The organism is Treponema phagedenis, from assembly GCF_008153345.1.
In the GTDB taxonomy this organism is placed as follows: Bacteria; Spirochaetota; Spirochaetia; order Treponematales; family Treponemataceae; genus Treponema; species Treponema phagedenis.
In genome coordinates, this window is record NZ_CP042818.1 from 3197059 (window position 1) to 3254729 (window position 57671).

The following is a 57671-nucleotide window of genomic DNA, read 5'->3' on the forward strand; positions in this document are numbered from 1 at the left end:
TATTTATGGCATAATGCTTTTCCGAGTTCGGTGTTGATGGGCGATGCCGGCTCCCGCGCTCTTGGGTTTTTTATCGGCGTATTGGTGCTTGTTTCGGGAAATCCGTTTTTATTGTTGATGACCAGCAGCGTTATTTTAATAAACGGGGGAACGGGCTTACTGAAAATAGTTATGCTGCGGTTCTTTCATATAAAAATTTTTAGCAGCATTCGATTTCCGTTACATGACCATATGCGAAAAAGCAGAAAATGGTCTCCGATGCAGGTGCAAATCAAGTTTATGATTATTCAATTACTTATTACAATTGCGGTGCTTGGGCTTTTATTCAAATTACGATAAACAGGCTTTAAATGACAGCTGAGAATAGTGAGCAGTTTTCCCGTTCTCTTCCATTACTTGGAGAGGGCGGAATGAAAAAACTTTTTTCTGCTTCTGTTGCCGTGTTTGGTCTTGGCGGAGTCGGCGGCTTTGTTGTCGAAGGGCTTGCACGGGCGGGTATCGGCACACTGTATATTGTGGACGGCGATTATATTCAGGAATCTAATATAAACAGACAGCTTATTGCCGTGCATTCATCAATCGGTCAGGCAAAAACCGAGGCTTGGGAACAAAGAATTAAAGACATCAATCCGCTGTGTTCGGTTGTGCCGATACATCAATTTATTCTTCCTTCTTCCGATGGGAGCATTGATGCGTTCCCTTTTTGGAATTCTGTTGATTATATCGTTGATGCAATCGACACTGTCTCCGCAAAAATTGCGCTTGCCGCAGAAGCTGAAAAACGGCAAATTCCGATTATCGCGGCAATGGGCTGCGGGAATAAGCTTGATGCATCCGCTTTTTGCTTTGCCGATATTTACAAAACCGATACATGCCCGCTTTGTAAGGTTATGCGGCGGGAACTGCGGACGAGAAAAGTTGCAAAACTGAAAGTGCTTTACTCAACTGAAAAACCGCTTGTTTCGCGGCGCCCTCCCGCTTCTGTTTCGTGGGTTCCCTCGGTTGCCGGCCTTTTGATCGCCGGCGAAGTGATACGGGACATTTGCGGGAGCATGTCGCATAACGATTTTTAATAACACAATTAGTTTTTTAATTCATTTAATACAAATCATAAAAAATGATTCCGACACGACGGTTTGGTTTTGACGTCCTTGTCAAAACCAAACCTGTGAGTTTGAAAACTCCTATTTATACAAATGCGGTAGTTTTCAAACTCAATTCTGCGTGGAACCACGGGCGTCCCGTGCCCGTTCTGATTTTGCCGTCCGTGGCAAAAACTAAACCGTCTGCTTGGAACCACCGCCACGCCCTGATTTTTAGTGTTCTTGATTAAATCAGTGCTGCGAGTTTAAAAACTCCTATTTATGTCGGTGTGGTAGTTTTTAAACATCGTTTTACATTGTTCTGATTTTGCCGTCCTTAGCAAAACCAAACCTGTGAGTTTTAAAGCTTCTATTATAGAAAGATTCCGACACGGCGCAACGGTGAGTAAACTTACCATAGGGCGAACCTTTGAAACTTCTACCTTTGGTTCGCCAACGAGTTTTGCCTGTTAGCTGAGACGCTCAGGCAAAACATCGTTTGGAATTGAGGAGCGGTGGGCAATTTACCATAGGGCTACTGAACCACAAGCCGTCCGCCGATGCTCTAATTAGTATACTGGCAAGTAAATTATAGAACGGTATAGCAGCCGGTATAACTTTTTTATTTTTCTGCAAAAAAGTGTATTTAGGTAGTTGACAAAAGTGTACGGTTTTGGTATCTTCATCAAGCTGTCAACAACAAACGACAGCTTGTCAAGCTTAACAAAGCATACGAGAACAGAATTCAAATCTTTTAAAAAAACTTAAAAAAAGAATGAAAGAACTCTTGACAAAAGAATGAGAGCTGTGATATAGTCTTATTCGCTTCTCGCTGACTGCGATTACACATCCGGATGGCGAGTAATGATATTTGACAGATAGAGGGAAGGGAAAGAAAAGAATAAGCCAAGGCAAAAGCTTTGGTAAGAGAAGCGTTTTACGATTAAGAATGAAATAAAGAGTAGTAAAAGTGAAAGCTTTTGCTACAGGGTTCCTTAAAATAAGGTTAAGGATACTCTTTAATTATTGGTAAAATCAGGCTCTCTTAGCAATAGGAGAGTTTGAAATATAATAATGGAGAGTTTGATCCTGGCTCAGAACGAACGCTGGCGGCGCGTCTTAAGCATGCAAGTCGAACGGCAAGGGAGGAGCTTGCTTCTCCCCTAGAGTGGCGGACTGGTGAGTAACGCGTGGGTGATCTGCCCTTAAGATGGGGATAGCTCCTAGAAATAGGAGGTAATACCGAATACGCTTATACGGATAAAGCCGTATAAGGAAAGGAGGCTACGGCCTTGCTTGAGGATGAGCCCGCGTCCCATTATGCTTGTTGGTGAGGTAACGGCTTACCAAGGCGACGATGGGTATCCGGCCTGAGAGGGTGGACGGACACATTGGGACTGAGATACGGCCCAAACTCCTACGGGAGGCAGCAGCTAAGAATATTCCGCAATGGACGGAAGTCTGACGGAGCGACGCCGCGTGGACGAAGAAGGCCGAAAGGTTGTAAAGTTCTTTTGCCGATGAAGAATAAGAGGATGAGGGAATGCGTCCTTGATGACGGTAGTCGAGCGAATAAGCCCCGGCTAATTACGTGCCAGCAGCCGCGGTAACACGTAAGGGGCGAGCGTTGTTCGGAATTATTGGGCGTAAAGGGCACGCAGGCGGGTTGGTAAGCCTGATGTGAAATACTCAAGCTTAACTTGAGAATTGCATTGGGTACTGCCAGTCTTGAATCACGGAGGGGAAACCGGAATTCCAAGTGTAGGGGTGGAATCTGTAGATATTTGGAAGAACACCGGTGGCGAAGGCGGGTTTCTGGCCGATGATTGACGCTGAGGTGCGAAGGTGTGGGGAGCAAACAGGATTAGATACCCTGGTAGTCCACACAGTAAACGATGTACACTAGGTGTTGGGGCAAGAGCTTCAGTGCCGGCGCAAACGCAATAAGTGTACCGCCTGGGGAGTATGCCCGCAAGGGTGAAACTCAAAGGAATTGACGGGGGCCCGCACAAGCGGTGGAGCATGTGGTTTAATTCGATGATACGCGAGGAATCTTACCTGGGTTTGACATCAAAAGCAATATTATAGAGATATGGTAGCGTAGCAATACGGCTTTTGACAGGTGCTGCATGGCTGTCGTCAGCTCGTGCCGTGAGGTGTTGGGTTAAGTCCCGCAACGAGCGCAACCCCTACTGTCAGTTGCTAACAGGTAACGCTGAGGACTCTGGCGGAACTGCCGATGACAAATCGGAGGAAGGTGGGGATGACGTCAAGTCATCATGGCCCTTATGTCCAGGGCTACACACGTGCTACAATGGTTGCTACAAAGTGAAGCGAGACTGTGAGGTTAAGCAAATCGCAAAAAAGCAATCGTAGTTCGGATTGAAGTCTGAAACTCGACTTCATGAAGTTGGAATCGCTAGTAATCGCACATCAGCACGGTGCGGTGAATACGTTCCCGGGCCTTGTACACACCGCCCGTCACACCATCCGAGTTGAGGGTACCCGAAGTCGCCAGTCTAACCCGTAAGGGAGGGCGGTGCCGAAGGTATGTTTGGCAAGGAGGGTGAAGTCGTAACAAGGTAGCCGTACCGGAAGGTGCGGCTGGATCACCTCCTTTCTAAGAGAAAGGTAGAACACGAAGCAGTATATCCTGCTTCAATAAAAAGACTTTGAAGTACACAAAGTCTATACTCTTAAAACTATGCGCTTCTTTCTTTCCTTTTCCCTTTGTTTATATAAGTCTGCTAGAGAAGGGGATATAGCTCAGCTGGCTAGAGCGGCGGCTTTGCAAGCCGTAGGTCAGGGGTTCAAATCCCCTTATCTCCATAAAAGCATGAATAATGCTTTTTCCGGTTTATACTTGTATTTATCGGAGCAAGGTCTTTGACACGGATAGGGAAGGGAAGAAAACGAAAATCAAATAAAAGAGCGTGTACACTTATCTTTTTGGCGAGGAGCTGAAGGGGTAAGTAACGAAACGTAAAGAAGGGCCGGTAATATGGTCAAGCGAAGAATAGGTTTATGGTGGATGTCTTGGAGCTGTAAGGCGAAGAAGGCCGTGATAAGCTGCGAAAAGCCTCGGGGAGGAGCACATATCCTTAGATCCGGGGATAGCCGAATGGGGTAACCCGTCAGTAGTGATACTGACATTACATACTTGAATAAAATAGAGTAGTAAGGCGAAACTGAGTGAACTGAACCATCTAAGTAACTTGGGAAAAGAAATCAAAAAGAGATTCCGAAAGTAGTGGCGAGCGAAATTGGAAGAGCCTAAACCCGAATAACGGGGGTTGCAGGGCTGCATGGGCTTACGTTCGGCAAGTGATAAATCTTGTGTATAGCAGAAAGGTTTTGGGAAAGCCTGACAGAGAGGGTGAAATCCCCGTATGCGAAATAGACAAGACTTGCTGGTGCAGTACCTAAGTACGGCGGGGCACGAGGAACCCTGTCGGAATCTGGGTCGACCACGATCCAAGGCTAAATACTTAACAGCTACCGATAGAGAACAAGTACCGTGAGGGAAAGATGAAAAGAACCCCTGTGAGGGGAGTGAAATAGAACCTGAAACCGTAAACTAACAAGATGTTACAGCCCGAAATGGGTAGTAGCGTGCCTTTTGTAGAATGAGCCTGCGAGTTACGGTATGCAGCGAGGTTAAGTGATAGAAGTCACGGAGCCGGAGGGAAACCGAGTCTTAATAGGGCGCAAAGAGTTGCATGTCGTAGACCCGAAGCCAGAGTGATCTAGTCATGAGCAGGTTGAAGCAAGGGTAAAACCTTGTGGAGGACCGAACTATAATCTGTTAAAAAAGGTATGGATGACTTGTGACTAGGAGTGAAAGGCTAAACAAACCTGGAAATAGCTGGTTCTCCCCGAAATGCCTTTAGGGACAGCCTTATACAAAATTATCGGAGGTAAAGCACTGGATGGACTAGGGGGCTTCACCGTCTACCAAACCCAATCAAACTCTGAATGCCGATAATCAACGTATGGGAGTGAGACTGCGTGCGACAAGGTTCGCAAGTCGAGAGGGAAACAGCCCAGACCGTCAGCTAAGGTCCCGAAATACCGCTTGAGTGTGAAATGAAGTGTGGATACAAAGACAGCCAGGAGGTTGGCTTAGAAGCAGCCATTCCTTGAAAGAGTGCGTAATAGCTCACTGGTCGAGTATGCATGCGCAGATAATGTAACGGGGCTAAGCGGTATACCGAAGCTACGGATCAGTTACGAAAAGTAACTGGTGGTAGGGGAGCGTTCCATGTACTGATGAAGGAGTACCCGAGAGGGGCTCTGGAGGGGATGGAAGAGAGAATGCAGGTATAAGTACACGAAAAGGGAGGTGAGATTCCTCCCCGCCGAAAACCTAAGGTTTCCCGGGTAAAGGTCATCTGCCCGGGGTAAGTCGGCCCCTAAGGCGAGGACGAAGGTCGTAGTCGATGGGAAATCGGTTTAGAATCCGATACCTCTTATAATTTCGAAGGCAGGACGCATGAGGTGAAACCCGTCCGGAGAATGGTAGTTCCGGTCGAAGCACGCGAGCCGTTTGACAAGTGGTAGGCAAATCCGCCACTTTAGGTAAGCTGCGACAGCGAGTGTAGCGATGAGCGAAACGAAGCGGGCGTAATCATGGTGCCAGGAAATACTGTCTAAGGTTAGGTTATAAGGGACCGTACCGTAAACCGACACAGGTAGGAAGGATGAGAAATCTAAGGCGCTCGAGAGAACTCGCGTTAAGGAACTCGGCAAAATGCACACGTAACTTCGGAAGAAGTGTGACCTCTGTTTAGTAATGAGTGGAGGTGGCAGAAAGCAGGCCCAGGCGACTGTTTATCAAAAACACAGCCATCTGCGAATCAGCAATGAGACGTATAGGTGGTGACACCTGCCCGGTGCCGGAAGGTTAAGAGGAGAGGTAAGCAGCAATGCGAAGCTTTGAATTGAAGCCCCGGTAAACGGCGGCCGTAACTATAACGGTCCTAAGGTAGCGAAATTCCTTGTCGGGTAAGTTCCGACCCGCACGAATGGTGTAACGATTCTGGGCACTGTCTCAACGCGAGACTCGGTGAAATTTATATGCCGGTAAAGAAGCCGGCTACCCATAGTTAGACGGAAAGACCCCGTGAACCTTCACCGTAACTTATTATTGGGACTTGATGTATCATGTGTAGAATAGGTGGGAGACTATGAAACCCGACCGTTAGGTTAGGTGGAGTCGCCAAGTGAAATACCACCCTTGATACATCAGGTTTCTAACCTCTGACCGTGAAACCGGTAGAGGGACAGTGATAGGCAGGCGGTTTGACTGGGGCGGTCGCCTCCTAAAAGGTAACGGAGGTGCGCGAAGGTCTCCTCACGCCGGTTGGAAATCGGCGCGCGAGTGTAAAGGCACAAGGAGGCTTGACTGCGAGAGTGACAGCTCGAGCAGGTACGAAAGTAGGTCTTAGTGATCTGGCGGTAGCGAGTGGAAGCGCCGTCACTTAACGGATAAAAGGTACTCCGGGGATAACAGGCTGATTTTCCCCAAGAGTTCACATCGACGGGAAAGTTTGGCACCTCGATGTCGGCTCATCGCATCCTGGGGCTGAAGTAGGTCCCAAGGGTTTGGCTGTTCGCCAATTAAAGCGGTACGTGAGCTGGGTTCAGAACGTCGCGAGACAGTTCGGTCCCTATCTGCTATGGGCGTTGGATATGTGAGAGGAGCTGCTTTTAGTACGAGAGGACCGAAGTGGACGAACCTCTGGTGTACCAGTTATCCTGCCAAGGGTAAGTGCTGGGTAGCTACGTTCGGAAGGGATAACCGCTGAAGGCATCTAAGCGGGAAGCCCACCTCAAGATGACATATCCCTAGAGGGTTTAACCCTCTCTAAAGACCCCTTGCACACTACAAGGTTGATAGGTTGGAGGTCTAAGCACAGTAATGTGTTCAGCCGACCAATACTAATAGGTCGTGAGGCTTGACCATATTATCGACTCTTTTTTAATATATTTCTTTGTTTTCTTCTCCTTATTCCTTTTTTTAAGGAAAGTACGGTACGGTAGGTATCGACTCCTTGAAATGAGGTAAACGGTTCCAATCACGTGGTGTGTTGCGTGAAAATGGAACTGTGTAAAAACCCTAAAAAGGGGGTGTGTCAAAGCACTTCCTTATGATAAAAAGAACACACAAACGCATTAATTTTGTTATTAATTGCCCGGTTACCATAGTGGAGAGGTAATACCCGTTCCCATCCCGAACACGGAAGTCAAGCTCTCTTACGCCGATGATACTGCTGATCAGGTGGGAAAGTAGGTAGTAGCCGGGCTTTTTTTTGCTCTTTGTACAATCGACAATCTCCTTTCATGTATTTCTTAACGCTTTTTCCCTTTTATTCTTAACTTCCGGTGTAGTGTTCTGTAATTAACTTACCGTTATGCTGATCGAAGAATTAATAGGCGGTTTACGGGTTTAAGCATTCCTATGGTAAATTGCTCACTGTTGCGCCGTGTCGGGCTCTTTTTATAAAATTTTTTACAAGTCATATTAAATGAATAAAAATCTTCGAACTCTTGTCGTGTGGAAAAATCAATCTGAGACTATTAAAAATAATGATCTTTTAGGTTATTGTGAATGTGAAATAAAGACTAACGAAAATGGTGAAAGAATTTTCAAGTTTATAGGGTGTTGTGTCGGCTTTGACATAAGCGTCTTTAAAATTTATCTCAATGTATAAAAATCTAAATAAGATATTTACCAAATTTTGATTTTATATGCTTTATTGTAATTTACGAGGACCAGCATCGGAATAAATACATCCGCGCTTTAGGATATTCTTCATGCCTTGTTGTTACAACTCATTGACAGAAGTAAAGAAAAGATTGAGATTAATGAAAAGGAGCGCGGAAGGAAATATGAATAAACTGACAGATAATTTTAAACTGCATAACGGATATGAAATTCCTGTTTTAGGATTCGGCACATGGAAAATTGAAGACGGTGATGCTGCAATCAATATAGTAAAATCCGCAATTGAAATAGGATATCGGCACATTGATACGGCGGCTGCTTACGGAAATGAAGTGAGCGTCGGAAAGGCTATTAAAGAAAGCGGAGTTAATCGTAAAGATTTATTTATAACCAGCAAGGTGTGGACAACAGAGCGCGGATACGATAAAACAATGGCAGCCTTTGAAAGAACAGTTTCGAATTTAGGACTTGACTATATTGATTTATATCTCATCCATTGGCCGGCATCAAGTTCCCGATTTAAGGATTGGAAAGAAATCAATCTTGATACGTGGAAAGCATTAACGGAATTGTATAAAGCAGGCCGCGTGCGTGCAATCGGTGTTTCCAATTTTTTGGTTTCTCATTTGCGGGCATTGGTGGAAACAGAAACACCGCCCATGGTTGATCAAATTGAATTTCATCCCGGACAAATGCAAAACGAAACGCTGCAATTTTGTAAAGAGCATAATATTCTTGTTGAAGCGTGGGGGCCGCTTGGCAGAGGAAAAATGCTGACCGATGAGCGGCTTGTAAAAATTGCAAATAAATACAATAAGTTTGTTGCGCAATTGTGTATCCGCTGGTGTTTACAAAACGGCGTATTGCCACTGCCAAAATCTGTAACACCATCGCGTATGACAGAAAACACAGAAGTCTTCGATTTTGTTATTTCAGATGAAGACATAGCGACAATCAATGCCATGCCGTATTTCGGCGGTTCCGGACATCACCCTGACGAAGTTGATTTTTAGTATATGGATACACGTTCGGATTTTCTGGAGATATCGCTACATATAAAAAGCTTTAAATATTATAACGTATAAAAACTGAAATACTAAGGATGCTGTTATGTTTCAATTACAAAAAAATCGTCTTTGGCTCCAAAACAACAAAATTTGGATTTATATACTTAAATACATTACCTATTCGTTTATTCTCTTGCTGATTGTCGGAACAATTGACTTAAAATATCCGCAAGTGCATAACAAAATTCCTGAAATTCTTTTAATGAATGTGGGATTATCTACCACCCTGCTTACAACCCTGGCGGGAGCTTTTTTAACAATTACAACTTTTACTTTTTCGACGATGATGACAGTCATCAATATGTATTCCAGCAGCTTTACGCCAAGCATGCTTTCAAACTTTACTAATAAGCGAATTGTAGCAAAAGTTTTAGGCGTTTTTGTCGGCGGCTTCCTTTATTGTTTGTTGGGCTTGTTTATTATCGGCGGAATTTACGAAACGCGAATGGTTCTTGCCGGTGGAATAGCCACCGTATATGCAATTTTTTGCATGTTACATTTTTTACTATTTGTACACGAAATTTTCAAAATGGTTCGCGGTTCAAACATCGTGCAAAGCGTTTACGAAGAAGCTCTTCCGGTAATTCGCGACCAAGTAGAAAAGCGTAAAAACTCCGCTTACTTTCTTCAATTTGAATATAGCCGTAGCATTAAAATTTATGCAATCGCCACCGGCTATTTAAGCATAATAGATACAAAACGCATTTTAAATATTCTTTCGAGGTACGACGGAGCTTTGGTTGTGGAGCAAAATCTCGGGGATTATGTTGTTAAGGGTTTTCATATTGCAACGCTGCACTTAAAACAAAACTGGGAAATTGCACCGGAAGACGAAAAAGAATTTCTCGATAAAGTTGCGGACTGCTTTATTTATCAAGAAGAAAAATATGCCGAAGAAGACTACCGCTATAGTATTAGTAAGTTAGTAGAGACTGCGATGTGCTCAATCGGTCCCGGTTCAGGCGACCCGAATAGGGGCGTTCATTGTATTCGAAAAATTTGCGTATTACTTGGAAAATTGTTTTCAGTTGGAAACAGCACTATAATTCTTGCAGAAGATGCGGATTTTCGCATTGTGTATAAAGGTTACACTGTTGAAGAAGAGCTATATTACACATTTCGCCAAATTCTTAAATGGGGAAAATCAACAGCGGTCGTCATTGATGCAATCCTGGAAGGCTTATATGTTATGTATCGAATGAGTGAAGGTGAAGCTTGTACAGAAATCAGTAAATATGCAAAGTATGTTTATAAACTCAGCACTAAAACTATTGAAGACCCCTATGATAAAGCATATATCAAAAAAACTTATCGGGTTTTTATCGACGGAGATGAAGAAGAAATCAATCGTGATATTTTAGAAGACGAATGAGAAAAATTTTAAAACTTTCAAACATATTACCACAAACTTGGGGGAAGTAAATTGAAAAATATTACTCTTCGTTACTTTTACTTTATATTGGGGCTTGCAATCAATGCGTTCGGTATTGCATTTATTACAAAAAGCGCATTGGGGACGTCTCCCATTTCAAGCGTACCCTATGTTTTAAGCTTACGGTTTACGGCAATCAGTTTTGGAATGTTCACTTTTATTATGAATATGATTTTTATTTTATTACAAATTGTTTTATTGCGGAAAAATTTTGAACCTATTCAGTTTTTGCAAATTGTTGTAAATGTTGCATTCAGTTGGTTTATCGATATTGCAATGACAGCACTCAGTTTTTTAAACCCGCAACAGAGTATTTTGCAGCTTGTTTTTCTTTTAATCGGTTGTGCAATTCTCGCTATGGGAATCTGTATCGAGGTTGCGGCAAACACGGTTCTTATTCCGGGCGAAGGAATTGTAAAAGCGATATTCACTGTTTTAAAAGCTAAGTTCGGCACGATAAAAATCTTCTTTGATGTCAGTCTTATTGTAATTTCGGTTATTCTGTCTTTTGTCTTTTTTGGAAAATTAAACGGACTCGGTCTTGGCACAATTATTTCCGCCGTCGCTGTCGGGAAAATTGTAAACATCATTAACCACTCTGTTCCGTTTATCGAAAAGATAAAAAACTTAAGTGCAGCCTGATTCCATGCTTTACTGTTACTCGTGTAACGTTTTTTTAATAGGTCAATTATATTTTTTCACTACATCTTACCAAAACATAAAAAATTTTATAAAAAGAGTCCGACACGGCGCAACGGCGAGCAATTTACCATAGGAATGCTTAAATCTGCACTCCCTCATTGTTAGTGCTCCAAATTGTATAACCGGAAGTTAATTACAAAACGCTACACTCGTTTACGATGCTAAAGGCTGCGTCGGCGGTGTTTCCGGATCCATATCGGGTTCAAATTCGCAAAAGAGTGAGTACTTTTCCAGCATTAGAATTTTTGCTATTGCCGCAGGTAGGGCTTTTCGCATCGGAGAAGTTTGCGATAAACTTTCAGGCATAATCCCTAAAATGCGCAATGTAAAATCGCTCATCACAGGAGGGGTCGTCCCGAAGCCTGCAATAAGAGATGCTTCGTCATAGTTTTTTTTAACAAAAGAGTTTTCAGCATTGCCGCTTGTTAAATACTTGCACGGTCGCCATCGGATTTTTAAATCCTTTCCCCTGTCACCGGAATAACCGAATAAGCGGCAAATTAAAGCTCGCCCGCCGTAAACCGTACAGTGGTATCGATTGTCAATATCAAAAAGCAAACAGCCTCGATCCTTATCTAAAACATTTTCGTTAAAATTACCTTCCATAATTTGGAGCGCTCGTTCACGCTGATGACAGAGCATCCAAGCCGCTAAATACAAAGCTTCAACCTCATATAAATCGGGCTCAAAATGAACACAGCACATGCCGCAGCCGTCAATACAATGCACAGGACACGCCGACATCCATGCGCCTTCTGCTTCTTCAATCTCTTCATACACCTTATGCAATGCTAAAATTGCTTGCGCAATCCTTGTGTTCCGAAATGAGTATGTTTCTTTTTCCATTGAAAATCCTTTTTAGGAAAAGCATTTTACCGATATGAACTGTACGCGTCTATAGAAAATAGAAAAAAATTGAAATTTAATAAAATTTTTTTTAATCTTTACACCCGAATTCTTCATGCTGATACTGCGCTTTCACTTGCGATTTTAATTGTTCATCGTGCTGTTTTCTTTCCATTTGTTTTTCTCCTACGGCTTGTCTCCAACTTTTTGTGGGAGGTACATAATGATACAGGGGTAAACTTTGGAAAAATAAAAAACCGATAATAATGACTTTAAAAAACATAAGATTTTTAGAAAAAAATAAACTTAAGTTTAAAAAGAGTTTTTCTCGTTTTTAGACTATGATATAGCGGATAGCTATGGTATAATAGAATATAAGTAGAGTTAATACAATTTAACAAAAACCTACGGAGCTCCGCTGAAGAAAATTCAAGCGGTATCAAAAACAAAAGGATATAGATGAGGAGGAATAACATGGGTTTTATATCTGCTATAATAAAGTTTTTTAAAAAAGAGCAAGAAACAAAGCCGCTTGAGCAGAAAGATTCTGCTATGAATGAGAGTCCTAACATACAGAATACCAACACAGACAAAAAACTAAAACAGGAACAGAAGGCTTCCGTTTCTAATGAAAAAACCGACATCAGAGGACGTTGCTTTGCTCCGGAATATAAAATCGGAACCGACCACTTCTGTCTCTGATGAGAACCATCAAAAACAGGACGCCGATACAGACGCGCATACAATACCTGCGGCAAAGACTGCTGCTTCTGGTACAGCATCGGCACCCAAAGATACCGAAGCACCGAAGAGTCCACGAGATGTGCTAAAAGAATTATTACAGCGGGATGTTTAAAAAAACCGACAGAAGCTTAAAAATTTTTAAATGTTTGATTATGCAATTCACAGCAGAAATAATTAGTAATTATTAAGAGAACAACTATCACACGATTATTAAAGGCATGCGGTTTTAAAGTTACAAGCGGCAGAAAAAGCCGAGGCTTGGATTTCTTCTGTGCTGAAAAATAAAAAAGCATTGTTGGAAGTATTTCCAACAATGCTTTTATAGCAGGGAGAGGACTTGAACCTCTGACCTCCGGGTTATGAGCCCGACGAGCTGCCAACTGCTCTACCCTGCGTCGTCTGGTATACTATACCCAAGACCGCCCGTTCCGTCAAGCCCTTCTGCCAGGATTTTCAAAGATTTGTTTTGAGTATCAAAAAACTCTTTTTAAATAAACGAAAATCAACACAATAATACAATCACGGCGTAGTACATTTTTGATAACTCAATCCGTTTTTAACCCACGTTATATAAATCATCAAAAATTTTATAAAAAAGGACGGGTTTAGACCATTGGTTGAAATCAGCACTGAAAAGCGTGGTCAAGGGGTGGCAGCCCCTTCTTCATGCCTAAAGCCAGGTAAGAAATTGTGTCTTACTTGTGATTTTTCATCCTATGTGTTATACTTTATATCTATTGAGTGCAGAACAAGGTGTCCTTTTCATTTGAAATATTGGCAGATTGAGAGGCTTGTTTTAAAATTACTTTCGTGCCGCATATAAGAATTCAATAAAGAGCGTTGGTTTTGCTAGTACATAGTATTTACGAAAAAATAATCGACATTCTTCTGTGAAAATATATGAAACCGCAAATGAAATAATTTTACAGCCTTAAAGTTTTGTTTGAGAAAACCTTGGAAATTGAATTTTAGGTAAAATAGTATAACTAAGATTATCAAGTTGAGATTGTTTACATAAAAGCAGCTTGATTTTTCTTGCCTAATAAATTTCAAAACGGTTTAATTGATTTTTATTTCATGCGAATCGGGATGTTTTTTACAGGAATTCTCGAGGTTTGTTCAGCATAGATACAGACACAAGGAATCGCTAATGAAATTTTATGATATAAGAGATAAATCGAAAGAGTTTTTGCTAAAAAATGCTGTTTTAAAAGGAAGCGCTAAACCGGACAGTATATATATGCCGGTAAGTATTCCGCAGTTTGCTAAAAGTTTAATTTATAAAAATCCTGCGCCTTCGTTTCGAGATATTGCCTTTGAAGCGGCAAGGGTTTTTTGTGGTGAAGATATTCCTCAAGAAGACTTAATGGGAATTATTATCGATTCTTATCCGTTTACCGCAAATATTTCACCGATTGCGCCCACCACGTATGTACTGGACTTATTTCAGGGGAAAACTTGCTCGTTTAAGGATTTTACATATCGATTTGCAGCTCGGCTTATGCAATATTTTAACAAAAATGAAAAAGCTCCTTTACATGTACTAACCATTGCATCGGGAGCCGGCAGCGCCGCGATTGCGAGTGCCTTTCACGGAATTTCAGGTGTGCAACTTACAATTTTATATCCAAAGGGAGATATCCCGTCTTTTGAAGAAGAGTTGCTTGTGCGTTTTAGCGGTAATGTTAAAGTGATCCGCATAGACGGAGATTTCGCTGCCTGCCGGCAATTGGCAACAAAAGTATTAAACGATGAAGCGGTGCAAACAAAGGGCAATTTAATGCTTCTGGATTCCGCAAATATCGCATTGCTTATTCCTCAAAGTTTTTATTATATCTATGCAGCTCTTGCGGTGAACGCACACAGCAGTTTTTACAATAGAATAGAAAATCCTTCAATAATTATATCTGTTCCAATGGACGATTTTGGAAGTCTTACCGGTGCATTTTTAGCAAAAAAGATGGGCGCCCCTATTGCCGGCTTTGTTGCCGCAAGCGAATCCGATAATGCAATTTCCGAATGGCTTGCAGGCGGCACTGCAGACCTTTCGAACAAAACTAAAAATAATTTTTCACTTGACAGCCGGCGGATTGAACAGTTGTATTCTCGTGAGGAGGTAAGAAAAACCCTTGCGGAATACCGATTTGATAAAAGCTGCATATATCAGGCAATTGAAAAATGTAATGACTCCACCGGCTACCTTATTGAGCCGCAAGGAGCGCTCGCGTGGCTCGCATGGATGGACACATACAAGAGCGCCCTTTATTCTCAAAAAAAAGGAATGGGTTCTCAGTTTTCAGTGGCAGAACCTGAAACGCCGTTCTCCCCCGACTGGTATACAGCCTGCGCAAACAAACAGGCGCTCGGCATTATCCCCTCAACCGCACATCCCGCAAAGTTCGGAGAAATACTGCGAAAAACCACCGGCAAAGACCCCTCTATTCCCTATCGCCTGGAAGATATACTCAAATTACCACGCAAAGGAATTTCCTTATCGGCGAATTATCCGGAATTTAAAGACTGGTTTTTGCACAGCGGCAGGTAATTTCCCTGCGGGAGAACTGTTTAAGCACTAGTATAACGTTTTTTTGATAAGTCGATTAAATTTTTTTAATACATCTTATCAAAAACGTAAAAAGTTTTATAAAAAAGAGCTCGACACGGCGCAACGGTGAGCAATTTACCATAGTAATGCTTAAATCCGCAGCCTCTTATTGTTGATACTCCAATTTTTATAACAGGAAGTTAATTACAAAACGCTATACTAGTATAACGTTTTTTTGATAAGTCGATTCGTTTTTTAATACATCTTTTCAAACACGTAAAAAATTTTATAAAAAAGAGCCCGACACGGCGCAACGGCGAACCTTGGAATTTCTACCTTTGGTTCGCCAACGAGTTTTGCCTGCTTACGCTGGAGTATCAGGCAAAACATCGTTTGGAATTGAGCAACGGCGAGTAAACTTACCATAGGGCAAAGCGTTAATAATTTGCCTTCGCTTTGCCAACGAGTTTTGCTGTTTACAATAAACTATCAGGCAAAACATCGTTTGAAATTTTGCAAGGGCAAACTTACCATTGTATGACCTGCTCTATTGCCCCGCTAAATTCGAACAACGTTTAAAAACGCACATGCTCCTCTAACAATTTATATTTTAGAATTTTTCGCCGGGTACTATCTAAAATGATTTATCTCAGGCATAATTGGATTTACGTACGTATAATGAGTTTAGCCGCATTCGCAGGTGAGCGGAAGTTTTATCAATCTCATTTTTCACGAAGCAGTTAAAAAAATTATTTTTACTGCGAAGGGAAAAATACATTCTTCTTAGCTCTTGTCTTGGCAGATGTTCAAGCGCTTCTCTTATAAACTCCGAAGCATACCGGGTCTGAAATTCTTTTTCTTCAAGGTATCGTCTATTGTAGCTATTAAACTTTTAATATCTGCGTTTAAAGTCCCTCCCAGAAGGACATAGTTAGAGGCGTGGTTTGATCTAAATATCGTTCCTTCGGAATCCACATTTTCCAAAAATAATCGTATTTCATATAAAATTTCTTCGGGAGAAGGCATCTCAAACTTTCCTGCTAAAACATCCAAATATAAAGGAGTGTTTTTGTAAATTCTCATAGTCAGGTATGACACATAATCCGGCTTTGTCATTGAAATGAGTTTTGCCGTATTAACCGCATTTTGTTCCCACTTCTCTCTGCCGCCAAGACCTGCAATAATCGTGATAGAAGAGCTCACTCCCGCCGCCTTCACCTTTTCCATAGCCCGTAGATAATCATCACAGTATAAACCTTTCTTAATGCTTTTAAGAATCTCGTCATCGCCGCTTTCAAATCCTATATACAACATGCTAAGCCCCTTATCATAAAGGCTTATCAATTCTTCAACACTTTTTCTATTAATATCTCCCGCTGTTGCATAGGAACTGATTCTTTTAACATTGGGCATATTCTCATTAATATAGTCCAAAAGCTTTAGCAGCGTTTCTGTCTTTAGGACAAGAGCATCTCCATCGGCAATAAAGACTCTCTCAAAATGAGGAAAATATTCTCTAATAGTTTCCAGGTCTGAAACTATCTCTTCATATTTTCTCACAACGAAAGGTTCTCCCTTATACATGTAACAAAATGTGCAGTCGTTATGAGAACATCCTATGGTCGCTTGAATAATCAATGAGTTTGCCTCACTTGGCGGCCTAAATACATTTCCGTAATAATTCATAGCCTACTTTCAATTACAATTTTTTACCATGAGCAGCCAAAAGCGGCTCATCCCAAAAATGCTTTGACAAGTTCACAAATACTCCTGAAGATTCTCCTGTCTTTTTATTTCATCATTCCGGCGTATCGTGGTTGTGCGTGCATTCTTTATAATACAATAACCTTAATTATACAAAAATTTTTATTTTATTCTACTGTCTTTTTTAGTAGCAGGGCTAAAAACGGTGAGTGTTGAGTATACTATCTATTTTCATAATAAACGTATTATTCCTTGAAAAGAATTTTAATAAGTGTCGGTGAAAATGGAAAAAGAGTGCAAGGATTTTCCTTGTACTCTTTTTTTGGGGCTATTTAGTTTTCTTTAATCTTGACCTCAGCTGTTGTTACCGTAAAGCGTTTTTTTAGCTGAGCTTTTGTTGTGCCTTTCTCAATCTTTTCTGAAGGTCTTTCATCTTTTATAACCGGATACTTTTTATCGTCCTTCTTTATATTCTTCAACATCTCTGCATTAACGAATACTAATTTTGCTGCAATCTTAACGCTAGATATGTCTTTATCTTTTGCCTCCGCGACCAACCCGTCCAAAAACTTATATAAGCGTTTTTTTGTTCTTTGTTGGAAAAAGGACTGGAAATGTCAATATCAGTTCAGTATTTTTATCCCCTAAATGTATGTTCAAGCCACTCCATTCTTTTTCTTTGTGACTTTCAGCCGATACAATGTCGGCGGTAAGCCATCCTCATTAACCGTACTGATTCTTTTCCGGTTGTAATAGACCATGGTGTATTGCCATACAAGCGTTTTCACTTGTTTCCGCATCATCTTTGTTGTATCTATTCTATATAAAAGTTCTTTCTTTAGTGTTGCAAAAAAACTTTCCATGCGCGCATTGTCATAACATTTTCCAACATCACTCATGCTTTGGATAGCTTTGAATTTTCCAAGCGTTTGTTTATACGCTATGCTTGTAAATTGGCTTCCGGCATCACTGTGAACTATGACTCCGGCTCCAGGCTGCCTCATTTCAAACGCTTCGGTTAGTGCTCGTATGCACAACTCTTTTTTCATATTACTATCCATCGCAAGCGAGACAATCTCTCCGCCGCAGGCATCGAACATCGGACAGATGTATAATTTTCCGTCAGCGCAGGGAACTTCTGTTATGTCCGTGAAGTAGAGTGTATCCGGTTCTGATGCATAAAAGTTTCGCTTTACTAAATTTTCAGGTCGTTGCGCTTTTTTATCCGCTTTGGTAAGTCCGTCAGGACTTCTGCGGCTTTCATGCAGGAGATTTCCCTTTTTCATGGCATTTCGTACCGTCGCATACGACTTGGGATTGCCTCGCTGTTTAAGAGCGCTCACCATTCGCACAACGCCATAATTATCATTGTAATAATCTTCCTCGATAATCTTATGTATTTCGGCCAGAAGAAGCTGCCAGCGTTTCGGTTTATTACGATTTTGTTTCCATTTGTAATAGCCTCTTTCGCTGACGCCTAACGCTTTGCATATCGACAAAACCGGATGGCTTTTTTTGCCGTCGGCATTTTCACACGTGTAAAAAATATATGCAAAGATAGTGCTTTTTTTCACTTCTTCCAGCCCTTCACGAAAAAAGCGAGTGCGCCTTGCAAGATTTCGTTGGCTTCTTTGAGCTCTTTGATTTCGCGCTGGAGCTGTCTCTCTCGCTCATCCAAAACGATAGCTTTTGCCGTTGCAGCTCCGTCGCTTGCTTTATAGCGATTTTTCGTTTTTCGCCAATCGGTCAGCGTCCCGTATGAAATACCGAGATTCTTCACCGCTTCTTTTGTGCCGATTTCATCTGACAGTTGTAATGCCTGCTGTTTAAATTCTTGACTATAACGTCGCATAGTATCCTCCTACTATTCCCTATTATATACCTTAGGGGCTTTTTTGACTGTACGTTTATTATATCCTTCCAAAATAGCGCGTAGCCTAAACTTACTTCCATTCCCCCATCGTCCCGCCCCGCCTTTTTTAAGGCGTGGCGGAACTCGGGACGGGAAGGGATAATTGGAATAAGGCCCCCTGAAAATGGGAGCTTTGCAAAAAAACTAAATTAATTTTCCATAGGAGGAAAAAATGAAATTTATTAATTATGAAGACGTTAAAAAATTAACACGTCAGGACCTTATTAAAGAAATTAAAGCCAAAGCAAATAAGATTTCCGAAATAAAGCTTGGAGATTTTTTATTCACCGACGACGGCTCGTTTGCGCCCACACACGGCGTATACCTCTTTTTGAATGAGAACAAAGAAGTACTCTACGTCGGAAAAAATTCGGCACGGAGTTATATTGAAAGAATCCCCGCACATTTCGATGTAAGGTTCGCCGCATGGATGAATAGTTTTTTTATGGATTATATTAAAGCCAAGAATATAAACATTACGCCCAATCTCATACGCAATATGTATAACAGTAGCGAAGTACAAAATCAAATAAAAAAGATGTAATGCATATCCATAATAACTACTATATTAGTTTTATTTACATGCCGGGCTTCAGTTTGTTTCAAAAAGACTATAAAGATAAAAGGTCACAAGCCATTCAGGGCAAAATAAATCGCTTGGAGCAATTTTTTCTCGCAGAATACATACAGCCGAAATTAAACGGTAGAAGGAGCGATAAGAGAGGGACATATAATAAAAAGCTGGATCAAATCATCGTAAAAAAAGCCGAAAAGGAAAAACGAAAGATAGGGCTCGACGATATTACACTTGACGATTTTGAAAAATATAAGCCGTAACACCTATACAAAGGAATCTTGACGACCTCACTCTTGCGGAATTTGAATAACTACACCTTTGACGAACTTTTTGAAAAGGCAAAGCTGTAAACCCGCAAACTCAGCCCATTTCATGCTAAAAGCCATGCTTGCAAAAAGCATGGCTTCTCGTATTCCTCCGCCACCCAGATCCAAAAGCAGCCCCTTAATGCGAAGCATAAGCCAAAACCGCCCTGCGCCAGCAGCCACTGAAAACTTCTAAATACACATCCACTATTGCCTGAGCCCCACAACTGAAAACCTCCTTACTCCATAGCGGACGCTGTTAACTATTGGTTTCACCGCACGGGTTCTTAGGGCAGCGCCCTAAGCAGCGTTGAAGAGGAGGAGAAACTTGCTCTGAACAAGTGTCTCCTCCTCTCTCTGGTGCAGGGGTTAAGGGGACGCAAAGTCCCCTTAATGCAACGCATAAGCGAAAAACGCCCTGCGCCAGCAGCAACTAAAACCCGAGGTCTAAGGGGCAGCAGCCCCTTAATGCAACGCATAATACATCAAAAAAACTCTTTTAGAGTGATAGAAAACTGATTTTTGTTTACTGTAAAAAAGCCTTCTTTTTGCATTTTGCTTATTTCATTTGATAGGGCGCTGCGGTCTACTTGCAGGTAATCGGCAAGCTCTTGTCTGTTAAAAGGAATGGTAAATTCCCACGAGCTATTCTGCGCCGCCTGATGTGATAAATATGAAAGCAAGCGGCCGCGAATTGATTTTGATGATACATAAAACATTCGATGCGATAAATGCAAGTTTTTTTGTGCTAAAAGTGAAACAAGATTGCGAATAACTTTTGTGTGATATGCGCAGGTTTGCGGACAAAGGGTGAGTAAGGGCTTTGTTTGTAAAAAAAGAATATCGGTATCTTCGGTTGCGACAACATCTACCATCAAAGTTTCTTTTTCGCTGCATGCGTAGGTTTCGGCAAAAACCTTTCCGATTCCGAGCTTATCCAAAACGGTTTTGTTTCCCCAAACATCATTATTTTCTATTATTACACTGCCCGATAAAACAATACCTAAGGCGCTAACCTGTTCGCCTGCACGGTACACAGTTTCTTCTTTGGTAAAATGCTTTTGCTTTCCGCCAAGACAAAGCAGCACGTTTTTTATTTCTTCAGGCGTTATGCCCCGAAACAAAATAGTATTTGATAACATAAAAAAATCCATAATTCGCCCTTTCTTGTTGTTTAAACAACAGAATTGTTTTAATTATCATAGTATATTTATCTCAGAGTATCAAGGGTAAGGATGATTTTTTTGTATAAAACACAGAAAAAACCATCATGCACATTTTCACGTAAAAAATTTTTTCTAGGAGAGTAGAGTATGGAAAACAAAATGTTTTGCTTTCAGTGTCAGGAAACAGCCGGCGGCAAAGGCTGTACCCTGTCGGGAGTATGCGGTAAAAAGCCGGATACTGCAGCCATGCAGGATTTGCTTATGTATGTAACCAAGGGGCTTTCCGTCGTAACAACGCAGCTGCGTGCGGAAAGAAAAACCGTAGCAGCGGATGTAAATCACACCGTAACGCAAAATCTTTTTATCACAATAACCAACGCCAACTTTGACAATGAGGCAATTATCACGCAGATTCAAAGTACGCTAAAATTAAAAGAGGCGCTGCTTTCTCAAATTGAGAAAAAAGAATCGCTTCCTGAAGCCGCTTTGTGGAATGAAGATGTAAGTGCCTTTGCCAAGAAAGCGGTGGACGTCGGCGTGCTTCACACAAAGAACGAAGACATCCGAAGTTTGCGCGAGCTTATTACTTACGGGCTAAAAGGCTTGTCGGCGTACTCAAAACACGCAAACGCCTTGCTGCACGACAACGATGAGGTAGATGCCTTTATTCAACAGGCTCTTACAAAAACCTTAGACGATAGTCTAACGGTAGAAGATTTGGTCGCCCTCACTTTAGAGACGGGCAAGTATGGTGTGGAAGGCATGGCGTTACTCGACAAAGCAAACACATCAACGTACGGCAACCCCGAAATGACAAAAGTAAATATCGGCGTAGGAAAGAATCCCGGAATTCTTATTTCGGGGCATGACTTGCGTGATATGGAAATGCTTTTAAAACAAACTGAAGGAACGGGTGTCGATGTGTATACGCATTCTGAAATGTTGCCCGCACATTACTACCCCGCGTTTAAAAAATATTCCCACTTTGTCGGCAATTACGGAAACGCATGGTGGAAGCAAAAGGAAGAGTTTGAAAGTTTTAACGGCCCGATTTTAATGACCACAAACTGTATTGTCCCGCCGAAAGAAAGTTACAAAGACCGTTTGTATACAACCGGCGCGGCGGGATATCCGGGGTGTAAACATATTGCCGGCGATATCGGCGAAGAAAAAGATTTCTCTCCGCTTATTGAACAGTCAAAGCGCTGCTCTCCTCCGACAGAAATTGAAAGCGGAGAAATTATCGGCGGCTTTGCGCATCACCAAGTTTTTGCATTGGCAGACAAAATAGTTGATGCGGTAAAGTCCGGCGCAATAAAAAAATTCATTGTTATGGGCGGCTGCGACGGACGCGCTAAGGCAAGAAATTATTACACCGAATTTGCGAAGGCTCTGCCGAAAGACACTGTTATACTGACAGCAGGCTGCGCAAAATACAAATACAACAAACTGGATTTAGGCGACATCGGCGGCATCCCCAGAGTTTTAGATGCGGGGCAGTGCAACGATTCATACTCTTTGGCAATAATTGCGCTCAAGCTTAAAGAAGTATTCGGCTTGGACGATATAAACAAACTTCCGATTATCTACAACATTGCATGGTATGAGCAAAAGGCGGTAATCGTCTTACTGGCTCTCTTGTATTTGGGCGTAAAAAACATTCATCTCGGCCCGACACTTCCGGCATTTTTAAGTCCGAACGTTGCAAAAGTATTGGTAGAAAATTTCGGCATTGCCGGCATCGGCACCGTCGAAGATGACATGCAATTGTTTTTTGGAAACGATGAGGCAAAGCCTGCAATCAGCGCCGACATGCTAATCGGTTCCATTGTTCGAAAATTTCCCGAAGCTGTTCCCGTCTTAATAGCACAGGGAATGCATTGCCTTGGCTGCCCTTCCGCACAAACCGAAACTTTGGCAAACGCCTGTTTAGTTCACGGATTGGAAAGCGAATCTGTTGTAAAAGCTTTAAACAAAAGCTTGCATTAAGCTCTGCGGTGTAAACGGCAGCATGAATTTACGATAAAAATTTGAAGAGGAATAATATGGATAGTATTGAACTGATGATAAAAGAGCATGAAAATATTTTAAAATTTATTTCGGTTATACGCAAAGCGTGCTGCCGAATATTGGAAGGAGCCCCGGTGCCGGTAGAAGATTTTACCGCAATGATCAGCTTTGCCCGCACGTATGCGGATACTCATCATCACGGAAAAGAAGAAGAGATTTTGTTTCACAATATGATTGAACATATCGGACAGCCCGCCACCGGTCTTATTCAACATGGAATGCTTGTCGAGCATGACATGGGGCGATTTTTTATATCAAGATTGGAAGAGGCTTTAACCCGTTATGCTGCGGATCCAAACACGGAAAACAAACTTGATATTATTATGTACAGCGCGGGATGGGCAGACCTGCTTACTCGCCATATTGAAAAAGAAAATAAAGTTGCCTATGTCTTTGCACGGCGCGAATTGCCGCCAGAAGTTTTGCACAACATCGACAAAAAAGTACAGGTTTTTGAACAAGAAGCAGCACACAGAAATGTACAAGAAAAAAGTTTGCAGTTGCTAAAAGATTTGACAGCTAAGTACTGCTAAGTATTTAACGATAAATCTTGAGGGGGAAAATCCCCCTGCCTCCATAAAAGTTCGCTGCTGCTGTTTATTTCAAGCAAGGCTTTTCGCTCATCCGCTCAAAGCTTGCATTTGCGTAACACGAGCAGCGAACTTGTTATTCCGGCACCCCCTTGCCCCGATGTTTTTAACCGATGCTGCGTATATCCACAATAATACAAAACAACTACAACTTTGTTTTGTTTTTATCTTTACAGCGCCGCAACGCAATACCAAAACATGCCGATGATTTTCCATCGTGATTCTTCTGTACAGTATACGGAACGTCGGCTTTCTCTAAAGTTCAAACCGCTAAATTCTTCGCCGCAACATACATGCGTTGTAAAATTCCGTATACGCATGCCGTTTTCTGCAATAACCATATTGCGGATTTTCTTATGACCTCCAAAACTATTTTCATATAGTGTAGCGTTTTGTAATTAACTTCCTGTTATACAAATCGGAGTATCAACAATAAGGGACTGCGGATTCAAGCATTCCTATGGTAAATTGCTCACCGTTGTCAAAATTAGAACGGGCACGGACGCCCGTGGTTCCACGCAGCAGCGACGTTTTAAAAGCACAACCGCTTTCCAGTGCTTTTAAAACTCGCAGGCATAATTTTGCCACGGACGGCAAAATTATGCCGTTGTGTTGAGCTCTTTTTATAAAACTTTTTACGTTTTTGCTAAGATGTATTAAAAAAATTTAATCGACTTATTAAAAAAACGTTACACTATTTTCATATAGTTTATATCGCCATAATGCTATTCAGAGAAAATCGTTTCGATCCGCAGCGTTTAAAAAAATGCAGCGCATCGCGCAAAGAACACACTCAAAATAAAAATACTTTTAGGGTATACCTTTGATATTGTTTTCATGATATACTTTTATCAGTTACATAGTATAAGGAGATTTTTATGAGTAGGACTATCATTCCTTTATGGAATAACTGGCTTTTTAAAAAAGATTTTAATAATTCCGATATACGCAAAGATATCGCAACCGATGATTTTACACCGGTCGGTATCCCTCACATGGTGCAGGAAATTCCTTATAATTATTTTGATGAGCGAAATTATCAATGTATTTCTTGTTATCGCAGGGAATTCGCTGTTGATGAATCAATGCGCGGAAGTCGGGTGTTTATTGATTTTGAAGGAGTTATGGCTGCCGCTACCGTATATATAAATGAAAAAAAAGTCGGAACGCATAAGGGCGGCTATACACCGTTTAGCTTTGACATAACCGATTATGTACTATATTCTAAAAGCGGCGCAGCAGATAACCTGCTTGTTGTTGAGGTTGATTCCACCGAACGCGCCGATATTCCGCCATTTGGATTTGCAATCGATTATTTAACCTACGGCGGAATTTATCGGGAGGTTTGTTTACGATTTGTACCCGAAGTGTATATCAAAGATGTGTTTTTTCAGCCGCTTGACAGTGATAAACTTGAAAAAAAACTATTAGCAAATATTGAGTTTGAAAATACAGGAGCGGAGAATAAGGATATTACGTATTCTCTTGTACTGAAAGATATGCAGGATACGATTATCGCAGCAGTAACCAATTCATGTATTGCCGCAGCGGGAACTTCTTTCCAACGGGCAGTACTCACCGATTTACAAGATATTCAAGTTTGGGACATTGAAAATCCCCAATTGTACAGGGCTGAGCTTTGTATTGTTTCGGATACAAGCCGTGATGAAGATATTATTTCCGCTACTGTGGGCTTTAGAACTGCAGAATTTACGCCCGAAGGTTTTTTTCTGAATGGAAAACAAATTAAAATTCGCGGTTTAAATAGACACCAGGCATATCCCTATGTCGGATATGCAATGCCGAAGCGTGCGCAACAAGATGATGCTGACATTTTAAAGCACGAGCTGGGCATAAATCTTGTGCGCACGTCTCATTATCCGCAATCAAAGCATTTTTTGAACCGCTGCGATGAAATCGGGTTGCTTGTATTTGAAGAAATTCCCGGCTGGCAGCATATCGGCGATGAGGCTTGGCAGGATGTCGCTTGCAAAAATGTGGAAGAAATGATCTTACGAGACCGCAATCATGCATCAATTGTATTGTGGGGAGTACGCATCAATGAATCGCCGGATTCTCATAATTTTTATTTGCGCACAAATGAGATTGCCCGCCGTCTTGACCCTACGCGGCAAACCGCAGGCGTGCGTTGCCATGCAAACAGCGATTTTCTTGAAGATGTCTATACAATGAATGATTTTATATGTGGTTCAGTGCAGCCCGACACCTTGCGGGATAGAGCTCTCAGACCGCAGCGGGAGATTACCGGTCAGGCGGATTTAGTGCCGTATATGGTAACAGAATTTGCCGGACACATGTATCCGACAAAGCGGTTTGATCAAGAAGAACGATTGGTTGAGCATGCAACTAAGCACTTAATGGTACAAAACACCGCCGCATTAAATCCTCATATCTGCGGAGCAATCGGTTGGTGCGCCTTTGATTATAACACGCATTATAATTTCGGTTCAGGTGATAGAATTTGCTATCACGGTGTGATGGATATGTTCCGCATTCCGAAGTTTGCCGCTGCAGTATACGCAAGTCAGATGCCTCCTTCAAAAAAAGCAATACTTGAACCGCTTACCCGTTACACAATCGGAGAGCGCTCAATAGGCGGTATTGCGCCTTTGATGATTTGTACAAACTGCGATTCCGTACGCGTGGTAATAGGCGAGCAGGATTTAGGGTTATTCTATCCGTCAAAAGAACGCTTTGCCGGACTGGAGCATCCTCCTATTATTATTTCCCAAATAGAGGGAGTTTGGGGCGGCGGCTGGCTTGATGCAGCTTTTATCGGATACGTAAACGAAAAAGAAGTTGCGATAAAGCGATTTGCCTGTAACCCCACTGCGGTTGATCTTGCTGTACACAGCGACCACACAGAGCTCTCCGCGTATGAGCCCGATACTACCAGAATAACCGTAAAGCTTACAGACCGGTTTGGAAACGAGCTGAGCTTCAGCGATGCGATTATCAAGGTTCAACTTGAGGGTCCTGCCGAAATTATTGGACCAAAAGAATTTGCGCTTATCGGCGGAGTTCGAGCATTTTGGATTAAAACAAAATTCGAAAGTGGCACGGTTACGGTAAATGTCGCGAGCGAAGGCTTCAAAACCAAGCAAATAACCATTCAAGTTACATAAAAATTTGTTTGAAAAATAATATCGGGTGTCTCGTAAAAACTAATCGAGTTTTTAAAGATGCCCGTTTCTTTGTCTTTATTAATTAATGCCGGATCAAAATTTTAAAGCATTTCAATTGCATAAAGGCAAATAAACTGTTTTATAGTAAAATCTAAAAAAGGAAGTTTTTATGTCTGTTATAAAATTTAGCATAAAAAATAAAAAGCTTTGTATTTCAATGGATACCGGTATGAGCTCCCGCTCTTTTGCGCAATCAAGGCAAAAAGACTGCTTTTCCGAAAAAGGATTTATTCTGCGCGATGCACGGGTGATTCCTTTTCAATTTGAAAAAACCGAGCTCGGTATCCGAAATGGTAAAGAAAGCGTTTTTTTAACGGCCGAGCTTTCTCTTCCGGAGCTTGAATATGAAGAGTCGGTAAATGTCCAAACGCTTTATGCAAACATTTTACAGCATTTATATGAAAAAAACACTGATAATCTGATTTCCAAAAGCGATATACAGGCTGTCCAAAATGTTTTAGAAATTTTCTCCCGCATTCTTTTTGCAAAAGAGGAAATTTCTGAATTGTTTTTGACAGAGCTTGCGGCGGCAGGTACGCAAAGTATTGCTTTTCTTAAAGAAACAATTATTTTATTGCCGCCGATAACAACCAAAAACTGTCTTATGGCACAGCCGAAGGCTGAAAAGCTTGACTACTTATCCGCGGTGCACCCTTTTGCCGAAAAAGTATTGCTAAAAGAAAGCTTTGGGTTTTTGATTGCCGGCACGCTTTACTATCTTCTGTGCGGGAATTCCGCATACGGGAAAGGCATTAAAAATGAAAATACTCTTTCCGAAAATATGCTTGATTCTTTTTTTGACCCGCCGAATACCCTTATACAAAATATTTCGCAAAATGATTCCGATCTTCTTTCATTTTTTTTAAAAGTGAAAAAAAATAAAAAAGAGAAAGAAAATCTTGTCGCCTTTTTTGGTAGGCTTTTTTCTTTGCCGGAACGCCTTGAAAAAAATCAGGAAAACTTGCTGCAGGATCGCGAAGCCTTTTATCTGCAAAGAGAAAGAATTCTGCAACAACAGCAAAAGAGTATTCAAAAAAAGCGATTTTTAAGAAAGCACAGAACAAAACTGACTGTCGGATTTTTTGCTTTTTTGACTTTGTCGCTTATATTTGCAAGTATTATATACAAACAAAACTCTGCCCCGGATACAAAAGGATTGACATCCTTGCAAGTTGTTGAAGGTTTTTACACAGCTGTTGCGGAACTTAATCAGGAAATTTCTTCCGCATATGCAACTCGAAACGGAGGCGGAAAGTACGAATCATTAATGATGAATCTCTATGTGATAAAAAAAACACGCGAAGGCTATGAACAGCGAAAAATATATTTTACACCGCAAGAGCTTGCGGTGTTGTGCGATAAGATAAAAGAAAAGCAGCCAAGCGCTTCTTTTGAAGAATTTTGCCACGCTGTAAAAAAAATCATGCAACTTGGTTCAGTGTATGGTATTACTGATTTAAAAATAACAGTAAAAGAGGAGAATCCTTCGCAAACAGTGTTTGATGTTTTGTTTTTTTATTGGCTGCCGACTCCGTCGGATGCTCAAAGCAAACTTTCAGCGGAAGATCCTTTTTCTCCGAAGCTGGAAGAATTCGGCTTTCCGGTGCAGGTATATCACAAGCATGATACAGTATGTCTTCAACTATATAAGGATCGTTGGCTTATTTCTTCTATAGATTCACAAGAGCGGCTTGTAGCTGAAGACGGAAAAAATATCCTCAAAGCATTTTTCAAAGAATCTGAAAAAGCTGATTATTTACCGTAATCGTTTATGCTAATCGATAGAAATTTTTTAAGTTATTATCGAACAGTAGCCGCTCTTTTCTTGGGCGGCTCCGTCTCGGTTTCTTCTTTTTCCTCTACTTGTGCAGTTTGCTTTGTATTTTTAGCTGCCATACGCATTTTATGAATTCGTCTGTTTATCTTTGAATGCGTTTTTCTATAATACACAACATAAAAAACTAAATTTAAATAAAGAATAATTATTACAGTAACAAATAGTACTTCAGGAGAAAAAAGAACATTTTTTAGTATTTGAAATAAGCTTGGCGTACCCATATCTCTATTATCGGCATAAAAACCAAAATTTATTAGTTTTTCTGTTTCACTGTAAAGAAAGGGTACGCTTTAATTCTAATGGAGCGTTTTGTACTTAACTTTCCTGGTATAAAAATCGGAGCATCAACAATGAAGGACTGCGGATTTAAGTATTCCTATGGTAAATTGCCCACCGTTGGCGAACCAACAGTAGAAATTCTAAGGGTTCGCCCTTGCGCCGTGTCGAACTCTTTTATAAAATTTTGTATTAGATGAATTAAAAGTTAATCGAGATATCAAAAAACGTTATACTAATGAAAATCACCCCATGTTTTGCCGGATTCAATGTTGACGCGCAATGGCACCAATAGTTTTACCACCGATTCCATTTCCTGCCGAAGGAGGGTTTTAACGGTTTCGGTTTCCTTTTCCGGAGCTTCGCAAATAAGTTCATCATGCACTTGCAATAAGAGCTTTGCCTGCAATTTATGAGCTTGCAAAGCGTTTTGCACTTTCAGCATTGCTGTTTTTACAATGTCGGCGGCAGAGCCTTGAATCGGTGTGTTTATTGCAACCCGCTCGGCGCCTGCCTGTTCCAGTTTATTCGCACTGTTAATTGCGTAAATATAACGCCTGCGCCCCATCAGGGTTTCAACATATCCTTTGCGGCGGGCGCTTTCTTTAAGCTCTTCCATAAAAATATGTACACCGGAATAAGTTTTAAAATAGGTTTCGATAAAATCCGCCGCCTGCCTGCGTGGAATACGCAGCGCATTACTAAGCCTGAACGCACTCATGCCGTACATAACGCCGAAGTTAATTGTTTTTGCGATACGCCGCATGTCGGGAAGCACCTCGCCGATCGGCACGCCGAAGATGAGCCCCGCTGTTGCCGCATGCACATCGGTTCCTTCCTGAAATGCCTGCACAAGGTTTTTATCTTGTGAAAGATGGGCAAGAATTACCAGCTCTATCTGCGCATAATCTGCGGAAATCAGATTTTTGCCTTTTTCCGCCTGAAAAGCTTTTCGTATTCTTCTGCCCGCCTCATCCCGTATCGGAATGTTTTGCAAATTCGGATCCCTGCTCGAAAGCCGCCCCGTTGCTGTTCCCGTTTGGATAAAACTTGTGTGCACTCTGCCGTTTTTATCGGCAAGAGCCGGAAGCGCATCGGTATAGGTTGACTTTAGCTTGGTCAAAGCCCGGTACTCAAGTATTTTTGCAGGAATAACATGCTCGGATGCAAGCACTTCCAAAACCGAGGTGTCGGTAGAATAACCGGTTTTTGTTTTTTTGCCGGTGGGTAGTTTCAGTTCGGTGAACAATACTTCCTGCAACTGTTTAGGCGAGGCGATATTAAATTCATGCCCGACTATGTCGAAAATCTCCCGCTCATGCACAATAATTTCCTTCCCCAACTCTTCGGAAAATTCCGCAAGCTCTTCTTTTTTTAAAAAGATTCCGGCAATTTCCATTTCCGCAAGGAGCGGCAGCAAAGGCATTTCCAGCGTTTGGAATAAATCAAATAATCCATACTCTTTTAATTTTGGAAGCAGAAATTCATAAAACTGTAGCGTTATATCCGCATCTTCGGCAGCATAGGCAACCGCTTGTTCATACGGCACATCGGAAAAAATCTTTCCTTTCGGCACAACGTCTTTGTATGCAATTGTTTGAAGCTTTAATAACGATGAGGCAAGGCTGTCCAAACTGAATGAGGTTCTGTCCGGATCTAAAAGCCACGCCGCAATCATTGTATCAAAAATAGCGCAGGGCGTTTTTTCAAATACGCCGGCAGTTCTCATTGCCTGATAATCGAATTTTCCGTTGTGCATAATTATCGTAAGATTTTTTTGCTGCCACAATCGCGCAAGTTCCGAAACGGCTTTTTCAAGCGGCATCGGCTGCGGCGCCTGCGACTGCAGCTCGGCCGGCAGAAGTTTTACCGGAATATAAAATGCTTCCTCCGCTTTAAGCGCAAGAGAAAAACCCGCAAGCTCTGCCTCAAGCGGATTAAGGCCGGTTGTTTCACAGTCAAAAGCGGCAAACCCCTGCGCAATCGCCGCATCAATCAACTTCCGCAATTCTTCGGGTTCCGTTATTCCGCGATAATTTCCCGCATTCTTTTTAAAACCGCCGCTTGCCGAAGCAATCTCCTGCAACGGAGAAGTGGTTATAGGATTTGCTCCGGCAGAATTGGCGCCCTGTTTTTTCTCTTTTTTAGGATCCGCCGATCGAACCAAAAAAGCTTCGTCGGTTTTTACAAAATCCGCATTGGGCGCATACTGCCGCGCCAAACTGGGCAACTCTTCACGCAAAAATATTTTTGCCGCTGCCGCATAGTCCAAGACGGGACAGGCAAAATCGCTTAACACGCATTTTTCAAGCGCACTGTCTTCCAAAGCGATCAACTTTTTTGAAAAATACGCATTCTCCTTTCCTTCGATAATTTTTTTCTGCATTGCTCCTTTTAAGGAATTGGTGTGCGCATAAATCCCGTCAAGAGAGCCGTACTCATCTAAAAGTTTTGCCGCCGTTTTCGGCCCGATACTTTTTACCCCCGGCACATTATCCGCGGTATCCCCAATGAGTGAAAGAAAATCAAGCATTTGATTCGGCGGCACCCCCCATTGCTCTTTTACATCATCGGCATTAAACGCAATCCATGCATCAGCTTTATTCGGTTTGAGCATTGTTATTTTATCATCAATTAACTGCATGAGGTCTTTATCGGACGAAATAATAACCGCCTTTTTATTGTCCGCAGAAGCGCACTTGGCAATACTCGCAATCACATCATCGGCTTCAAAACCGTCCTTCCGCACAAGCGTGATCCCGAGCGCAGTCAGTATTTCTTCGATAATCGGAATCTGCGCATGCAAATCTTCGGGCGTTTTATCCCGCGTTGCCTTATACTCGGAATACATCTCATGCCGAAAAGTCGGCACCCGCGAATCCATTGCAACCGCAAAAAACTGCGGTTCATAATCTCGCAAAATCGTATACAAACTTTTAAAAAAACCGAACACCGCGGAAATATTTTTGCCCGTGCTATTCGTCAGCGGCTTCCCCACAAAAGCAAAATACGAGCGATAAATCAACCCATAAGCATCCAGAATAAATACAACATCATCTTTCATACAGCCAACTATACACCAAAAGAACAATGTTTTACAGAGGGCGTGCCCCTCCGCTTACGCTGCGGGTCGGCGTACTACGGGCTCCGCTATCGCTGCGGCTCTTTTTGCGCTATTTTGGCGCGCAAAAAGGATCCGGCGGGCAGGTTTTGAAAAACCTGTCCGCCGCCCTCCGTCCGCCTCACGCAAGATGCTTCGCATTAAGGGCTTGGGCAGCCCTTAAACCTGCCTGATGGTAGCTGTACTATAGAAGAAAAGTGAGTTTTATCGCAGCGTTTATGCCAAGTTAAAGAAAAGAGTAAAAAAAAGGCAAATACTTTGAAAAAAGTATTTGCCTTTTGGGCCCAGCTGGACTTGAACCGGCGACCCGCGGATTATGAGTCCGCTGCTCTAACCAACTGAGCTATAGGCCCATAAAGAGTTTGCAGTATAATAAAAAAATTACTTTTAGTCAATAATATCGGTTGGTTTTTGTCAGGGCTTACGCATGAACAAAGAGCTGCCGCCCCTTAACCTCGCGTTTGAGTGCAATTCCATAAGTGCTAATTCCAAAGGATGTTTTAAATACCGCCTTGATTTCTATGATTATAAATAGAGAGCGAAAGAATGGTTTAGAATGTAATAAATAATACGGGCAAGGATATTGTTCTGCCGGTTTCTTTTTTATATTTATATTTTTTTGTGGTAAAAACAAGAAAGACAGTATATACTATAATTACAATGAAAATATATTCAGGTGATTCTATTTTGATACAGGCAACAATGAAATATGTTTCATAAAGCAAAAGATAAAGCAATATTGAAATTTTTTTTGGATACGCTCAGCCTAACTTCGTTCTTTTGCTTTAAATAAAAACTCTTGCATGGAGGTTGTATATGTCAAAGGTTTTATCAATCATTCTTGGCGGCGGGAAGGGAACGCGCTTATATCCTCTCACTAAGGAGCGCTCAAAGCCTGCAGTCCCGTTTGGCGGAAAGCATCGAATTGTCGATATTCCTATTTCAAATTGTATTAACTCGGGATTTAGGAATATTTATTTGCTTACGCAATTTAATTCCGCTTCTTTGCATTTACATATTGCAAAAGCGTATATTTTTGATTCTTTTTCTAACGGGTTTGTTGAGATTCTTGCAGCGGAGCAAACTTTTGATCACTCTGGTTGGTATGAAGGAACGGCAGATGCGGTTCGTAAAAATTTTACTCACTTTAAAACCCAAAAACCGAGTCATTATTTAATTCTTTCAGGCGACCAATTATATAGAATGAATCTTAAAGATTTTTTGCAAAAGCATGAAGAAAGCGGGTCGGACATTGCGATTGCTTGTACACCGGTAAACAGATCGGATGCTTCAGGATTCGGTATTATGCAAATCGATAAAAACTCTCGCATTACCTCTTTTATGGAAAAACCGGGGGCGACAAAAAATATTGATGAATGGAAAATCCCCGAAAACTCAAAACTCGGTTCTTTCGGCGAAAAAGAATATCTTGCCTCAATGGGAATTTATATTTTTAATACGGAAGCAATGGAAGGAAGCCTTGCAAATAATATGACGGATTTTGGAAAAGAAATTATTCCAATGGCAATTCAAAAATATAAGGTTTCCGCATATGTGCATACCGGATATTGGGAAGACATCGGAACAATTCGCAGTTTTTATGAAGCTACGTTGGACTTAACTGAAATTAAGCCTCAGTTTGATTTTTATGATGCAGTGATGCCTATTTACACTCACAATAGAAATCTTCCGCCTTCAAAAATAAATGCAGCAACGCTTGATAACGCAACATGTAGCGAGGGTTGTGTTATTACCAGCGCAACAATTAAGCATTCGGTAATAGGAATTCGTTCTATTATTGGGTCCGACTCCATTCTTGAAGGCGTTGTTTGCATGGGAGCGGATTACTACGAAACTGAAGCGGAAAAGGAAGAAAAACGAAAGAAGGGAACTCCCTGCATCGGAATAGGTTCTAATTGCCGTATCAAAAAAGCTATTATTGATAAAAATGCCTGCATCGGAAATAATGTTTCTATCGGAATGGGAGAAGTGCCGCCTGACGGAGATTACGATTATTACCACATTGTTGATAGAATTTATGTTATTACAAAAAATGCGATTATTCCGGATGGTACAATAATTTAAACAAAGGGCTTACACGGAACAAAAAGGACTCCTTTTTATATCAACCCTTGCGAAGGTTCTTTGCAAGGGTTGTTTTTTGATTTACTTGCCGTGCGTATCCTGATTTTTAATTTTCTGTTCAATTTTTTTTTAAATAATCCATCAAATAAGAGCAGGCGTGCTTGCAGTAAAGCAAGCGCTTTCTCGCTGCATGATTTTAAAACTCGCAGGTTTGGTTTTGCCACGGACGGCAAAAATCAGAACGGGCACGGACGCTCGTGGTTTAGTTTTTGCCACGGACGTTAAAACCGAGTTTAAGCATTCCTGTGGTAAGTTTGCTCACCGTTGCGCCGTGTCGGTCTCTTTTTTATAAAATCTTTTAAAAACGTATAAGAAGAATGCCTTTATTGCTATAGACACAGTAAAATTAATAAGATTATAATACGTACAATATAACATACTAAGGAGTACACGGTATGAATTTGACAAAAGAAGAGTTGCAGAATTCCGTTATCAGAAAGCTTAAGAGAAATTTCAGTAAGGACATTTCTCAGGCAAGTCAACGGGAACTGTACGATGCTCTTGCAAGTACTATTGCCGAGCAGCTTCAAACAAATTGGATGGCAACGAGAAAGCTTCATGCAAAAGAAAAGATACGGCAAATGTATTATTTTTCCGCAGAATTTCTTATGGGTAGAGCGCTTTCAAATAACTTAATAAATAGTGGGTTAAAACAAATTGTTGTTGACCTTTTAAATGAGTTGCCTTTTGGCGAATACACTGATATTGAAGAAGAAGAGCCCGATGCGGGATTAGGTAACGGAGGGTTAGGGAGATTGGCGGCGTGTTTTTTGGACTCGCTTGCGACCCTTGACTATCCAGGACACGGATACGGTATTCGATATCGATACGGTATGTTTGAACAGCGTATTGAAAACGGCGAGCAGGTTGAGTATCCCGACAAATGGCTTGCGTTCCGCGACCCGTGGGAAGTGCGACATGCGGAACTTGCCGTTAAAGTATATTTCGGCGGTCAATCGGTGTGCCGACAGGGAGATGACGGCAGACTGTATTACTCCCTTGAGGGGGCTGAAGAAATTATTGCAACGCCCTATGATATGCCTATTGTCGGATATAATACAAAAACAATAAACACACTCCGACTTTGGGAGGCTTCTTCACGAGACGGTTTTGATCTACAACTTTTTAATAATATGGAGTATGCAGCTGCCGTGGCAAAAGAAAACGCAGCTGAAGATATCTCTCGTGTTTTGTACCCGAATGATTCAGGCCCTTCAGGAAAAACACTTCGCTTGAAGCAGCAATACTTTTTTTCTTCCGCGAGTTTACAGGATATATTGCGAAGTTTTGTGCATAAGCACGGAAATGATTTTAGTAAATTCCCTGAGTATACCGTTATTCAATTAAACGACACTCATCCTGTTGTAGCAATTCCCGAACTGATGCGGCTTTTAATAGATGAATATTATCTTGACTGGGATGTCGCGTGGGAAATTGTAACAAAAACTTTTGCATATACCAATCACACAATTCTTTCGGAAGCCTTGGAAAAATGGCCGATAGAAATATTTCAAACTTTATTGCCTCGAGTTTATCAGATTGTGGAAGAAATAAATCGACGCTTTTTAACTTTGCTGCGGGAAAAATATCAGGGTAATTGGCAAAAACAAAATGAAATGTCGATTATTGGCGGAGGTAAAATTCGCATGGCATGGCTTGCTATTGTCGGATCGTTTTCGGTAAACGGAGTTGCGGCATTGCATACGGAAATACTGAAAACAAAAGAGCTTGCGGATTGGTATAATCTTTATCCGGAAAAGTTTAATAATAAAACAAACGGAGTTACACAGCGACGATGGCTTTTATCCGCGAATCCTTCTTTAGCGGAATTTATCACCAAGCATATCGGAACAGATTGGATACTAAATCTTTCAGAGCTTAAAAAGCTGGAGCCGCTTGCTGATAATGAAGACGCATTAAAAGAGCTTATCGCAATTAAGCACAGTAATAAAAAACGTCTTGCGGATTATTTAAAAAAAACACAAAGCATTGTTATTTCTCCTGACTCAATCTTTGATGTGCAAATTAAACGTTTGCATGAATACAAGAGACAACTGCTGAATATTTTGTATGTTATGACGGAGTATAATAAAATCATTGAAAATCCGAATTATGAACCGTTTCCGAAAACTATTATCTTTGGAGCAAAAGCGGCATCCGGATATCGACGAGCAAAAATGATTATAAAACTGATTAACACAGTTGCCGACAGAGTTAATAATGACCACCGTGTAAAAGGAAGATTGCAGGTTGTTTTTGTAGAAAACTATCGGGTATCCGCTGCGGAAAAAATATTTCCTGCAGCCGATGTTTCGGAGCAAATTTCTACCGCGGGAAAAGAAGCTTCAGGTACCGGAAACATGAAGTTCATGATGAATGGAGCTATTACGCTCGGTACTATGGATGGCGCTAATATAGAAATTGTTGAAGAAGCGGGGGCGCATAATGCTTTTATATTCGGTTTAACTTCAGAACAAATTGCCGAAATCAATCAGAAAAACCATTATAGCCCGCACGAATACCTCAATAAAAATCCCGCATTGGCAAAGGCTGTCAATCAACTTATCGACGGAACTTACACCGCCCCGCATGAGAACACCTTTAGAGAATTGCACGATTCTTTGCTCTACGGAGTTGAAGGACAACGCCCCGACGTGTACTATGTTCTTGCCGATTTTGACTCTTACGCCAAAGCGCATAAGGATATTGAAGAAGTATACCGCGATCCGATAAAATGGGCGCGAATGTGTATGCTCAACATTGCTCGTTCGGGAAAATTCAGCTCGGATAGAACAATTGAAGATTACGTGCAGGATATTTGGAAGCTGAAAAAAATTCATATCGATTAAACATAAACGCTTCATAATAAAACAACAGGAGAGCTCGATGAGCTTTCCTGTTGCCCTATTTTTTCCATAAACATTAAAAAGCATTTTTTCTGAATTATTTCACTCTGATATAAAAGGGTAGAATTTTTATAATTCCACGATTGATTAGATTATGGGAAACATCCACGGTTGGCAGCGGCTCCGCGCAGCAGCGATGTTTTAAGAGCACAGTCGCTTTCAAGTGTTTTTAAAACTTGTAGGTTTGGTTTTGCTGCAGATGTCAAAACTCAGAACAGGCACGGACGCCCGTTGTTCCAAACAGAAACGATGTTTTAAAGCAAAGTAATTTGCAAAGCTTTAAAACTTGTGAGTTAGTTTTAGCCACGGACGGCGGTGGTTCCAAGCAGAAACGATGTTTTAAAAGCACAAACTTTTTCCAAGTGCTTTTAAAACTCGTGGTTTAGTTTTTGACACGGACGGCAAAAACTAAACCGTTGTGTCGAACTCCTTTTTATAAATAGAATTTTTCAAAGTCGTGGATTAGTTTTTTATAAAAGTTGTTTTGCAAGGTGATGTGATTTTTATGCGTTACCCGTATGTAAAAGTTTGTCCAATTCTGAGCGGGCATAGGCTTCGATTGTGCGGCATTTTTTGAGGGCGTCTTCCAAGGATGAGCCGCAAACAACAAGGCCGTGGTTTGCCATGAAGCATGCACTGTTTTCTTTTATTGCGCGTAAAATATTTTCGGCAAGTTTTTTTGTTCCGGATGCGGCGTAATCGGCGATGGCAACGTTTCCTTTTAAGATGCTTTTAATCTCCGGGGCTGTTACAATAAGCGGTTTGTGTGCCGCAATATATGCCCCGCAATGAAGCGGATGCGTGTGAATTATGCAGTTGATGTCCTTGTTTTTTTTAAGCAAATCGGCGTGAATTAATTTTTCAGATGTCGGCTTTAAACTTCCCTCGTGCTCCAAGCTTTCCAAATCTACCAAAACAATGTCGTAAGGGCTAAGACTGAAATAATCTATTCCCGAAGGCGTTACAAGCATTTGATGATTATTCAGGCGCACCGAAATATTCCCCCATGTTCCCTGCATTAAATTTTCGCGAACAAGCCGCTTTCCCATTTCCACAATTTTTGCGCGGAGTTCAAGCTCATCGGCGGCAATTTTGCGGGAATAATCGCGTTCGCTTAAATGACGGACATTCGTATTCATTTTTGAATATTTGGTGCGGTATCCGTGATTCATCCGTTTTGCATTAAACCAATGTAAGGCTTTTGCGCCGCCGAGATACTGTGCTTCAATAAAAACCTGTGCCGATTTTTCAAGTATGAGAGCGGCGGCGGCAGCTTGCGCCAGGTCTCGTCCGGCGGCAATTGCGCCGATACCGTCCGCGTTGTTTTTTATTATAAGCGCATGATTTTTTTTAAAGAGACGGAGTATGCGGTTCTGATCCTCAAGCTCAACAACCTCCGCATAAACGCCGACAATTTGCGCCATGTCATCTAAAACGGGCGGAATCCTTTTGTAACAACTTGCGGCAACTGCGCAAAATTTCGGAGAACATGCAATGACGGCGCTGATGTCGGCATGATGTGAAAATATTCGGAACACTGTGTTGTTTGTGCGTTGCAGCTGTTTTGAATTCAGTTTTTGTAAATCACTTGCAGTAACTTCTTGTTCAGAGGAATGAGGCGCAACAGTGATAAAAGCATTTTCAGCCGTTTTAATAAAAATCGATTGTAAATTGACAGCTATGTTTCCCGACTGCAAACCCCGAATGCTTTCATTAATTTCTTTTGCGCTTATTTCCTTCAATTTAAATTCCTCCGAAACGGCGAAGCTCCTAAAATGCAGCTGCGTGGCAGCTCTTCTTTAATGTACTTTGGGACGTAATTCCGTAAGTTATTTGCAATAGAAAAACTTTCAGAATTGCTCACCTGAGTACTTTTCTAAAACTTACTCGAGTTTTTAGAAATTGTCCAGCGTATCTGGAGTATCAACAATAATGACTTGCGGATTTAAGTATTCCTATGGTAAACTGCTCGCCCTTGCTCAATTCCAAACGATGTTTAAAAGCATCAACATTGTTTTGTAAAATTGAAGCTTTTAAACTCGCGGGTTTGGTTTTTGCCACGGACGTTAAAACCGTGTTTAAGCATTCCTGTGGTAAGTTTGCTCACCGTTGCGCCGTGTCGAACTCTTTTTTATAAAATTATCTTGATTTGTATAAAATGCATTAAGAAAAATAAATCGGGTTATCAAAAAAACGTTATAGTAGTAAGTAAAAAGCGGGGTTAAACGGCGGCAATCCCTAATTCTGTGTGCTCTCCATATATTACGGCAAGTTGAGCCTTATTGCTATTGGGAAAAGCAGTTCATAAAAAAAATTGAAATTCATAATGCTTAATTATATTTTTAAAACAACAGTTAAATTGTTGAAATAACAGTTGAAAAACTGGAAAAGCAATGATATCATCTAATTGTAGTTTCGAAACAACAATAAAATTTGAAAGGAGCTGTTAAAATGAAAGTAAAAGCGGTTAGGCTACATGGTGCTAATGACTTAAGACTGGATGAATTTGAGCTTCCTGAAATTACGGATGACGAAATCCTGGTTAAAGTAGTTTCAGACAGTGTTTGTATGTCTACTTATAAGTGTGCAATTTTGGGCACCGAGCATAAACGCGTTCATCCGAATGTAGCGGATCACCCTGCAATTATGGGACATGAAATGGCAGGCGATATCGTTAAAGTCGGCAAAAACCATCAGGGAAAATTTAAGCCGGGAATGAAATTTACGCTGCAACCTGCGCTGAATTATAAGGGAACCATGTGGAGTCCCGGATATTCTTATGAATTTTTTGGCGGAAACGCGACCTATTGCATTATCCCTGCAGAAGTGATGGAGCTTGGATGCTTGCTGGAGTATAAAGGCAAGGCGTATTACGAAGCTTCTTTGGCGGAACCGATGTCTTGCAGTATCGGGGCGATTAATGCCTGTTATCATACCAAAATGGGCGTTTATATTCATGAAATGGGTATTAAAGAAAACGGAAAATTGGCAATTCTGGCTGGAGCAGGACCGATGGGGCTCGGTGCAATAACCTATCTGCTTCATCGCGATGTACGCCCCTCAATGCTTGTCGTAACCGATATCGACCAAGAAAGATTGGATAGGGCGACAGAGTTATTCCCTCCCGCAGAGTATATGGCAAAAGGCATTGAGTTGCATTTTATCAATACAGGAAAAATGGACGATCCTGCTGAAGAACTCATAAAAATTACCGGAGGTACGGGATTTGATGATGTATTATGCTATGCACCCGTTGAAGCGGTTATAGAATTATCAAGTGCTGTTTTGGGAAGAGACGGATGCTTAAACTTTTTTGCTGGCCCGACTGACAATAAATTTACTGCAAGAATTAATTTTTATGATGTTCACTATAACTCAACGCATGTGCTTGGAACAACCGGCGGCAATACTGATGATATGATTGAATCATTGGAATTAACTGCGGCAAACAGAATTAACCCTGCAGTGATGGTAACTCATATCGGCGGATTGGATGCTGCAGCAGATACTATTTTGAATCTGCCAAATATTCCCGGCGGTAAAAAACTGATTTATAACCATTTAAATATGCCGCTTATTGCCCTAACCGATTTACGAAAAAAAGGTGCGGAAGACGAACGGTATATAAAACTTGCCGATATTGTTGATGCTCATAAAGGATTATGGTGTTTAGAAGCGGAACAATATTTATTAGAAAATTTTATTGACGAATAGATTGCTGAACCTGATACCTCTCCATTTGGTTAATTACAATTAAAGATAATTTAACTACAGAGAGTATTCAAAGGGAGTTTATGGAAGAAAGACGAAATAAAATTATAACCTTTGTGAATGAACACGGGAATATAACCTTTAATGAGCTAAAAGAAAATTTTCCGCACGTATCGGAAATGACGCTGAGAACTGACCTAAAAGTATTGGATAAGGAACAACGCTTAGTGAGAATACACGGCGGCGCGCGCTCTCTTGATAAAGTTGTTGGAAATGATGACTTCTTAAAAAAGCGTTTTATTCAAAATACAAAAGCAAAAAAAATTATTGCGAAAAAAGCGCTTGAATTCATTGAGTCCAACACTACGATATTTTTAGATTCCGGCAGTACTACAACTATGCTTGCACATATTTTAGAAGATAAACCGAACATCTTTGTAACAAGCGGGTTAACATGTGCGATTGAAATAGCAAGGCTTGAGCGTGCAAAAGTTGTACTATCAGGCGGCAATATCAATCGGCACAGCCTAAGTGTAAACGGTATTGAAGGGATTCGTTATATTGAAAAAATAAACTTTGATATTGCCTTTATAGGTGTTACCCGTTACAGCAAAGAAACATCTTTTACCTGCGAATCTCTAGAAGATGCGGAGCTTAAACAAACCGTTATAAAAAAGTCACGCAAAGTTATCGTTTTGATGGATTCTTCTAAAATTAACCAAAGAGGAACGTACACTATTTGTAATCATAATGAGGTAGACATCGTTATTTCAGACAATGAACTTCCTGAAGCATTAAAACATGAATTTAGAAATCGAGGAATTGCTGTTTATTAAATTATCACGCGAGTGAATAACAAAATAAAAGGCAATCCGAAATTTAAGAGGAGAAAAAATGAAAGCTACACTTCAGAAATTTGGAAAGCAGTTATCTGCAATGGTAATGCCCAATATCGGCGCATTTATTGCCTGGGGATTTATTACTGCATTATTTATTCCCGATGGCTGGATTCCCAACGAACAACTGGCATCCATTCAGCCGTATATGCTGGCGTACTTATTGCCGGTATTAATTGCGGCAACCGGCGGTAAAATGGTTGCCGGTGAAAGAGGACTCGTAATGGGAGCAATTGCGGTTGTCGGTTGTATCGCCGGAGCCGGCGGAGTTGACGGAAAACCGATGCTCATGGCGGCAATGATTGTCGGCCCCTTTGCAGGTTGGGTAATTAAGCAATTTGATGCATTCATGGAAAACCGCATGCCCGTCGGTTTTGAAATGCTGATTAACAACTTTTCAATCGGAATCATCGGAATGCTTATTTCTTTTATCGGTTTTTATTTAATCGGGCCGTTTATGACCGGTGTGTTAGCTGTTTTAACAGCAGGCGTTAATGTATTACTGAAATACAGCCTTTTACCCTTTGTAGCGATATTTATTGAGCCGGCAAAAGTATTATTCTTAAACAACGCAATCAATCATGGTATGTTTACTCCGATTGGCGTAGAACAAGCTGCTCAGACCGGCAAATCAATTATGTACATGCTTGAAACCAACCCCGGTCCCGGCTTGGGGGTTCTCTTAGCCTATTGGCTGTTCGCAAAAGATAAAGCAACAAAAGATTCCGCCCCCGGCGCAATTATTATTCACTTCTTCGGCGGAATACATGAAATTTATTTTCCATATATTTTAATGAATCCCTTTATCATTATTGCACCTATCCTTGGCAACCTGGCGGCAATCTCATTTTATTTAATATTCGGAGCAGGCTTAAAAGGTCCCGCTTCACCGGGCTCAATTATCGCCTTTTTATCAATGGCTCCTAAAGGCTCGACAGTTATCGCCCTATTAGGCGTGGTAATTGCCGCCGGTATTTCTTTTTTAATTGCAAGTCCAATTGTCAAATTAACTTCTACAAAAGATTTAGAAAAAGCAAAAAAGAAAGTAAAGACATTAAAAGCGCAATCTAAAGGGGAAGTCGACCGGATTAAGAAAATAGTATTCGCCTGTGATGCCGGAATGGGATCATCGGCAATGGGGGCGACGAAATTTAAAAACCGCATTAAAGCATCACGCCCCGATATTATCGTTACCAACACCTCGGTTGACAACATCCCGGGGGATTCCGATGTTGTTGTGGTACAAGCGGTTTTAGCAGAGCGAGCGCAAAAATCTGCCCCACAGGCAAAGCTTATTACAATTGAGAACTTCTTAGCCGACTCCGCTTTGGACGATTTGTTTTTTGAACTATCAACCGGCGATGCTATGGTAAGCAAAAATACCGAAAATAAAAAAACCGAAACGCCGGCTTTAAAAGATGTTATTACAATTGACGGCATCTTATTAAACCAAAAAGCAAAGACAAAAGAAGAAGCAATTCGTGCTGCCGGAAAATTATTGCATAAGCTTGATTATGTTGAAGAAGCGTATATTGACTCAATGCTGGAACGAGAAAAAATTGCAACAACATACATGGGCATGGGGCTCGCGATTCCTCACGGCACCACTCATGGTACCGAAACAATTAAAAAAAGCGGCATTGTAGTTTTGCAATATCCCGACGGTGTAGACTTTGACGGAGAACTCGCTTATTTTGTAATAGGAATTGCCAGCATCGGCGGATCACACATGGATGTTCTATCCAAAGTATGCACCGCACTTGAAGATGAATCGGTGCTTGAAAAAATGAGAAACACCAATGACAAAGAATGGGTTTTACAACAACTTTCTTAAAATCTAACTAAAAGATTGCAGTCACGGAGCTGTCTCGGAAATTTTTAGCAATTTTCGATGCAGATCCGTTTTGATACAATCATAATTAGATAAACTGCATCTGGAGTAAAAAGCTCTTTTATCCCTTCAGCGGAACTGCATAGCCACACCACATATCAAACAATCAGCGCACTGTACTGACACTCCCACTCATGATTATAATAGATACTATAAACGATTTTTTTTTAAAAGAATTCGACACGGCGCAACGGTGAGCAATTTACCATAGGAATGCTTAAATCCGCAGCCCCTTATTGTTGATACCCCGATTTGTATAACAGGAAGTTAATTACAAAACGCTACACTAATGCTTGTTGCAAAGGCTTAGCGGCAGTCTTTAGACTCTGCCGGTTTGAGTTTAGCGCAAGACAAAAGCACGAAAAACTTTTTGTCATTTAAGCAGGAATTTGACTCAAACTCGAATAGAAGATATTTACCAAATCTAGATTTTATACGCTTTATTGCAATGTATGCGGTATTAGATATCGAATACACCCCTTCTCTGGTTAGGATATTCTACATACTCTTGTCGTGAGTTTACCGAAAAAATTATTGACAAACAAATAAGAGATACAATATGAGATGACATTAAATTACGAAGAAAAAATAACGAGTAAATAAATACCACTTTTTACAAAAGCCGTATAAAAAATAGCAAAAGTATATCATTCTATTTTTTCTTACCGCTGTAAGAAAATTTTATAAAGCAAAATTTACGAGTTATAAAACCTTTGATTTTTCTTTGCTATTTGTTACACTTACTAAGATGAAAAATTATAAAATATTTGCAGAGAGTATCGAAGAAGAGGCAAAAAGACAGGTAGAAGAATTATCTCGGCAGGAATTTGCGAAAAATTCGAAAATCAGAATCATGCCTGACGTTCACGCCGGAAAAGGTTGCGTAATCGGCACAACAATGACCATTGAAGACAAAATATGCCCGAATCTTGTCGGAGTTGATATCGGCTGCGGAATATCGGTTTTTGAGCTCGGTAAAATTGAACCCATTAATTTTCACAAGTTAGACAAGGTTATCAGAGAAAACATTCCGTCAGGAAGTGCAATCAGAAAAGACGAAAGAATTTCGAAAGAGTTAAAAGAAAGGTTATCTACTTTAACTTGTGCGAACAAAATAAATTTGGAACGTGAGTATTTTTCTTGCGGATCACTTGGCGGAGGTAATCATTTTATTGAAGTAAACAAAGATGAAATCGGGAATATATATCTTGCCATACATTCCGGTTCTCGGCATTTGGGAACGGCGGTTGCAAATTATCACCAGAGGAAAGCGATTGAGTTATTGACAAGTCAAAACAAAGCGCATAAAGAACTAATTGCAAAATTAAAAAGTGAAAGAAGAGAAAAAGACATTGCGGCCGAGCTCGTCGCCCTTCCTAAACAAACTCATATTCCAAACGAACTGGCATTTTTATCCGGAGAGCATACGAAAAACTATCTTCACGATATGACAATCACTCAAAGCTTCGCTTCAGAAAATAGAAAAATTATAGGTGAAATAATTTTAGAAAAAATGAATCTTGAAGCAAATGATTCTTGGGAATCAATTCACAACTATGTTGATATTGAAAATAAAATTTTACGAAAAGGAGCAACACCGGCATACAAAGGACAAAAAGTTATTATTCCTATGAACATGCGAGACGGTTCGTTGCTTTGCATCGGAAAAGGAAATGCAGAGTGGAATTTTTCCGCTCCTCATGGTGCCGGAAGACTTATGTCGCGGAGCGCGGCAAGATCTAAGCTTTCATTTGATACATTCAAAAAAGAAATGAGCGGTGTTTTTTCAACATCGGTTTCTGTTTGCACATTAGATGAGGCTCCGATGGCGTATAAGCCGATGGAGTCTATTTTACGACAAATTAAAGATACCGTGCATGTAACAGCTATTATAAAACCGCTTTATAATTTTAAAGCACCGTAAGGAAACATAAAATTTAGCATAAATCAATTTTTGCTTGTCTTGAGTATAACGTTTTTTTAACAAGTCGCCTCCGGTGCAGGGGCTTAAGGGGATAGTACAGATCGCGACGAAGCATAAGCGAAAAAGGCTCTGCGCCAGCAGCAAGGGCGAAGTGTTGACATTCCGGTTTTCACTTCGCCTACGAGTTTGAAAACTCCTATTTTAAGTAGCGGTAGTTTTCAAACATCGTTTGGAATTTCCCAGGGTCTAAGTGGCAGCACGCCCTTTAATGCAACGCATAAGCCGCCCCTTATTCATGCGTAAGCTCCAACGCCCTTGCGGCATCAATATTTTTTTTCTATACTGGAGGCATGAAATCAACAACTCCAAAACGAGCAGATATTGCGAAAGAAAATCAATGGAAGCTTGAATTGCTTTTTGAAAGCGAGCAAGCGTGGCAAAGTGCATTGCAAGAGGCTATTAAAAGCGGCGAGCGTGTGCTTTTGTATAAAGATACGTTTGAAAATCCGGCAGAGGTTGAAAGCGCAACATTGCTGAATTGTTTGCAAGCGTTTGAAACCTTTGAAAAGCAAAGCGAAAAACTCGGGCAGTATGCTTTTTTGAAAAAAAGCGAGGATGAGGGCAATTCGGAAAATATTGCGCGCCTTTCTCAATACATTATGGCAATGACTGAGATAAGCGCAAAGCTCAGCTGGTTTGTTCCCGCACTTATGCAGATCCCCGAAGATAAAGTGCGCGCGTGGATTGATCCGAGCGGTGCGGAAGGAAAAGCCTTTGCGGATTATAAAATCTTTATCGAGAAAACTTTGTACCTAAAAGTGCACACACTCTCCGATAGAGAGGAAAAAATGCTCACCCTTCTTTCGGAATCGGGAGGAACCGCTCAGCGCAGTTTTTCGGTGCTTACCAATGTAGATCTGCAATTCGGTTCTATTACGGATCGCGGCGAAGAAAAAGAACTTACCCAATCTTCGTTTTCGCAGTTTCTGTTAAGTCCCGACAGAGCTGTGCGCGAAAAAGCATACAAGCAGTTTTATGCCGGTTTTGACGCGCATAAAAACACCATCGCATCGCTGTATATCGGGCAAGTGCAACAAAACACGGCAATGGCAAAGATCCGCGGATACGGCTCCGCACGGGAAAACGCCTTGTATCCCGACAAGGTACCGGTTTCGGTATACGACAATTTGATTAAATCAGTCAGAGACAATCTTGAGCCGCTGCACCGGTTTTATGCGTTAGTGCAAAAAACGCTCAAGGTTGAAGAGCTGCGTCATTACGATGTGTACGTTCCCTTGGTTGCCGAAATACGAAAACACACCGAATACACCGAAGCGGTTGACATAATTACCGAAGCATTACAGCCCTTAGGCGGCGAATATGTAAACACCATTCGCTCCGGTTTGTTGGGCGGCTGGGTTGACCGTTACGAAAATCAGGGCAAACGTTCGGGCGCTTTTTCTTCGGGAGGTTTTGAAAGCGAGCCGTATATTCTTATGAATTACAAACCGGATGTTATCCGCGATGTGTTTACGCTTGCGCATGAAGGCGGGCATTCCATGCACTCATGGTACTCGGTGCGGAACAATCCCTTCCTCTGCCACGACTACACCATTTTTGAAGCGGAGGTTGCCTCAACCTTTAACGAAGAACTGCTTTTCAGGTCTATGGTAAAAAAAGCGTCAGACCCGAAAGAGCGCGCCTATCTTTTGAGCATTCGCGCCTCGGACATTCTTGCAACCCTATATCGGCAAACAATGTTCGCGGAGTTTGAAATGATTACACATCAACTGGTTGAATCCGGTACGCCGCTCACCTTAGACCGCTTACGCGCAGAATACAAAAAACTGCTAACCGCCTATTTCGGTCCCGCCATGCACTTTGAAGAGGTAAGCGACCTTGAATGCCTGCGCATACCGCATTTTTATCGCGCCTTTTACGTATACAAATACGCAACCGGCATTTCAGCCTCCCTTGCCCTTGCGGAACGAGTCCTCTCCGGCGGCGAAACCGAGCGCAATGATTACTTCAACTTCCTTAAATCAGGCGGTTCCCGCTATCCGATAGAAGCCCTCAAAGTCGCCGGCGTTGACATGGCTTCCCCCGAACCCGTTCGGGCAGCCTGCAACCACTTCGGAGAAATTGTAACGGAACTGGAAAAAGCGCTGAAAACAATTTTATAAACTGAGCAGATACCAAACATTCCGGTGTTCCCCCGTACGGCTTTTTTCTCTTTTGCTCAACGCCGTGCGGAGGGGCGGCGCACGGTAAACACCGTCGACTTAGTTTTATCACAAATACAAAAACACGAAATCATGGGCTCCGATTCGCGCTTTAAAACATCGTTTGAAATTTGATTTTGGCGTCCGTGGCAAAATTAGGTATTGAGAGTTTTAACATGTTTGCAAAATAGGGGGACAGCTCAGTGTAGGCAGGTTTACGTGCCGGCGCAATGTTTTTGGTGTGAAGTATTTACCCTGTGGCAAGTTTACGCACCGTTGCGCCGTGTCGAATTCTTTTTAAACAATCGTTTATAGTTTGATATGCGGTTATGTAGTTCTGCTGAAGAGATAAAAGAGTTTTTTAGCTCCGGATGTAATAGACATTAAAAGTTGGAGGCAGAAATATATCGGGTTGATAAGGTTGCTTTTTTAAAAGGATTCGGCTGCAATTTATCCAGTTAAGATCCGTACCAAAACGGCATCTTGTCTGTTTTTACTAATGAAAAATCAAAGTTTTTTAAGGTTTATTGTTTCGTCGATAGTAAAAATAATTGCTTTATTACGGTAAATCGTATAAAGCATGAGATAGATATTTTTTATTAAAATGGTAGTTCAATTATTTTATAAGATATTGTAGGGCACCTCTAAAAACTCTTGAAAGAATGTGTAAAAATTTATTATAATTAGGGTATGAACCAAAGAGGCCTTTTTGACGAAGAAGATCGATTGCGAGTATTGAGTAATCTTGGCGATTGCTTAGAACGGTTAAACGAAAAAATTAATTGGGAACTATTTTTGCCCATCTTAAATAAAGCGCTTAAGAAATACCCGAAAGGACCGGGCGGTCGACCGCCATTTAATTTTTTGATGATGTTCAAAATTGTCATCCTACAGCGCATGTATAACATAAGCGATGATCAAACTGAATATCAGATAAATGATCGATTATCCTTTATGCGTTTTTTGGGAATAGGGTTAAAAGACAAAGTGCCTGACGCAAAAACAATTTGGTTGTTTAAAGAAAAACTAATAGAAGCAAAAGTATCAAGGAAATTATTTGACAAGTTCTCGAGGGAATTACAACGAAATAACTTAATCGGCAAAGAAGGAACAATCATTGATGCGAGGATCGTTGAGGTACCAATACAACATAATACGAGAGAGGAAAATGAACAGAGCGCTCGGGAAATACCGCAAGAGTGGAAAACAAAGAAAAATGGGGCAAAACTGGCGCAAAAAGACTGCGATGCACGGTGGACGCAGAAGAATAAGCAGTCTTTTTTCGGATATAAAAACCATGCAAAAGTAGATGCAAAAAGTAAACTCATTGTAAAAGCAACCGTAACCTCTACCAATGTTCATGATAGCCAAGAATTAAAAAACCTGATCACAAAAGAAGATACCATTATTTATGCTGACAGTGCCTACATCGGAGAAAAGATAGAGAAAGTTTTAAAACAGAAGAATATAGAAAATCAAATTTGCGAACGCGGAGCGCGTGGAAGAGAACTCACACAAGAATAGAAAATAAGCAATAGGAAAAAATCAAAAACAAGAGCACGTATAGAACACGTAATGCGCTGACAAATTCAATGCACGGTATTTACATCAGAACGATAGGGCTAACGCGGGCAACATTTACAATCACTATGATGAACTTAACCTATAACCTTTGCCGGTATTGTTATCTTAGAAAAGGACAATGAGGTTTTAGGGGGGGGGGAGAATGCGACGAATGAGTTGCGTTGAAAAAAACCACCAAATAATTACGTCATTATAAAAGCAAATACTACGAAAACACCCGCTTGGCAACTTTTACACACTTAAAAACAGGGTTTTTAGAGGGAACCTGTAGAGATAATAATTATACTTGTAATTAATAGAAATTATGATATACTTTATATATGAGTGTGTAGGAGGTACTTCCCATGAGTAGCAAAAAAGAGTATGCCGATTTCCCTTTAGATCCACATAAAAAGAAAATGCTGGCTGTGAATATCAAAACGCTTTTTAGAATTTTAACCTTTACGACATTGGTTTTCCTTATCGCTTCATTAGATATGATTTTTGCTGTGCGGGCGGCTAAAACAAAGCTATTGAGCGCGTGGATGCAAGAAAAGAATTTAATGGCTGCTTCCGAAGAACTTAGACAGTCATCAGAAGATTTAACACGGTTATGCCGTGTTTTTGCCGCTAATGAAGCTCGCAAATACGAAGATGAATATCTTGCTATTTTAAACTGGAGAAACGGTAAAACAGCACGTCCGGCTAAAGCGGCGAACAGTTTATATGCCGGTAAAACAATTAGTCAATATGATGTGTTTAAAGAGCTGGGGTGTACAAAAGATGAATTGGCGCTTCTTACCGCTGCAACAAAGCTGTCGGATGTTTTGGCTCTTCGCGAAACACAGGCAATGGAAACAATAAAGCAAAAAAAATATGTATCAGGCCCCGCTGCTATTTTTGACGGGGAACGGTATGATGATTTTGCAGTCCGTATTTTGCATGATGAGGAATATCATAATCAAGTTACAAAAATCATGCAGCTTATCGATGAATTTTGCATGCTATTGGCTGACAGAACACATGCAGTGATAAGTGCAACTAATCGAATGGCAGATACATATTTATTTCTTACGGTAGTTTTATAGGATTTACCGCGCTTTCGATGATATTTTTTATCTGGTTTTTAACAACCGCTGTCATTCATCCTATTTTAAAAAGCTCCGATGTTTTCTCATATCTCGGAACGGGAGATCTTAGAAAAGAGTTGGAAGTAAAATCGAATAATGAAATCGGCAGGATGAGCGGAAGTTTTAATACCATGTTATCAAATATAAAAAAATTGATTTTTTCTATACAAAAAAATGCCAATAATCTTTTAAATCTGGGAGAAGAACTTGCGAGTAACATGACGGAAACCGCAGCCGCCGTGCACCAAATCAGTGCAAATATTGAGGGCGTAAAACATCAGACAATGACACAAGCGGCAAGCGTAACGGAAACGGCTGCAACTATTGAAGAAATTGTCAGAATAATCAGGCAATTAAATAAAAGTATTGAAAATCAATCGGCAAGTGTTGCGGAATCCTCATCATCAATAGAACAGATGGTGATGAATATTCAGGAAATAACTAAATTTATTGGACATGCAAATGAAACAATTGAAGGGTTGAATACTGCTACGGCGGAAGGAAAAGAAAGTGTCAGTGTTGCAAATACAATTTCTCAAAAAATTACCGAAGAATCGGGAAGCCTTTTAGATGCCAGCAGCGTTATTCAGCATATTGCCAGTCAAACCAACTTACTTGCAATGAATGCCGCTATTGAAGCGGCTCATGCGGGCGATTCTGGAAAAGGTTTTGCCGTAGTTGCGGATGAGATTCGTAAGCTTGCGGAAGAATCAAACAGTCAAGGAAAAGCAATTACTGCAACATTAAAAACACTTAGTTCGGAAATCGAAACACTTGCAAACTCTGCAAAAAATTCGGAAGAAAAATTTAATACTATATTTGAACTATCCGAACGAGTTCAGGAAATAAGTAACAATCTCATCTCAAAAATGCAAGAACAGGAAATAGGTAGTCGAGAAGTTTTAAAAGCAATTCAGGATATTAACGGCGTAACTGTTGAAGTAAAAAACGGATCAACCGAAATGCTTTTGGGCGGTGAAAGTGTTGCACAAGAAATGCAAAAGCTGGATAGTTTAACACGAATTATTAGCGACAGTATGAATGAAATGGCATCCGGTGCCGTACAAATTGACAAGGCTGTACGTGAAGTTAATGAGATTACGCAAAAAAACAAGCAAAGCATTGCAGATTTAACAACCGAAGTGGAAAAGTTTAAGGTATAAAGATAGGGAATAAGCGAGCGGTGTAAATTATTACCCGTTTATTTATTCAATAAGCGTATTTTATAGGCGCGAAATATCGCTGATTATGCCCGATTTGCGAATCCTTAATTTTATTGAAGAAAGACTGCCGCAATTTAGCGCACAGCTTGAGGACAAAGAACGTAATACCATTTTCTTGAAGGATAACTCAAGAGCGGTAGTTCTTTAAAATTTTACATAGGAGAAAATTTATGAAAATTACGCAACAGGAATTATCCGTAAAATATTCGGAGAATTCAAAAATTTATCCCGATAGTTTGAGATTAAGATTGTATCGGGCTTTAAGTTGGTTAGAGCAAGCGGAAAAAAAAGACAAGATGATCTTGATTTTTGTTTTATCAGTCTTTGGATATCTTTCAACGCAATATATGCGGATGACCTGAACGAGATAGGAGATAGGAGCGCTGTTACCGGCTTCCTGAAAAAGCTCAGCGATTTAGACACGGATAAATTGCTATATGCTCTTGTATGGGATACTTTTTTCGACAATATTAGAATTCTTTTAAACAATCAATATTCATTTCAACCTTTTTGGGATGAGTATAATAAACCGAAGACAACCACAGCGAATTCTTGGGAAGAACGGTTTGAATCTGAAAAGAAAAAGGTTACAAAAGCAATGGGGACGCAAAACACCGCCCATCTTTTAACAATTGTGTTTAGGCGCTTATATACATTGCGTAATCAAATTATTCATGGAGGTGCAACATATAACAGCAGTACGAATCAATCGCAAAAAAAAGAAGCTTGCAGATTTTTGCTTACTATTATTCCTGCAATTATTAACATAATCATGGATAATTACAATGAAGATTGGGGAATACCGTATTATCCCGTGGTGAAATAACTACGACAGAATGCTTTTTAGTTTGAAGAATCTTTATTTTTCGTTTGCGTAGCTTCATGCTTATGCATAAAAAAACGAATCAATAGTTTTTCTGCCGGCAAGTAAAGCAATAAGCCTGTCCATACCGAGTGCGACTCCAGAGCAGGGCGGCATTTGTGCACAAATATCACCGAAGTTTTTTACCGAAGGGTGCGGCACTAAGGCGGTTTTTTCTTTAAGTGCCGCTTCTTCCGCAAAATAACGGGTGACGGTATCGCTGTCTCGTTCTTCGGTATAACAGTTTGCCAATTCAATTCCGCCCGCATACACTTCCCAGCGCTCTTTTACCTGCCGCGTAACGGTTTTTCCTTCCGCCGTTTGAATGGTGAAAGCTTTGTTTTTTGCAAGGCAAGGAACTTCTGCCGGATAATCCATTAACGCAACACAGCGCTTTTTTGGCAAAGCCGGTTCAATACAATGCACCAAAATAAGTTCATATAAATCATCCCAACCGTAATGGGCAAACTCCGTGCCGGAAGCAAGGTCAAGCCGCCTTGCCTGTTCTGCAAGTTTTTTAACGCTGTCTTGCTCGGCAAGTGAAAAGCCTGCATAACGGATAAAAGCATCTTCCATCGTAAGAAGCTGAAAACCTTCGGCAAAAAAATTACATGCTTCGGGACTTGCAAGCGGATGGTTTTTTATTTTATCGATAATAAAGCAAAAAAAAGATTCTGTTATTTTGATTGAATCTTTATAGTCCGCATTCATTGTATAATACTCAAGCATGGTAAATTCGGGGCTGTGAATCCTTCCGACAGACTCACCGTTCCGATAACATTTTGAGATTTGAAAAACAGAACGTTTGGTTTGCGCAATCACCGGTTTAATAAAAACTTCAGGAGAAGGAACTAAAAACAGCTTTTTTGCAGATTCTTTTGGCATAAAAGGCTGAATAGCTTCGGTTTGAAAAACCTCTAAACAGGTTTCTGGAATAAGCGCGGCTGCCAATGCCGGCGTATCCAATTCAAGATAATTATTTTCAATAAAAAAATCCCGTGCGGTCTGCAAGCATAACGCACGAAATTCAAGCGCTTCAATATCCATGACGTAAAAATAACAGGTTTCATTTTTTTTTACAATTGCCAAAGCGAAAAGAGCGGGACATCCGCACGAACAAGCCGCCGACACCCCTTGTCCACGCATTAAACCGGCGATTACAAACAATACTTAAAAACTACCTAGTATAGTGTTTTGTAATTAACTTCCTGTTATACAAATCGGAGTATCAACAATAAGGGACTGCGGATTTAAGCATGCCTATGGTAAATTGCTCGCCGTTGCGCCGTGTCGAGCTCTTTTTATAAAAGTTTTTATGGTTTTTGTACGATGTATTAAAAAAAATTAATCGACTTATTAAAAAAACGCTGTAATGAGTGTGTGATTTTTTTTTATATGTATGTCGCAGACGGATGAAAAATAATGGGGTACGCGGGAGAATTCGCTGATCACATTGTATTAAAGGGGCTTTGTTATTCTGATCGTTGCGCAAAAAAGTTAAGGCAAACGCAAATGAAGGCTGTGATAAGACAGAAACAACCGATAAAACCCGCCATGCTCGGTGAAAGGTAGCAAATAAAGGCGATTAAAAGCCGTGTGATATAACGCGATGCTTCTACCATTAGAATGGAGGGGATTAGAAAGAGCGGAAAAAAGAAAATCCAAATAAATCTGAATGGGGCTCCCGGTTGTAATCTGAATTTCCATGCAAGGGTTAAAGCATAAATAGAAATAATAAGCAGCAGTAAGGGTTCAGCAAGTCGTGAAAGAATTTCTCTTTCATATACAATTTTTTCAAAACCGTATTGCTCGGCAATCGGTTTAAAAGAATATAGTTGTGCGAGACTCATTGAATCTTCTCCGTTAGATGCGGCAATAATCAAATTAAAATCTAAAAAAGAAACCGGCAGATCAAAATCAATAAAATCTCGCAAGTCGGCGTATCCTTCTATAAGCTGCGGAAGAATCGGAGCTTCTTCTTTATTTCGATCAACCGCCTCAATTTGCATACGCAGAATTTCCTCCCCGTTTTCATTTATCAGTGGAACCAATTTCGCATAGGGAACGGATATTTTTGCAGATACGTTGTCGGAAAAAGTTTTTCGGGTAATCAGGCAATTTCTTAAATACATTTTTACGGCTTTTTTTGATGAAGCAAAAGTTACGCCTTCAACGCTGATTGTTGTTTTAGGAATACTGTCGGATGAAACAGTGAAAGTGATGTTTTTTGCAAATTCTCGTGATTTAATGGTCAGTGTTTCATCAATAAAAAACACGTGTTCTAAAAGCTTTTCTTCTGATAACCGTAAAAATCTATCAACATCGGGATCTTTTTTTTCGGGGTCGGTTTGTATAAGTTTATCTTTTAAACTTAAAAAAGAATAATACGCTTTGATATACTCTTTTTGCCGGAATGCTAAATACGCATTTCTTTTTTCTGCAAAGAAGGCATACTCTTTTTTCGCATTAATATCTGCAAAACCTTTTTCAATTTGTTCCCATGACTGCACTTCAATTTTTGTTGCTTCTTCTTTTATAGGATCGGAAGAATCCGCTGTATGTTTTGCTTGCGCGGCATAGTAGTACGCAGAATAAAAATCCTGCTTTTCCATCTGCATTTTTGCAAGCTCAACAGCTTTTTGCGGGCTAATACCCAAAATATCGGAAATTTCCGTGCTAACTGATGCGCGGTTGCGGGCTTCTTCGGAGATCTGAAGCCTTTCTTCGGCAATGCGGATTTTATCCGCCAATTGTTTTATCTCGGTGTTTTCTTTCCAAATAGCTGCAGCCTGTTCAGTTGCCGCCAATGCTTTTTTATAGGATTTTTCATTATAGGCTCTTTGAGCCATTGTATGACAATCATAAAAATCGTACGATCGATTTACCGCCGTTTGTTGTGCATGGATAAGAGCAGGGCGGATTGACTCGGTAAGCACAGTTAAAATACCTATACAAATCAGAACAAGTAGAAAAGCCCCTTTTAAGTATTTTATTTGTGTTTTTGAATATCTTTGTAAAATATGAGGCGCATTTTTTCCAAAGAGAAGAGAGTATCCGAGCAGTATTGAAGAGATAATCAATATGGGAAAATAGTTGATAAACAAAAGAACTGTTTTCCGCAGCTGCCATGAAAAGACGAACGGGGGAATAAGATCAGGTGTTTTTTGTGATAACGCAAAAAGAAGGCAAAGAACAAAGCCTAACAGTAAGTGGAAAACAATAAAAAGAGCAGCTTTTAAGGCTTCACGCATAACGGCTCCTTTTTACTTTTTTTTGCAAAGCTGCGAGTAAGGCAACAAGTCCAGAAAAAAGGTATATGCAGCAGGCAACGATCCCCGCGTATATGGCAATTACCAAAGGCGGGACAACCTGCATCGGTAATAAAGTCTGTAGTTTTATAAAATAAAGAGGATTTTGAGCAGTGCTGAATAATAGAAAAAAAGATAAAGAAAAACAAAGGATAAAAATAGCGTTCAACATTTTCCAATTTGTTATGAATAGCAAAACGCCGGAACCGCAAAAAAGAAAAAACAGCAATGCTGCGCAAAGAAAATACGTTGTCAACCCGAAATCAAAACTTTGCTGAAAGTATGCGTTAAATTCTTTTATCGGCTCTATAATAGGGTTAAGAATAGCGGGCGGAGCGATGAAATTCTCAAGCTTGGTATCCGTTGATACAGCCGCCGCCACGGTCTCTGTGTAGGACTCGGTTTTTGATGAATTTGCGTAAAAAAGGAGTGGAATAAGCCCGAAAAGGCAGATGCTCAAGGCAATGATAAAAAAAACAAAAGAAAGCAACTTTTTTTTGCTATGACGCATAATATACGTATAGGCAATTAAGACGGAAAGGATGCATATCGACGGAGATAAAACACAAACCGACCGCAAAAAAATTGAGGTAAATCGCACGGAATTTGTATCAAAGCTAAAAAATTCTACAAAAGAATAAACTACGGAAATAATCGGAAGTAAGATAATAAAACTTCCAAAAACTACCGCTGCAACCTTCAAAGCGGTTTTCATATACATACAATATCATGTTCTTTAAACAAAAACAAGAAGTTTTTAAGTTTTGAGATACAGAAGGGGTGATTTTATGCTTCAAGAGTCAAGAAAAAGCAACGCATTGCGGTTATTTCAAGTAAATTTTTGTTAATCCGGTTGATTTTATAATAAAAATCTCAACAAAAGTTTTAACATGCCGAAATTATTGTATAGAAGGCGTAGTTAATACACTTTGTATTTTATTAAAGAATTGGAGGTTCATATATGCAGACACTTGGAATCGGCGCGGAAATTCTGCCTCTTGCCAATACAGGCGATGCGGAGCTAAAGGAGCCGAGTAAAAAAGAAGCTGCCGAACCTGTAAGAAAGGGAGATTCGTTTCCGGCAATGTTAAAAAAAATGATTGCAAAAGCCATGGAAGGAGAAAATCCGCAAGAAAAACAAACTCTTGCGGCAGATTTTCATATACACAAGGAAACAGGAACGGATAATGGTAGAGATGTTATAGAAAACAAAAAACTTGCTTCTATCTTAAAAAAAGATGAGAAGGTTTTAAATTTTCAGAAAAAAGATGACAAAAAAGGTACGTTTGCTTTTGTTGATTCGAAAAAAAACGAACCGGATGTAAAAAACGCAAAAGACAAACAAATCTCTCCCAAAAAGAGTTCTATAAAACAAAACAAGAATCTTAATTTATATGTCGGTAAGGCTGAAGAATTTAATATTGAAAAGTTACAGGAAACAATTGAAATAAATGAACCCGTGCTTCTTTTTTCTTCTCAAAAAGAAGTTGAAGAAAAACTTGAAAGCTCCGGTAAAGGTAAAAAGAAAAACAAAACAAATTCTGCAACGGTTGTTGCAGAAGCGGCGGCAAAGCAGGATTCTTTACTAGCAAAATTAGACAGCAAGCTTCAAAAAGAGGAAGAAACGGCTGCAGTGCAAAAACAAAGTGCACGAACAAAGAAGCTTGTTTTTGACGTGCAAGATCTTAGAACCGGAGAAGCGGAGCAAGGAACAATTCATGAGGCGGGTAGTGAAGTGCGTGTTTCCACGGAAACCGCTCCGGATGCAACGCTTGAATTTCGTGCTGATTCCACTGTAGAAGGGGCGGCTCAAAATAAGCAGGGTGTGGCGGATGCAAAGCCGGCTCAGCCGCAAAATGTGCAATCGGCTCTTTTGCAGCAGATACAAAGCGCAAGCACCGATATCGTTCAATCGGGAAAAATTATTCTAAGAGATAATAATCAAGGACTAATCCGCATAAACCTAAAACCAGAACATCTT

The 57671-nt window shown here is 40.7% G+C and carries 36 protein-coding genes, 3 tRNA genes, 3 rRNA genes and 2 pseudogenes (2 of these 44 only partly in view); 28 read left to right on the forward strand and 16 right to left on the reverse strand.

Annotated elements, in window-relative coordinates; translation table 11 throughout:
* The 9 genes from FUT79_RS14090 to FUT79_RS14130 form a co-directional block, all read left to right on the forward strand.
* Positions 1 to 339 carry the end of an MraY family glycosyltransferase gene (locus FUT79_RS14090; RefSeq protein WP_044634500.1) on the forward strand. It extends 717 nt beyond the left edge of the window, so only the last 339 of its 1056 coding nucleotides appear in the window; its start codon lies beyond the left edge, outside the window; the stop codon is at positions 337 to 339.
* Between the two features lie 11 nt (positions 340 to 350).
* The gene (locus FUT79_RS14095) at positions 351 to 1073 is read left to right on the forward strand and encodes a tRNA threonylcarbamoyladenosine dehydratase (protein WP_002698901.1); all 723 of its coding nucleotides are present in this window, start codon (positions 351 to 353) and stop codon (positions 1071 to 1073) included.
* Positions 1074 to 2153: 1080 nt separating this feature from the next.
* Positions 2154 to 3702, forward strand: a 16S ribosomal RNA gene (locus FUT79_RS14100).
* Between the two features lie 135 nt (positions 3703 to 3837).
* Positions 3838 to 3911: transfer RNA gene (locus FUT79_RS14105), tRNA-Ala, on the forward strand.
* 174 nt (positions 3912 to 4085) lie between these two features.
* Positions 4086 to 7047 (forward strand): 23S ribosomal RNA (locus FUT79_RS14110).
* Positions 7048 to 7275: 228 nt separating this feature from the next.
* Positions 7276 to 7387 (forward strand): 5S ribosomal RNA (gene rrf / locus FUT79_RS14115).
* Together the 16S, 23S and 5S rRNA genes with 1 tRNA gene alongside form the textbook arrangement of a ribosomal RNA operon.
* Before the next feature lie 586 nt (positions 7388 to 7973).
* Entirely contained in the window at positions 7974 to 8822 is an 849-nt protein-coding gene (locus tag FUT79_RS14120; protein WP_024752728.1) for an aldo/keto reductase, read from the forward strand.
* Positions 8823 to 8919: 97 nt separating this feature from the next.
* Positions 8920 to 10248, forward strand: a complete 1329-nt coding sequence (locus FUT79_RS14125) for a DUF2254 family protein (protein ID WP_024752727.1) — start codon at positions 8920 to 8922, stop codon at positions 10246 to 10248.
* A 51-nt stretch (positions 10249 to 10299) separates the two neighbouring features.
* Positions 10300 to 10950 carry a YczE/YyaS/YitT family protein gene (locus FUT79_RS14130; protein ID WP_024752726.1) on the forward strand — a complete coding sequence of 217 codons (651 nt, stop codon included), beginning with the start codon at positions 10300 to 10302 and terminating at the stop codon, positions 10948 to 10950.
* Between the two features lie 213 nt (positions 10951 to 11163).
* Here FUT79_RS14130 and FUT79_RS14135 read toward each other — a convergent pair whose 3' ends face one another.
* Positions 11164 to 11856 (reverse strand): YkgJ family cysteine cluster protein, encoded by a 693-nt coding sequence (locus tag FUT79_RS14135; RefSeq protein WP_024752725.1) that lies wholly within the window; start codon positions 11854 to 11856, stop codon positions 11164 to 11166.
* Between the two features lie 628 nt (positions 11857 to 12484).
* On the opposite strand from FUT79_RS14135, the gene FUT79_RS14140 reads away from it, so the two are divergent.
* Positions 12485 to 12712 carry a hypothetical protein gene (locus FUT79_RS14140; protein ID WP_148889762.1) on the forward strand — a complete coding sequence of 76 codons (228 nt, stop codon included), beginning with the start codon at positions 12485 to 12487 and terminating at the stop codon, positions 12710 to 12712.
* A gap of 210 nt (positions 12713 to 12922) precedes the next feature.
* Here FUT79_RS14140 and FUT79_RS14145 read toward each other — a convergent pair.
* A tRNA-Met gene (locus tag FUT79_RS14145) sits at positions 12923 to 12995 on the reverse strand.
* A gap of 755 nt (positions 12996 to 13750) precedes the next feature.
* Here FUT79_RS14145 and FUT79_RS14150 point away from each other — a divergent pair.
* The gene (locus FUT79_RS14150; RefSeq protein WP_024752723.1) at positions 13751 to 15145 is read left to right on the forward strand and encodes a PALP domain-containing protein; all 1395 of its coding nucleotides are present in this window, start codon (positions 13751 to 13753) and stop codon (positions 15143 to 15145) included.
* Positions 15146 to 15964: 819 nt separating this feature from the next.
* Here FUT79_RS14150 and FUT79_RS14155 read toward each other — a convergent pair.
* The 4 genes and pseudogenes from FUT79_RS14155 to FUT79_RS14170 form a co-directional block, all read right to left on the reverse strand.
* Positions 15965 to 16831, reverse strand: a complete 867-nt coding sequence (locus tag FUT79_RS14155) for a radical SAM protein (protein WP_024752722.1) — start codon at positions 16829 to 16831, stop codon at positions 15965 to 15967.
* A gap of 350 nt (positions 16832 to 17181) precedes the next feature.
* Entirely contained in the window at positions 17182 to 17415 is a 234-nt protein-coding gene (locus FUT79_RS14160; RefSeq protein ID WP_002696500.1) for a hypothetical protein, read from the reverse strand.
* Positions 17416 to 17505: 90 nt separating this feature from the next.
* Positions 17506 to 18441: pseudogene (locus tag FUT79_RS14165) on the reverse strand (IS3 family transposase); the annotation flags it as partial.
* Entirely contained in the window at positions 18420 to 18701 is a 282-nt protein-coding gene (locus FUT79_RS14170; protein WP_044634501.1) for a transposase, read from the reverse strand. The gene FUT79_RS14170 and the pseudogene FUT79_RS14165, both read right to left, overlap by 22 nt.
* A 232-nt stretch (positions 18702 to 18933) precedes the next feature.
* Here FUT79_RS14170 and FUT79_RS14175 point away from each other — a divergent pair, with 232 nt between their 5' ends.
* Positions 18934 to 19305: a GIY-YIG nuclease family protein gene (locus tag FUT79_RS14175; protein ID WP_024752720.1), complete on the forward strand. Its 372-nt coding sequence runs from the start codon at positions 18934 to 18936 to the stop codon at positions 19303 to 19305.
* 320 nt (positions 19306 to 19625) lie between these two features.
* On the opposite strand, the gene FUT79_RS15210 is transcribed toward FUT79_RS14175, so the two are convergent.
* Both FUT79_RS15210 and FUT79_RS14180 read right to left on the reverse strand, forming a co-directional pair.
* Positions 19626 to 19796, reverse strand: coding sequence for a hypothetical protein (locus tag FUT79_RS15210; RefSeq protein WP_156009279.1), 171 nt, complete (start codon positions 19794 to 19796; stop codon positions 19626 to 19628).
* A gap of 332 nt (positions 19797 to 20128) precedes the next feature.
* The gene (locus FUT79_RS14180; protein WP_044635060.1) at positions 20129 to 20797 is read right to left on the reverse strand and encodes a Crp/Fnr family transcriptional regulator; all 669 of its coding nucleotides are present in this window, start codon (positions 20795 to 20797) and stop codon (positions 20129 to 20131) included.
* Positions 20798 to 20956: 159 nt separating this feature from the next.
* On the opposite strand from FUT79_RS14180, the gene hcp reads away from it, so the two are divergent.
* Together hcp and FUT79_RS14190 are read left to right on the forward strand one after the other, a co-directional pair.
* Positions 20957 to 22798, forward strand: a complete 1842-nt coding sequence (gene hcp / locus FUT79_RS14185; protein WP_148889763.1) for a hydroxylamine reductase — start codon at positions 20957 to 20959, stop codon at positions 22796 to 22798.
* A gap of 56 nt (positions 22799 to 22854) precedes the next feature.
* On the forward strand, positions 22855 to 23412 hold the full coding sequence (locus FUT79_RS14190) for a hemerythrin domain-containing protein (protein ID WP_044635058.1): 558 nt from the start codon (positions 22855 to 22857) through the stop codon (positions 23410 to 23412).
* 227 nt (positions 23413 to 23639) lie between these two features.
* Here the strand turns inward: FUT79_RS14190 and FUT79_RS15215 are convergent, their stop codons facing one another.
* The gene (locus FUT79_RS15215) at positions 23640 to 23810 is read right to left on the reverse strand and encodes a hypothetical protein (protein WP_156009277.1); all 171 of its coding nucleotides are present in this window, start codon (positions 23808 to 23810) and stop codon (positions 23640 to 23642) included.
* Positions 23811 to 24347: 537 nt separating this feature from the next.
* On the opposite strand from FUT79_RS15215, the gene FUT79_RS14195 reads away from it, so the two are divergent.
* Together FUT79_RS14195 and FUT79_RS14200 are read left to right on the forward strand one after the other, a co-directional pair.
* Positions 24348 to 26615 (forward strand): glycoside hydrolase family 2 protein, encoded by a 2268-nt coding sequence (locus tag FUT79_RS14195; RefSeq protein ID WP_148879313.1) that lies wholly within the window; start codon positions 24348 to 24350, stop codon positions 26613 to 26615.
* Positions 26616 to 26784: 169 nt separating this feature from the next.
* A complete protein-coding gene (locus FUT79_RS14200) occupies positions 26785 to 28440 on the forward strand; it encodes a hypothetical protein (RefSeq protein ID WP_024752714.1) in 1656 nt (551 codons plus the stop codon).
* 35 nt (positions 28441 to 28475) lie between these two features.
* Here the strand turns inward: FUT79_RS14200 and FUT79_RS14205 are convergent, their stop codons facing one another.
* The 3 genes from FUT79_RS14205 to FUT79_RS14215 form a co-directional block, all read right to left on the reverse strand.
* The gene (locus FUT79_RS14205) at positions 28476 to 28733 is read right to left on the reverse strand and encodes a hypothetical protein (RefSeq protein ID WP_002694975.1); all 258 of its coding nucleotides are present in this window, start codon (positions 28731 to 28733) and stop codon (positions 28476 to 28478) included.
* Between the two features lie 290 nt (positions 28734 to 29023).
* Complete coding sequence (gene polA / locus FUT79_RS14210) at positions 29024 to 31852, reverse strand: DNA polymerase I (protein WP_044635056.1); 2829 nt, start codon at positions 31850 to 31852, stop codon at positions 29024 to 29026.
* Positions 31853 to 32188: 336 nt separating this feature from the next.
* Positions 32189 to 32262 (reverse strand) — tRNA-Ile (locus FUT79_RS14215).
* Positions 32263 to 32725: 463 nt separating this feature from the next.
* Here FUT79_RS14215 and FUT79_RS14220 point away from each other — a divergent pair.
* On the forward strand, positions 32726 to 33994 hold the full coding sequence (locus FUT79_RS14220) for a glucose-1-phosphate adenylyltransferase (protein ID WP_148889764.1): 1269 nt from the start codon (positions 32726 to 32728) through the stop codon (positions 33992 to 33994).
* A 455-nt stretch (positions 33995 to 34449) separates the two neighbouring features.
* Positions 34450 to 36903, forward strand: a complete 2454-nt coding sequence (locus FUT79_RS14225; protein ID WP_044635054.1) for a glycogen/starch/alpha-glucan phosphorylase — start codon at positions 34450 to 34452, stop codon at positions 36901 to 36903.
* Between the two features lie 560 nt (positions 36904 to 37463).
* Here the strand turns inward: FUT79_RS14225 and FUT79_RS14230 are convergent.
* The gene (locus FUT79_RS14230) at positions 37464 to 38702 is read right to left on the reverse strand and encodes a class II aldolase/adducin family protein (protein ID WP_024752710.1); all 1239 of its coding nucleotides are present in this window, start codon (positions 38700 to 38702) and stop codon (positions 37464 to 37466) included.
* A gap of 709 nt (positions 38703 to 39411) precedes the next feature.
* On the opposite strand from FUT79_RS14230, the gene FUT79_RS14240 reads away from it, so the two are divergent.
* The 9 genes and pseudogenes from FUT79_RS14240 (at position 39412) to FUT79_RS14280 (ending at position 52346) form a co-directional block, all read left to right on the forward strand.
* Positions 39412 to 40674 (forward strand): zinc-binding dehydrogenase, encoded by a 1263-nt coding sequence (locus tag FUT79_RS14240; protein WP_044635053.1) that lies wholly within the window; start codon positions 39412 to 39414, stop codon positions 40672 to 40674.
* Between the two features lie 80 nt (positions 40675 to 40754).
* Positions 40755 to 41507, forward strand: coding sequence for a DeoR/GlpR family DNA-binding transcription regulator (locus FUT79_RS14245; protein ID WP_024752709.1), 753 nt, complete (start codon positions 40755 to 40757; stop codon positions 41505 to 41507).
* A gap of 58 nt (positions 41508 to 41565) precedes the next feature.
* Positions 41566 to 43401, forward strand: a complete 1836-nt coding sequence (locus FUT79_RS14250; RefSeq protein WP_148889765.1) for a PTS mannitol transporter subunit IICBA — start codon at positions 41566 to 41568, stop codon at positions 43399 to 43401.
* An 805-nt stretch (positions 43402 to 44206) separates the two neighbouring features.
* On the forward strand, positions 44207 to 45382 hold the full coding sequence (locus FUT79_RS14255; RefSeq protein ID WP_044635052.1) for an RNA-splicing ligase RtcB: 1176 nt from the start codon (positions 44207 to 44209) through the stop codon (positions 45380 to 45382).
* A 350-nt stretch (positions 45383 to 45732) separates the two neighbouring features.
* Positions 45733 to 47565, forward strand: a complete 1833-nt coding sequence (gene pepF / locus FUT79_RS14260; RefSeq protein WP_024752707.1) for an oligoendopeptidase F — start codon at positions 45733 to 45735, stop codon at positions 47563 to 47565.
* Positions 47566 to 48294: 729 nt separating this feature from the next.
* Complete coding sequence (locus FUT79_RS14265; protein ID WP_231577656.1) at positions 48295 to 49128, forward strand: IS5 family transposase; 834 nt, start codon at positions 48295 to 48297, stop codon at positions 49126 to 49128.
* Positions 49129 to 49532: 404 nt separating this feature from the next.
* Positions 49533 to 50255 (forward strand): hypothetical protein, encoded by a 723-nt coding sequence (locus FUT79_RS14270; protein ID WP_039943645.1) that lies wholly within the window; start codon positions 49533 to 49535, stop codon positions 50253 to 50255.
* Positions 50252 to 51460 (forward strand): annotated as a pseudogene (locus FUT79_RS14275) (methyl-accepting chemotaxis protein); the annotation flags it as partial. The gene FUT79_RS14270 and the pseudogene FUT79_RS14275, both read left to right, overlap by 4 nt.
* Before the next feature lie 325 nt (positions 51461 to 51785).
* Complete coding sequence (locus FUT79_RS14280) at positions 51786 to 52346, forward strand: HEPN domain-containing protein (protein WP_148884633.1); 561 nt, start codon at positions 51786 to 51788, stop codon at positions 52344 to 52346.
* Positions 52347 to 52406: 60 nt separating this feature from the next.
* On the opposite strand, the gene FUT79_RS14285 is transcribed toward FUT79_RS14280, so the two are convergent.
* The 3 genes from FUT79_RS14285 to FUT79_RS14300 all read right to left on the reverse strand — a co-directional run bounded on the left by FUT79_RS14285 (position 52407) and on the right by FUT79_RS14300 (position 56411).
* Positions 52407 to 53429 (reverse strand): amino acid--tRNA ligase-related protein, encoded by a 1023-nt coding sequence (locus tag FUT79_RS14285; RefSeq protein WP_024752706.1) that lies wholly within the window; start codon positions 53427 to 53429, stop codon positions 52407 to 52409.
* Positions 53430 to 53854: 425 nt separating this feature from the next.
* Positions 53855 to 55633 carry a hypothetical protein gene (locus FUT79_RS14295; RefSeq protein WP_148889766.1) on the reverse strand — a complete coding sequence of 593 codons (1779 nt, stop codon included), beginning with the start codon at positions 55631 to 55633 and terminating at the stop codon, positions 53855 to 53857.
* A complete protein-coding gene (locus tag FUT79_RS14300; protein ID WP_024752704.1) occupies positions 55626 to 56411 on the reverse strand; it encodes a hypothetical protein in 786 nt (261 codons plus the stop codon). The genes FUT79_RS14295 and FUT79_RS14300 overlap by 8 nt, the downstream gene beginning before the upstream one ends.
* A gap of 240 nt (positions 56412 to 56651) precedes the next feature.
* Here FUT79_RS14300 and FUT79_RS14305 point away from each other — a divergent pair, with 240 nt between their 5' ends.
* Positions 56652 to 57671, forward strand: partial view of a flagellar hook-length control protein FliK gene (locus tag FUT79_RS14305; RefSeq protein ID WP_148879308.1) — the 5' portion only. Its footprint extends 321 nt past the window's final position; 1020 of the gene's 1341 nt are visible here — the first part of the coding sequence; the start codon lies at positions 56652 to 56654; its stop codon lies beyond the right edge, outside the window.

What these genes read in the sequence shown, in the direction of transcription:
- FUT79_RS14095 (WP_002698901.1), top strand. Translation starts at nt 351, where the DNA reads ATGACAGCTGAGAATAGTGAGCAGTTTTCCCGTTCTCTTCCATTACTT.
- FUT79_RS14120 (WP_024752728.1), top strand. Translation starts at nt 7,974, where the DNA reads ATGAATAAACTGACAGATAATTTTAAACTGCATAACGGATATGAAATT.
- FUT79_RS14125 (WP_024752727.1), top strand. Translation starts at nt 8,920, where the DNA reads ATGTTTCAATTACAAAAAAATCGTCTTTGGCTCCAAAACAACAAAATT.
- FUT79_RS14135 (WP_024752725.1), bottom strand. Translation starts at nt 11,856, where the DNA reads ATGGAAAAAGAAACATACTCATTTCGGAACACAAGGATTGCGCAAGCA.
- FUT79_RS14140 (WP_148889762.1), top strand. Translation starts at nt 12,485, where the DNA reads ATGAAAAAACCGACATCAGAGGACGTTGCTTTGCTCCGGAATATAAAA.
- FUT79_RS14150 (WP_024752723.1), top strand. Translation starts at nt 13,751, where the DNA reads ATGAAATTTTATGATATAAGAGATAAATCGAAAGAGTTTTTGCTAAAA.
- FUT79_RS14155 (WP_024752722.1), bottom strand. Translation starts at nt 16,831, where the DNA reads ATGAATTATTACGGAAATGTATTTAGGCCGCCAAGTGAGGCAAACTCA.
- FUT79_RS14170 (WP_044634501.1), bottom strand. Translation starts at nt 18,701, where the DNA reads ATGCGACGTTATAGTCAAGAATTTAAACAGCAGGCATTACAACTGTCA.
- FUT79_RS14175 (WP_024752720.1), top strand. Translation starts at nt 18,934, where the DNA reads ATGAAATTTATTAATTATGAAGACGTTAAAAAATTAACACGTCAGGAC.
- FUT79_RS15210 (WP_156009279.1), bottom strand. Translation starts at nt 19,796, where the DNA reads ATGCTTCGCATTAAGGGGCTGCTTTTGGATCTGGGTGGCGGAGGAATA.
- FUT79_RS14180 (WP_044635060.1), bottom strand. Translation starts at nt 20,797, where the DNA reads ATGGATTTTTTTATGTTATCAAATACTATTTTGTTTCGGGGCATAACG.
- hcp (WP_148889763.1), top strand. Translation starts at nt 20,957, where the DNA reads ATGGAAAACAAAATGTTTTGCTTTCAGTGTCAGGAAACAGCCGGCGGC.
- FUT79_RS14190 (WP_044635058.1), top strand. Translation starts at nt 22,855, where the DNA reads ATGGATAGTATTGAACTGATGATAAAAGAGCATGAAAATATTTTAAAA.
- FUT79_RS15215 (WP_156009277.1), bottom strand. Translation starts at nt 23,810, where the DNA reads ATGGTTATTGCAGAAAACGGCATGCGTATACGGAATTTTACAACGCAT.
- FUT79_RS14195 (WP_148879313.1), top strand. Translation starts at nt 24,348, where the DNA reads ATGAGTAGGACTATCATTCCTTTATGGAATAACTGGCTTTTTAAAAAA.
- FUT79_RS14200 (WP_024752714.1), top strand. Translation starts at nt 26,785, where the DNA reads ATGTCTGTTATAAAATTTAGCATAAAAAATAAAAAGCTTTGTATTTCA.
- FUT79_RS14205 (WP_002694975.1), bottom strand. Translation starts at nt 28,733, where the DNA reads ATGGGTACGCCAAGCTTATTTCAAATACTAAAAAATGTTCTTTTTTCT.
- polA (WP_044635056.1), bottom strand. Translation starts at nt 31,852, where the DNA reads ATGAAAGATGATGTTGTATTTATTCTGGATGCTTATGGGTTGATTTAT.
- FUT79_RS14220 (WP_148889764.1), top strand. Translation starts at nt 32,726, where the DNA reads ATGTCAAAGGTTTTATCAATCATTCTTGGCGGCGGGAAGGGAACGCGC.
- FUT79_RS14225 (WP_044635054.1), top strand. Translation starts at nt 34,450, where the DNA reads ATGAATTTGACAAAAGAAGAGTTGCAGAATTCCGTTATCAGAAAGCTT.
- FUT79_RS14240 (WP_044635053.1), top strand. Translation starts at nt 39,412, where the DNA reads ATGAAAGTAAAAGCGGTTAGGCTACATGGTGCTAATGACTTAAGACTG.
- FUT79_RS14245 (WP_024752709.1), top strand. Translation starts at nt 40,755, where the DNA reads ATGGAAGAAAGACGAAATAAAATTATAACCTTTGTGAATGAACACGGG.
- FUT79_RS14250 (WP_148889765.1), top strand. Translation starts at nt 41,566, where the DNA reads ATGAAAGCTACACTTCAGAAATTTGGAAAGCAGTTATCTGCAATGGTA.
- FUT79_RS14255 (WP_044635052.1), top strand. Translation starts at nt 44,207, where the DNA reads ATGAAAAATTATAAAATATTTGCAGAGAGTATCGAAGAAGAGGCAAAA.
- pepF (WP_024752707.1), top strand. Translation starts at nt 45,733, where the DNA reads ATGAAATCAACAACTCCAAAACGAGCAGATATTGCGAAAGAAAATCAA.
- FUT79_RS14265 (WP_231577656.1), top strand. Translation starts at nt 48,295, where the DNA reads ATGAACCAAAGAGGCCTTTTTGACGAAGAAGATCGATTGCGAGTATTG.
- FUT79_RS14270 (WP_039943645.1), top strand. Translation starts at nt 49,533, where the DNA reads ATGAGTAGCAAAAAAGAGTATGCCGATTTCCCTTTAGATCCACATAAA.
- FUT79_RS14285 (WP_024752706.1), bottom strand. Translation starts at nt 53,429, where the DNA reads ATGGATATTGAAGCGCTTGAATTTCGTGCGTTATGCTTGCAGACCGCA.
- FUT79_RS14295 (WP_148889766.1), bottom strand. Translation starts at nt 55,633, where the DNA reads ATGCGTGAAGCCTTAAAAGCTGCTCTTTTTATTGTTTTCCACTTACTG.
- FUT79_RS14300 (WP_024752704.1), bottom strand. Translation starts at nt 56,411, where the DNA reads ATGTATATGAAAACCGCTTTGAAGGTTGCAGCGGTAGTTTTTGGAAGT.